This window comes from Buchnera aphidicola (Diuraphis noxia) (assembly GCF_001700895.1).
Classification (GTDB): Bacteria; Pseudomonadota; Gammaproteobacteria; order Enterobacterales; family Enterobacteriaceae; genus Buchnera; species Buchnera aphidicola_D.
In genome coordinates this window covers 519,044-576,714 of the sequence record NZ_CP013259.1, presented here as the reverse complement: position 1 = coordinate 576,714, position 57,671 = coordinate 519,044, and the positions used below count along the sequence as shown (strand labels likewise).

Annotated in this window: 66 protein-coding genes, 3 tRNA genes, 2 rRNA genes, 1 other RNA gene and 1 pseudogene (2 of these 73 running past the window's edge); 55 read left to right on the top strand and 18 right to left on the bottom strand. The window is 27.7% G+C overall.

What is annotated here, in order from left to right; translation table 11 throughout:
- Positions 1-398, bottom strand: partial view of a pimeloyl-ACP methyl ester esterase BioH gene (gene bioH / locus ATN01_RS02745; protein WP_075433546.1) — the 5' portion only. The gene continues 373 nt to the left of window position 1, outside the view; only the first 398 of its 771 coding nucleotides appear in the window; its start codon is at positions 396-398; its stop codon lies off the left edge, out of view.
- Positions 399-540: 142 nt separating this feature from the next.
- On the opposite strand from bioH, the gene ATN01_RS02740 reads away from it, so the two are divergent.
- Positions 541-1,122 (top strand): NfuA family Fe-S biogenesis protein, encoded by a 582-nt coding sequence (locus tag ATN01_RS02740; protein ID WP_075433545.1) that lies wholly within the window; start codon positions 541-543, stop codon positions 1,120-1,122.
- A 60-nt stretch (positions 1,123-1,182) separates the two neighbouring features.
- Here ATN01_RS02740 and ATN01_RS03220 read toward each other — a convergent pair whose 3' ends face one another.
- A complete protein-coding gene (locus ATN01_RS03220; RefSeq protein ID WP_420480888.1) occupies positions 1,183-1,365 on the bottom strand; it encodes a hypothetical protein in 183 nt (60 codons plus the stop codon).
- 153 nt (positions 1,366-1,518) lie between these two features.
- A pseudogene (locus tag ATN01_RS03215) lies at positions 1,519-1,911 on the bottom strand (asparaginase domain-containing protein); the annotation flags it as partial.
- A gap of 437 nt (positions 1,912-2,348) precedes the next feature.
- On the opposite strand from ATN01_RS03215, the gene ATN01_RS02730 reads away from it, so the two are divergent.
- The 3 genes from ATN01_RS02730 to deoD are packed head-to-tail and all read left to right on the top strand — an operon-like array spanning position 2,349 to position 5,976.
- The gene (locus tag ATN01_RS02730; RefSeq protein ID WP_075433624.1) at positions 2,349-3,950 is read left to right on the top strand and encodes a peptide chain release factor 3; all 1,602 of its coding nucleotides are present in this window, start codon (positions 2,349-2,351) and stop codon (positions 3,948-3,950) included.
- Between the two features lie 52 nt (positions 3,951-4,002).
- Positions 4,003-5,229 (top strand): phosphopentomutase, encoded by a 1,227-nt coding sequence (locus ATN01_RS02725; RefSeq protein ID WP_075433544.1) that lies wholly within the window; start codon positions 4,003-4,005, stop codon positions 5,227-5,229.
- Positions 5,230-5,271: 42 nt separating this feature from the next.
- A complete protein-coding gene (deoD, locus tag ATN01_RS02720) occupies positions 5,272-5,976 on the top strand; it encodes a purine-nucleoside phosphorylase (RefSeq protein WP_075433543.1) in 705 nt (234 codons plus the stop codon).
- Between the two features lie 11 nt (positions 5,977-5,987).
- Here deoD and ATN01_RS02715 read toward each other — a convergent pair.
- Positions 5,988-6,072: transfer RNA gene (locus ATN01_RS02715), tRNA-Ser, on the bottom strand.
- Between the two features lie 461 nt (positions 6,073-6,533).
- Between ATN01_RS02715 and aroK the strand changes: the two genes are divergently transcribed.
- The 4 genes from aroK to trpS all read left to right on the top strand — a co-directional run bounded on the left by aroK (position 6,534) and on the right by trpS (position 10,230).
- Complete coding sequence (gene aroK, locus ATN01_RS02710; protein WP_075433542.1) at positions 6,534-7,055, top strand: shikimate kinase AroK; 522 nt, start codon at positions 6,534-6,536, stop codon at positions 7,053-7,055.
- A 42-nt stretch (positions 7,056-7,097) separates the two neighbouring features.
- Entirely contained in the window at positions 7,098-8,177 is a 1,080-nt protein-coding gene (gene aroB, locus ATN01_RS02705) for a 3-dehydroquinate synthase (RefSeq protein WP_075433541.1), read from the top strand.
- A 329-nt stretch (positions 8,178-8,506) separates the two neighbouring features.
- Positions 8,507-9,193, top strand: coding sequence for a ribulose-phosphate 3-epimerase (gene rpe, locus ATN01_RS02700; protein WP_075433540.1), 687 nt, complete (start codon positions 8,507-8,509; stop codon positions 9,191-9,193).
- 14 nt (positions 9,194-9,207) lie between these two features.
- On the top strand, positions 9,208-10,230 hold the full coding sequence (trpS, locus tag ATN01_RS02695; RefSeq protein WP_075433539.1) for a tryptophan--tRNA ligase: 1,023 nt from the start codon (positions 9,208-9,210) through the stop codon (positions 10,228-10,230).
- Positions 10,231-10,321: 91 nt separating this feature from the next.
- Here trpS and tsgA read toward each other — a convergent pair whose 3' ends face one another.
- Complete coding sequence (tsgA, locus tag ATN01_RS02690) at positions 10,322-11,491, bottom strand: MFS transporter TsgA (protein ID WP_075433538.1); 1,170 nt, start codon at positions 11,489-11,491, stop codon at positions 10,322-10,324.
- A 1,181-nt stretch (positions 11,492-12,672) separates the two neighbouring features.
- On the opposite strand from tsgA, the gene fkpA reads away from it, so the two are divergent.
- The 36 genes from fkpA (at position 12,673) to rplQ (ending at position 33,076) form a co-directional block, all read left to right on the top strand.
- The gene (gene fkpA / locus ATN01_RS02685) at positions 12,673-13,440 is read left to right on the top strand and encodes an FKBP-type peptidyl-prolyl cis-trans isomerase (protein WP_075433537.1); all 768 of its coding nucleotides are present in this window, start codon (positions 12,673-12,675) and stop codon (positions 13,438-13,440) included.
- A gap of 65 nt (positions 13,441-13,505) precedes the next feature.
- On the top strand, positions 13,506-13,892 hold the full coding sequence (gene tusD, locus ATN01_RS02680) for a sulfurtransferase complex subunit TusD (RefSeq protein ID WP_075433536.1): 387 nt from the start codon (positions 13,506-13,508) through the stop codon (positions 13,890-13,892).
- Between the two features lie 18 nt (positions 13,893-13,910).
- Entirely contained in the window at positions 13,911-14,270 is a 360-nt protein-coding gene (gene tusC, locus ATN01_RS02675) for a sulfurtransferase complex subunit TusC (protein WP_075433535.1), read from the top strand.
- Positions 14,271-14,281: 11 nt separating this feature from the next.
- A complete protein-coding gene (gene tusB, locus ATN01_RS02670; protein WP_075433534.1) occupies positions 14,282-14,569 on the top strand; it encodes a sulfurtransferase complex subunit TusB in 288 nt (95 codons plus the stop codon).
- Positions 14,570-14,688: 119 nt separating this feature from the next.
- Complete coding sequence (rpsL, locus tag ATN01_RS02665; RefSeq protein ID WP_075433533.1) at positions 14,689-15,063, top strand: 30S ribosomal protein S12; 375 nt, start codon at positions 14,689-14,691, stop codon at positions 15,061-15,063.
- Between the two features lie 72 nt (positions 15,064-15,135).
- Positions 15,136-15,606, top strand: coding sequence for a 30S ribosomal protein S7 (rpsG, locus tag ATN01_RS02660; protein ID WP_075433532.1), 471 nt, complete (start codon positions 15,136-15,138; stop codon positions 15,604-15,606).
- A gap of 109 nt (positions 15,607-15,715) precedes the next feature.
- Positions 15,716-17,824, top strand: a complete 2,109-nt coding sequence (gene fusA / locus ATN01_RS02655; protein ID WP_075433531.1) for an elongation factor G — start codon at positions 15,716-15,718, stop codon at positions 17,822-17,824.
- A 60-nt stretch (positions 17,825-17,884) separates the two neighbouring features.
- Complete coding sequence (gene tuf, locus ATN01_RS02650; RefSeq protein ID WP_075433530.1) at positions 17,885-19,069, top strand: elongation factor Tu; 1,185 nt, start codon at positions 17,885-17,887, stop codon at positions 19,067-19,069.
- Positions 19,070-19,397: 328 nt separating this feature from the next.
- Complete coding sequence (gene rpsJ, locus ATN01_RS02645; RefSeq protein ID WP_009874476.1) at positions 19,398-19,709, top strand: 30S ribosomal protein S10; 312 nt, start codon at positions 19,398-19,400, stop codon at positions 19,707-19,709.
- A 45-nt stretch (positions 19,710-19,754) separates the two neighbouring features.
- Positions 19,755-20,384 (top strand): 50S ribosomal protein L3, encoded by a 630-nt coding sequence (gene rplC, locus ATN01_RS02640; protein WP_075433529.1) that lies wholly within the window; start codon positions 19,755-19,757, stop codon positions 20,382-20,384.
- A gap of 17 nt (positions 20,385-20,401) precedes the next feature.
- Complete coding sequence (gene rplD, locus ATN01_RS02635) at positions 20,402-21,007, top strand: 50S ribosomal protein L4 (RefSeq protein WP_075433528.1); 606 nt, start codon at positions 20,402-20,404, stop codon at positions 21,005-21,007.
- Positions 21,004-21,306: a 50S ribosomal protein L23 gene (rplW, locus tag ATN01_RS02630; RefSeq protein WP_075433527.1), complete on the top strand. Its 303-nt coding sequence runs from the start codon at positions 21,004-21,006 to the stop codon at positions 21,304-21,306. Before rplD ends, rplW begins: the two co-directional genes overlap by 4 nt.
- A gap of 28 nt (positions 21,307-21,334) precedes the next feature.
- Entirely contained in the window at positions 21,335-22,156 is an 822-nt protein-coding gene (gene rplB, locus ATN01_RS02625) for a 50S ribosomal protein L2 (protein WP_075433526.1), read from the top strand.
- Positions 22,157-22,178: 22 nt separating this feature from the next.
- Entirely contained in the window at positions 22,179-22,457 is a 279-nt protein-coding gene (rpsS, locus tag ATN01_RS02620; RefSeq protein ID WP_075433525.1) for a 30S ribosomal protein S19, read from the top strand.
- Between the two features lie 18 nt (positions 22,458-22,475).
- Positions 22,476-22,808 carry a 50S ribosomal protein L22 gene (rplV, locus tag ATN01_RS02615; protein WP_075433524.1) on the top strand — a complete coding sequence of 111 codons (333 nt, stop codon included), beginning with the start codon at positions 22,476-22,478 and terminating at the stop codon, positions 22,806-22,808.
- Positions 22,809-22,826: 18 nt separating this feature from the next.
- Positions 22,827-23,552, top strand: a complete 726-nt coding sequence (rpsC, locus tag ATN01_RS02610; RefSeq protein WP_075433523.1) for a 30S ribosomal protein S3 — start codon at positions 22,827-22,829, stop codon at positions 23,550-23,552.
- Positions 23,552-23,962, top strand: coding sequence for a 50S ribosomal protein L16 (gene rplP / locus ATN01_RS02605; protein WP_075433522.1), 411 nt, complete (start codon positions 23,552-23,554; stop codon positions 23,960-23,962). Before rpsC ends, rplP begins: the two co-directional genes overlap by 1 nt.
- Entirely contained in the window at positions 23,962-24,156 is a 195-nt protein-coding gene (gene rpmC, locus ATN01_RS02600) for a 50S ribosomal protein L29 (protein ID WP_075433521.1), read from the top strand. Before rplP ends, rpmC begins: the two co-directional genes overlap by 1 nt.
- A gap of 2 nt (positions 24,157-24,158) precedes the next feature.
- Complete coding sequence (gene rpsQ / locus ATN01_RS02595; protein WP_075433520.1) at positions 24,159-24,410, top strand: 30S ribosomal protein S17; 252 nt, start codon at positions 24,159-24,161, stop codon at positions 24,408-24,410.
- Positions 24,411-24,519: 109 nt separating this feature from the next.
- Positions 24,520-24,888 (top strand): 50S ribosomal protein L14, encoded by a 369-nt coding sequence (rplN, locus tag ATN01_RS02590; RefSeq protein ID WP_075433519.1) that lies wholly within the window; start codon positions 24,520-24,522, stop codon positions 24,886-24,888.
- Positions 24,889-24,920: 32 nt separating this feature from the next.
- Entirely contained in the window at positions 24,921-25,235 is a 315-nt protein-coding gene (gene rplX, locus ATN01_RS02585; RefSeq protein ID WP_075433518.1) for a 50S ribosomal protein L24, read from the top strand.
- 36 nt (positions 25,236-25,271) lie between these two features.
- Positions 25,272-25,817 carry a 50S ribosomal protein L5 gene (gene rplE / locus ATN01_RS02580; RefSeq protein WP_075433517.1) on the top strand — a complete coding sequence of 182 codons (546 nt, stop codon included), beginning with the start codon at positions 25,272-25,274 and terminating at the stop codon, positions 25,815-25,817.
- 9 nt (positions 25,818-25,826) lie between these two features.
- Positions 25,827-26,132, top strand: coding sequence for a 30S ribosomal protein S14 (gene rpsN / locus ATN01_RS02575; RefSeq protein ID WP_075433516.1), 306 nt, complete (start codon positions 25,827-25,829; stop codon positions 26,130-26,132).
- A gap of 31 nt (positions 26,133-26,163) precedes the next feature.
- A complete protein-coding gene (rpsH, locus tag ATN01_RS02570) occupies positions 26,164-26,556 on the top strand; it encodes a 30S ribosomal protein S8 (protein WP_075433515.1) in 393 nt (130 codons plus the stop codon).
- Between the two features lie 10 nt (positions 26,557-26,566).
- Positions 26,567-27,103 (top strand): 50S ribosomal protein L6, encoded by a 537-nt coding sequence (gene rplF, locus ATN01_RS02565; RefSeq protein ID WP_075433514.1) that lies wholly within the window; start codon positions 26,567-26,569, stop codon positions 27,101-27,103.
- 1 nt (position 27,104) lies between these two features.
- The gene (gene rplR / locus ATN01_RS02560; protein ID WP_075433513.1) at positions 27,105-27,473 is read left to right on the top strand and encodes a 50S ribosomal protein L18; all 369 of its coding nucleotides are present in this window, start codon (positions 27,105-27,107) and stop codon (positions 27,471-27,473) included.
- 15 nt (positions 27,474-27,488) lie between these two features.
- Positions 27,489-27,992: a 30S ribosomal protein S5 gene (rpsE, locus tag ATN01_RS02555; RefSeq protein ID WP_075433512.1), complete on the top strand. Its 504-nt coding sequence runs from the start codon at positions 27,489-27,491 to the stop codon at positions 27,990-27,992.
- Positions 27,993-28,002: 10 nt separating this feature from the next.
- Entirely contained in the window at positions 28,003-28,182 is a 180-nt protein-coding gene (gene rpmD / locus ATN01_RS02550) for a 50S ribosomal protein L30 (protein ID WP_075433511.1), read from the top strand.
- 3 nt (positions 28,183-28,185) lie between these two features.
- On the top strand, positions 28,186-28,620 hold the full coding sequence (gene rplO, locus ATN01_RS02545; protein WP_075433510.1) for a 50S ribosomal protein L15: 435 nt from the start codon (positions 28,186-28,188) through the stop codon (positions 28,618-28,620).
- Between the two features lie 11 nt (positions 28,621-28,631).
- Positions 28,632-29,951 carry a preprotein translocase subunit SecY gene (gene secY / locus ATN01_RS02540; protein ID WP_075433509.1) on the top strand — a complete coding sequence of 440 codons (1,320 nt, stop codon included), beginning with the start codon at positions 28,632-28,634 and terminating at the stop codon, positions 29,949-29,951.
- 34 nt (positions 29,952-29,985) lie between these two features.
- Positions 29,986-30,102, top strand: coding sequence for a 50S ribosomal protein L36 (gene rpmJ, locus ATN01_RS02535; RefSeq protein ID WP_075433508.1), 117 nt, complete (start codon positions 29,986-29,988; stop codon positions 30,100-30,102).
- A 99-nt stretch (positions 30,103-30,201) separates the two neighbouring features.
- On the top strand, positions 30,202-30,558 hold the full coding sequence (rpsM, locus tag ATN01_RS02530; protein ID WP_075433507.1) for a 30S ribosomal protein S13: 357 nt from the start codon (positions 30,202-30,204) through the stop codon (positions 30,556-30,558).
- Between the two features lie 18 nt (positions 30,559-30,576).
- The gene (rpsK, locus tag ATN01_RS02525; RefSeq protein WP_075433506.1) at positions 30,577-30,969 is read left to right on the top strand and encodes a 30S ribosomal protein S11; all 393 of its coding nucleotides are present in this window, start codon (positions 30,577-30,579) and stop codon (positions 30,967-30,969) included.
- 26 nt (positions 30,970-30,995) lie between these two features.
- Complete coding sequence (rpsD, locus tag ATN01_RS02520) at positions 30,996-31,616, top strand: 30S ribosomal protein S4 (protein ID WP_075433505.1); 621 nt, start codon at positions 30,996-30,998, stop codon at positions 31,614-31,616.
- A 32-nt stretch (positions 31,617-31,648) separates the two neighbouring features.
- Positions 31,649-32,638, top strand: a complete 990-nt coding sequence (locus ATN01_RS02515) for a DNA-directed RNA polymerase subunit alpha (RefSeq protein ID WP_075433504.1) — start codon at positions 31,649-31,651, stop codon at positions 32,636-32,638.
- 45 nt (positions 32,639-32,683) lie between these two features.
- On the top strand, positions 32,684-33,076 hold the full coding sequence (gene rplQ, locus ATN01_RS02510; RefSeq protein ID WP_075433503.1) for a 50S ribosomal protein L17: 393 nt from the start codon (positions 32,684-32,686) through the stop codon (positions 33,074-33,076).
- 77 nt (positions 33,077-33,153) lie between these two features.
- Here the strand turns inward: rplQ and fmt are convergent, their stop codons facing one another.
- Positions 33,154-34,098, bottom strand: coding sequence for a methionyl-tRNA formyltransferase (gene fmt, locus ATN01_RS02505; protein WP_075433623.1), 945 nt, complete (start codon positions 34,096-34,098; stop codon positions 33,154-33,156).
- Positions 34,099-34,105: 7 nt separating this feature from the next.
- Positions 34,106-34,630: a peptide deformylase gene (gene def / locus ATN01_RS02500; protein WP_075433502.1), complete on the bottom strand. Its 525-nt coding sequence runs from the start codon at positions 34,628-34,630 to the stop codon at positions 34,106-34,108.
- 225 nt (positions 34,631-34,855) lie between these two features.
- Here def and ATN01_RS02495 point away from each other — a divergent pair, with 225 nt between their 5' ends.
- The 7 genes from ATN01_RS02495 (at position 34,856) to cspE (ending at position 40,683) form a co-directional block, all read left to right on the top strand.
- Positions 34,856-35,326, top strand: a complete 471-nt coding sequence (locus tag ATN01_RS02495) for a DUF494 family protein (RefSeq protein WP_075433501.1) — start codon at positions 34,856-34,858, stop codon at positions 35,324-35,326.
- Between the two features lie 98 nt (positions 35,327-35,424).
- Entirely contained in the window at positions 35,425-35,958 is a 534-nt protein-coding gene (locus ATN01_RS02490; protein ID WP_154021190.1) for a Sua5/YciO/YrdC/YwlC family protein, read from the top strand.
- Positions 35,945-36,769: a shikimate dehydrogenase gene (gene aroE / locus ATN01_RS02485; RefSeq protein WP_075433499.1), complete on the top strand. Its 825-nt coding sequence runs from the start codon at positions 35,945-35,947 to the stop codon at positions 36,767-36,769. Before ATN01_RS02490 ends, aroE begins: the two co-directional genes overlap by 14 nt.
- Positions 36,770-36,929: 160 nt before the next feature.
- A tRNA-Glu gene (locus ATN01_RS02480) sits at positions 36,930-37,002 on the top strand.
- 152 nt (positions 37,003-37,154) lie between these two features.
- Positions 37,155-40,071 (top strand): 23S ribosomal RNA (locus tag ATN01_RS02475).
- A 96-nt stretch (positions 40,072-40,167) separates the two neighbouring features.
- A 5S ribosomal RNA gene (gene rrf / locus ATN01_RS02470) occupies positions 40,168-40,283 on the top strand.
- A gap of 190 nt (positions 40,284-40,473) precedes the next feature.
- Positions 40,474-40,683 carry a transcription antiterminator/RNA stability regulator CspE gene (cspE, locus tag ATN01_RS02465; RefSeq protein WP_011091543.1) on the top strand — a complete coding sequence of 70 codons (210 nt, stop codon included), beginning with the start codon at positions 40,474-40,476 and terminating at the stop codon, positions 40,681-40,683.
- Between the two features lie 94 nt (positions 40,684-40,777).
- Here cspE and ybeD read toward each other — a convergent pair whose 3' ends face one another.
- Positions 40,778-41,041, bottom strand: a complete 264-nt coding sequence (gene ybeD, locus ATN01_RS02460) for a DUF493 family protein YbeD (protein ID WP_075433498.1) — start codon at positions 41,039-41,041, stop codon at positions 40,778-40,780.
- Positions 41,042-41,256: 215 nt separating this feature from the next.
- Between ybeD and cysS the strand changes: the two genes are divergently transcribed.
- The gene (gene cysS / locus ATN01_RS02455; RefSeq protein WP_075433497.1) at positions 41,257-42,642 is read left to right on the top strand and encodes a cysteine--tRNA ligase; all 1,386 of its coding nucleotides are present in this window, start codon (positions 41,257-41,259) and stop codon (positions 42,640-42,642) included.
- 8 nt (positions 42,643-42,650) lie between these two features.
- Here the strand turns inward: cysS and folD are convergent, their stop codons facing one another.
- Positions 42,651-43,508 (bottom strand): bifunctional methylenetetrahydrofolate dehydrogenase/methenyltetrahydrofolate cyclohydrolase FolD, encoded by an 858-nt coding sequence (gene folD, locus ATN01_RS02450; RefSeq protein ID WP_075433496.1) that lies wholly within the window; start codon positions 43,506-43,508, stop codon positions 42,651-42,653.
- 157 nt (positions 43,509-43,665) lie between these two features.
- Between folD and ATN01_RS02445 the strand changes: the two genes are divergently transcribed.
- A tRNA-Arg gene (locus ATN01_RS02445) sits at positions 43,666-43,739 on the top strand.
- Positions 43,740-43,747: 8 nt separating this feature from the next.
- On the opposite strand, the gene adk is transcribed toward ATN01_RS02445, so the two are convergent.
- The 4 genes from adk to dnaX all read right to left on the bottom strand — a co-directional run bounded on the left by adk (position 43,748) and on the right by dnaX (position 48,015).
- Entirely contained in the window at positions 43,748-44,392 is a 645-nt protein-coding gene (gene adk, locus ATN01_RS02440) for an adenylate kinase (RefSeq protein ID WP_075433495.1), read from the bottom strand.
- A 70-nt stretch (positions 44,393-44,462) separates the two neighbouring features.
- On the bottom strand, positions 44,463-46,337 hold the full coding sequence (gene htpG, locus ATN01_RS02435) for a molecular chaperone HtpG (protein ID WP_075433494.1): 1,875 nt from the start codon (positions 46,335-46,337) through the stop codon (positions 44,463-44,465).
- 110 nt (positions 46,338-46,447) lie between these two features.
- Positions 46,448-46,777: a YbaB/EbfC family nucleoid-associated protein gene (locus ATN01_RS02430; protein WP_075433493.1), complete on the bottom strand. Its 330-nt coding sequence runs from the start codon at positions 46,775-46,777 to the stop codon at positions 46,448-46,450.
- Between the two features lie 152 nt (positions 46,778-46,929).
- Positions 46,930-48,015, bottom strand: a complete 1,086-nt coding sequence (gene dnaX / locus ATN01_RS02425) for a DNA polymerase III subunit gamma/tau (protein WP_075433492.1) — start codon at positions 48,013-48,015, stop codon at positions 46,930-46,932.
- A gap of 194 nt (positions 48,016-48,209) precedes the next feature.
- On the opposite strand from dnaX, the gene ffs reads away from it, so the two are divergent.
- An RNA gene (gene ffs, locus ATN01_RS02420) (signal recognition particle sRNA small type) lies at positions 48,210-48,306 on the top strand.
- Between the two features lie 4 nt (positions 48,307-48,310).
- Here the strand turns inward: ffs and ATN01_RS02415 are convergent.
- A complete protein-coding gene (locus tag ATN01_RS02415) occupies positions 48,311-50,053 on the bottom strand; it encodes a SmdB family multidrug efflux ABC transporter permease/ATP-binding protein (protein WP_075433491.1) in 1,743 nt (580 codons plus the stop codon).
- 24 nt (positions 50,054-50,077) lie between these two features.
- On the bottom strand, positions 50,078-51,823 hold the full coding sequence (locus tag ATN01_RS02410; protein WP_075433490.1) for a SmdA family multidrug ABC transporter permease/ATP-binding protein: 1,746 nt from the start codon (positions 51,821-51,823) through the stop codon (positions 50,078-50,080).
- Positions 51,824-52,067: 244 nt separating this feature from the next.
- Here ATN01_RS02410 and queC point away from each other — a divergent pair, with 244 nt between their 5' ends.
- Positions 52,068-52,763: a 7-cyano-7-deazaguanine synthase QueC gene (gene queC / locus ATN01_RS02405; RefSeq protein ID WP_075433489.1), complete on the top strand. Its 696-nt coding sequence runs from the start codon at positions 52,068-52,070 to the stop codon at positions 52,761-52,763.
- 81 nt (positions 52,764-52,844) lie between these two features.
- Here queC and ATN01_RS02400 read toward each other — a convergent pair whose 3' ends face one another.
- The 3 genes from ATN01_RS02400 to clpX form a co-directional block, all read right to left on the bottom strand.
- The gene (locus ATN01_RS02400; RefSeq protein ID WP_075433488.1) at positions 52,845-54,689 is read right to left on the bottom strand and encodes a SurA N-terminal domain-containing protein; all 1,845 of its coding nucleotides are present in this window, start codon (positions 54,687-54,689) and stop codon (positions 52,845-52,847) included.
- 130 nt (positions 54,690-54,819) lie between these two features.
- Complete coding sequence (lon, locus tag ATN01_RS02395) at positions 54,820-57,153, bottom strand: endopeptidase La (RefSeq protein ID WP_075433487.1); 2,334 nt, start codon at positions 57,151-57,153, stop codon at positions 54,820-54,822.
- Positions 57,154-57,336: 183 nt separating this feature from the next.
- On the bottom strand, positions 57,337-57,671 hold the 3' portion of the coding sequence (gene clpX / locus ATN01_RS02390; protein ID WP_075433486.1) for an ATP-dependent protease ATP-binding subunit ClpX. Its footprint extends 952 nt past the window's final position; the window shows 335 of its 1,287 coding nt (coding positions 953-1,287); its start codon lies beyond the right edge, outside the window; it ends in the stop codon at positions 57,337-57,339.

The window sequence follows — 57,671 nt, the reverse complement described above, 5'->3', positions numbered from 1 at the left end:
TTTAAATTTTCATAAAAATATTGAACTGTATTTTTCTTAATTCCTGGCCAGTTTGGTTTTTCTATAAAACATGGAGACGAGGCAACAGTAACTACAGCTAATATATCTTTCGGATAAGATAGAGCTAATTTACTAGCAATTAATCCACCCATAGACCATCCCATCCAAATAGATTTTTTTGGCATATGATCATGTAAAATTTCAACTATTTGATCTATTTTCATAGGGAATAGTTTTTTATTTTTCCCAAAACCTGGTAAATCGATTAAATAAAATTTAAAAAAAAATTGTAATTCTTTTATAATGAACAGCCATATTTTTGAATGTAAACCCCATCCACTAAGTAAAATAATATTTTTTTTTCCTTTTCCTGCAATGTTATAATAAAATTTTTGCATTTACTTTCCTTTTGTTATATAAAAAATTTTAATTAAATTAATCAAGAACATTTAAAATTTTCTTTATTTTTAAATTTTGTTGTTTTTTTTTAATAAATCAGTAAAATTAATTAATCAAATATATTTATTTTAAATAAAAATTATGATTACTATTTCTGAAAGTGCACAACACCATTTTAGATCACTTTTATCAAAAGAACCTGACGGAACTCAAATACGTGTTTTTATTACAAATCCTGGAACACCTATGGCAGAATGCGGAGTTGCATATTGTTCAATAGATGAAGTAGAAAAATCAGATATTCGATTCGAATATAATCAATTTTCTATTTACATTAATAAAGATCTTATTTCATTTTTAAAAAATGCTGAAATTGATCTTATTGTTGATAAAATTAGTTCTCAATTAACTTTAAAAGCTCCATATGCTAAAAGCAATATTTTTCAAAAAAAATATTCTTCATTAGAAGATAAAATAAAATATTTTTTAAATGTTGAAATTAATCCTCAATTATTAATGCATGGAGGGGAAGTCAATTTAATTGAAATTGATCAAAAAAATGGAACGGCTATTATACAATTTCGTGGTGGTTGTAATGGATGCTCTATGATAGGAATCACTTTGAAAGAAACCGTTGAAAAAAAACTTTTAGCTGCTTTTCCTGAAATCAAAAAAGTATATGATGGAACAGAACATTTACATGGACAACATTCATTTTATTAATTTGAAATCTAATTAATTCATTGTGGTTAAGATTAATAAAGTATTAATACACTATGTAAATTATTTTGAATTTTCAGTGGATTTTTTATTTAAAATGTTTTGACTTAACAAAAAATGTAATTTAGTTAAAGCTGCCTCTATAGTTAAATTATAGCTGTTAATTACATCAACTTTTATAAGAGAATTGCTGGTCGCATATCCGTTCATATTTACTCTTCTAGATATACATTGTGTTAAATTAATAATACGTTTTTACATGCTAAATATAATTCGTTTATTGAAAAAATCTCGATTTTGAGGTGCATTTCCTGTGTCATATGTACATAGTATGATGTCTTTGGATAAAGTATAAACAATTTTTAATCACTTGTGCTTATATACCTAAATAAATGCTAATTATACCATTAGGTTGAAGTATAATTTGATAGATTTTGAATCTGTTTCGATAATTTTTGATTTCTTTTTATAAAGCAAACAAGTATCTTTTTCTACTTCAAGAAATGATCGTAAATGAGTAGAAGAAAACGCATCTAACCTATTTTCATCTAATTTGGTTGTTCTATTTCCTCTATAAAGTTTATGATTAAAAAAAAGAGTGACTTCATTAATAGAATAGTATGTTGCTATTAAAAGAGCATTTAATAAGTTTTGACGAGCATTTCAATGAACTTCTGATACAGGACTCTGAGAGCCTGTTATAATCACTAGTTTTTTTCAATTCTCAAATATGAATGATAAAACCGATGCTGTATATGTCATCGTGTTTGTTCTATGTAAAATAACAAATCGATCATATTTAAAATAGTTTTTTTAATATCATTAGCAATAATTTTTTCATTTTTTTGTTGTCATATTAGAAGAGTCAAGTAATGGTTGGTATTCTTTTATAGTGAAATATAGGATTTTTTTTATGAGATTCTAACTTTTCAATAGTTGTGTTTAAAGAAATCCAGAACTTGAAATATATCCAGATTTTTATATTTGCATACCAATAGTATCACCTCTATATACAATATATATAAATCTTTTTTTCATTTATTAATTCTTTTTATTTTTTTAAGAATATGATTCACGCTTAAAAATAAAGTATATCTTAATATAATGTTACTATTTTTTTTAAATAAATCAAGTCAACTAAATATATAAAATGAATGAATAATTTTTTGCATATTATTTTTTAATAAATATTTAACAATATTTAAGTATTTCAAATGAGTATATATATTATGTTTGATTTAAATTATAAACAGGAATTAAATAAAAGAAGAACCTTTGCTATTATTTCTCATCCTGATGCTGGTAAAACTACTATTACTGAAAAAATGTTATTATTTGGAAAAGTAATTCGTACTTCTGGAGTAGTTAAAGGTACAGGCAATATAAAATACGCTAAATCTGATTGGATGGATATTGAAAAAAAACGTGGTATTTCTGTTACTACTTCTGTGATGCAATTTACATATAAAAAATTTTTAATTAATTTATTAGATACTCCAGGTCATAAAGATTTTTCAGAAGACACATATCGCATTCTTACTGCAGTAGATTCTTGTTTAGTTGTTATTGATGCAGCTAAAGGTATTGAAGAACGCACACAAAAATTAATTGATGTTACACGTATGCATAATACTCCTATCATTACATTTATTAATAAATTAGATCGTGATAGTCGAGACCCAATAGAAATTTTAGATGAAATCGAAAAAAAATTAAAATTAAGTTGTATTCCTGTGACTTGGCCTATTAGTTGTGGAAGAAATTTTAAAGGCGTTTATCATATTTATGAGAAGATAATTTATCTATATAAAAATAAAGTATCGCAAACACAATCTTTATCAAGAATTGAAGGTTTTTATAATTTATCTAGCACTGTTTTAGATCAATATATTGGAACTATATTAGCTAATCAAGTACGTCAAGAATTAGATTTAATAATGAATGTATATGCTAAATTTGATAGTCAAAAGTTTTTGAAAGGGCTTTTAACACCTATTTTTTTTGGTAGTGCGCTTGGAAATTTCGGTGTTGATCATGTATTAACCAGTCTAATAAAATGGGCACCTCCTCCTTTATCTCGTCAAACTTATACACGTCAAGTAAATCCTCAAGAGAAAGCATTTACAGGTTTTGTTTTTAAAATTCAAGCTAACATGGATTTAAAACATCGTGATCGTATAGCTTTTATCAGGATTGTTTCTGGTCAATACACAAAAGGAATGAAATTAAGACATGTACGTATTAAAAAAAACATTATTATTTCTGATGTTTTTTCTTTTTTAGCTGGAGATAGATTGTTAATAAAAAAAGCTTATCCTGGTGATATAATAGGATTTCATAATCATGGAACAATTCAAATTGGGGATACTTTTACAGAAGGAGAAGATATTAAATTTATTGGTATACCTAGTTTTGCACCAGAAATGTTTCGTCGAATTTATTTAACAAATCCTCTTCAGCAAAAACAATTAATTAAAGGCTTAAAACAATTATCAGAAGAAGGAACTATACAAGTATTTCGTCCAATTAATAATAACAATTTGATTTTAGGTGCAATTGGCATTTTACAATTTGACGTTGTTATTGAACGTTTAAAAATGGAATATCATATAGATGCCCAGTATGAAGAAATTAATGTTGTAGTTGCTCGCTGGATTAGATCTAAAACTCATTTACATCTTGATTCTTTTAAAAATAATAACAGTATGTATTTAGCATATGATATTTTTAATAATTTAATATATTTAGCTCCTAGCCAGGCTAATTTGAATATAGTTATGAATGAATATTCTGATATAATATTCGATAAAATGAGAACAAAAAACCAATAATTCTTTAAAAAAATAAAAGAATTATTTTTAATTAATTTTTGGATATTTAATAATGAAACGAGTTGTTTTAATTGTATTAGATTCTTTTGGAATCGGTTCTAGTTTCGATGCAAATAAATTCGATGATGTTGGTTCAGATACATTTGGACATATAGCAGAAAAATGTTTTTTAGGTTTAGCTAATATAAACAGAAAAGGTCCGCTATATATTCCTAATTTAGTAAAATTAGGAATTATTAAGGCTGCGAAAAAATCTACAGGACAATGTCCTTTAGGGTTTAAAGATAATGAAAAAGTGATAGCTAGTTATGGATTTTCCAGCGAGATTTCTTCTGGAAAAGATACTACTTCAGGACATTGGGAAATTGCAGGGGTACCTATTTTAGGTAATTGGTTTTATTTTAAAGAAAAATATAATAGCTTTCCTGACGTATTGTTAAATAAAATTATCAATTATTGTAAATTACCAGGTATTATAGGAAATTGTCATGCGTCAGGCACAGATATTATCTATAATTTAGGTGAAAAACATATTAAAACAAAACAACCAATTTTATATACTTCTTCAGATTCTGTTTTGCAAGTAGCATGTCATGAAGTTTTTTTTGGATTATCAAAACTTTATAAATTATGTGAAATTATTCGCATGATTTTAGATGATGGTGGATATAAAGTTGCTCGAGTTATTGCTAGACCTTTTATTGGAGATTATAAATTAAACTTTCGACGTACAGATAATAGGCGTGATTTTTCAATCAAACCTTTTTCTACGACAGTTATGGAAAAACTAATATCTGAAAAAAAAGGAAAAGTTATTGGAATTGGTAAAATTTCTGATATTTACGCTGGAATAGGTATAAGTAAAAAAGTCAAGTCAACTGGTCTAAAAGATTTATGTGATAGTACGATTAATGAAATAAAATTATCTAAAGATGATACTATGATTTTTACTAATTTAGTAGATTTTGATTCAAATTGGGGTCATCGTCGAGATGTTTCTGGGTATGCTAAAGGATTAGAATATTTCGATTCTAGATTGTCTGAAATCATAAATTTGATTACTGAAAAAGATTTGTTAATATTAACTGCAGATCATGGGTGTGATCCCACTTGGAAAGGAACAGATCATACAAGAGAAAACGTTCCAATATTAATTTATTCACCTATTATAAAGCCTTTTTATTTAGGATACCGTAAAACCTTTTCAGATATAGGTCAAACTATCGCTAAGTATTTTTTACTATCTGATATGGAATATGGTAAAAACATGTTTCAATAATTTAAAAAAATATTTTTGATATTTAAAAAAGGAAAAAAATTAGTGTCTACACTTCATATTAATAGTAAAAAAAATGACTTTTCCGACATAGTTCTTATGCCAGGTGATCCCTTACGGGCTAAATATATTGCTGAAAATTATTTAAATAATTTTTATCAAATTAATAATACTCGTTTGATGTTGGCTTATACTGGATTTTATAAAAATAGAAAAGTTTCGATTATGAGTCATGGTATAGGAATACCATCTGCTTCACTATACGTTAGGGAATTGATTGTTGGATATGATGTAAAAAAAATTATTCGTATTGGGACTTGTGGTGCTGTAAGAGACGATATAAAATTACGTGATATAGTAATTAGTATGGGTGCTTGTACTGACTCAAAAGTGAACAGAATAAAGTTTAATAATCATGATTTTTGTGCTCTTTCTGATTTTAATATGCTTTACAAAACAGTTGAAATTTCAAAAAAATTAAATATTAATGTTCATGTTGGTAATTTTTTCACTACTGATTCTTTTTATAATGATGATGCAAAAATGTTAAAAATTTTAAAAAAATATAATGTTCTGGGAGTAGACATGGAAACTGCAGGAATATATGGAATCGCATCTGAATTTAAGGCAAAAGCATTATCAATATGTACTGTTTCGGATCATATTGTAAAACAAGAAAGTATATCATCCGGCGATAGAGAATCTAGTTTTAATGATATGATTAATATAGCTTTAGAATCTATTTTTTAATTTAAAATTTTTGGTGAGAAAGGGATTCGAACCCTTGATACGTTTCCATATACACGCTTTCCAAGCGTGCTCCTTAAGCCTCTCGGACATCTCACCGTTTTAAAATTTTTTTATACTATAAAAGTAAATATATTAATCTAAAAAAAATAACTACGTCAAGTTTTTACTACAAAAAAAACGAAATTTAATTTTATTTATTACATTTTATATAATTAGTAAAATTATATTCGTACATAGCTGAATAAACAAAATCATATTTATTTTAATAGAATATATTTTTTTATTTGAGTATAATTCTTTATGTTATTACTTTAAATTACAGTATGCAATTAACAGGAATAGATTTTATTATGAAACATTAAAAATAATCTTGTAATATACTAAAATGTTTTTAATTGAAATAATTTCAACACTAATGATAGTTCTTCGTATTGTATTTATAAAATAAATTATAAAATTTTTTTATTGATTTTATTTCATTATGAACTTGTATTTATGTCCTGCCAGCAGATATATTTCATGCTGGTTTTATTAACGAATTATTTAATAATAAAAATATGGCAGAAAAACGAAATATTTTTCTAATAGGACCAATGGGTGCCGGGAAAAGTACTATTGGTCGTCAATTATCTCAACAATTGAATATTGAATTTTTTGATTCTGATCAAGAAATTGAAAAGCGTACTGGTGCTGATATCAGTTGGGTTTTTGATATAGAAGGTGAAAATGGTTTTCGTTTAAGAGAACAAAAAATTATTAATGAATTAACTCAAAAACAAGGAATTGTTCTTGCTACAGGTGGCGGTTCAGTTAAATTCAAAGAAACTCGTAATTGTTTATCAGCTCGTGGTATTGTCGTTTATTTAGAAACAACAATTGAAAAACAATTGTCACGTACTAAACGAGACAAAACAAGACCATTATTACAAGTTCCTACTGCCAATCGCATTATATTAGAAAATTTAGCAAATGAAAGAAATCCTTTATATGAAGAAATTGCAGACATAACGATTCAAACTGATAAAAATAGTGCTAAAGTTGTAGCTTTTAATATAATTAATTTATTAGAAAAATTGTAATATTAGCACTTAGAATAAAAATTTCACGGAGTGTAAAAAAATTTGAAACGGTTGAAAGTTATTCTCGGAAAACGTAGTTATCCTATTAGTATTGGTTCTAATATTATTGAAAAAGACGATATTTTTTTGCCTTTAAAACCTGGTAATCAAGCAATGCTAGTTACAAATAAAACATTAGCTAATCTTTTAAAAGATAAAGTAGTTTATCATTTAAGAAAATCAGGGATAAAAATAGATCAAGTCATTCTCTCAGATGGAGAGCAGTATAAAACGTTAAATGAAATGGAAGTTATTATTTCAGCATTATTAGAGAAAAAACATACTCGTAGTACTACTTTGATTGCATTAGGTGGAGGAGTGATAGGTGATCTAACTGGATTTGCTGCTTCTATTTATCAAAGAGGTATACGTTTTATTCAAATCCCAACCACGCTTTTAGCTCAAGTAGATGCTTCTATTGGTGGCAAAACAGGTGTCAATCATGTTCTTGGAAAGAATATGATTGGTTCTTTTTGGCAACCATCTTCTGTTATTATTGATATTGATTGCTTAAAAACACTTCCATGTAATGAATTAATTTCTGGTATGGCAGAAGTTATTAAGTATGCGATTCTTTTTGATGCAAACTTTTTTTCTTGGTTAGAAGAAAATATTAAAGATGTTTTATTACTTAATAAAAAATTGCTTACTTATTGTATAAAAAAATGTTGTGAATTAAAATCCCAATTAATTTCAGTTGATGAAAGAGAAAGTAATTTTAGAGCATTATTAAATCTTGGTCATACATATGGTCATGCTATTGAAGCTCATTCTGGTTATGGTAGTTGGTTACATGGTGAAGCAATATCAGTAGGTATAGTTATGGCAGGACGTACTGCAGAAATACTTGGATATTTTAAAAAAGAAGATTTACAAAGAATTATTGCATTAATGAAAAAAACTGGTTTACCTGTAAAAGGTCCTAAAAATATGTCACCTGCTTCATATATTCCTTATATGATGAGAGATAAAAAAGTTATTTCAGGTGAGATTAGATTAGTTTTACCTTTATCGATTGGAAAAGCAGAAGTTTATAATAATATAGATAAAAATATTGTTTTAACTGCTATTAAAAATTCTTAGTAAATTTTTTTATCAAAAAAATTAAAATGATCGAGGATCATATATTTATCAATATGTTTAATAGTATTTTTCTCTTATATAGTTTTATTTTTTTAAACACAACATATTTCGTATTCGTTCTAAAAAAATAGAATGGATATATTTCATAAAGATTTTTGGTATTTGTAAATAATCAATAAAACTATAAAGAGAAAAAATATTTTTCAGATAAAAAACTGAAAAACAATTATAAAAATCAAAATAAAAATATGCAATAGAAAAATTTATTTATTAAATATTTTAAAAAATTTTTTATAATTTTATTTATAAATAATTATAGGAAAATTGATATGAAAAAGTTTTTTTTAGCAGCTTCAATTTTATCTGCCGATTTTGCACGTTTAGGAGAGGATACAAAAAATGTGATTGATTCAGGAAGCGATTTAATACATTTTGATGTCATGGACAATCACTATGTACCTAATTTAACTATGGGTCCTATGATCCTACAATCTTTGCGAAATTATAATATTACCGCTCCAATTGATGTTCATTTAATGGTTAAACCGGTAGATAATCTAATCCCTCAATTTGCAAAAGCTGGTGCTACTTTTATTACTTTTCATCCAGAAGCTACAGATCATATCGAACGTACGTTAACTTTAATTAAAGAACATGGATGTAAAGCAGGATTAGCGTTTAATCCAACTACACCACTTAATTTTCTTGATTACATATTAGAAAAACTAGATTTAATTTTACTTATGTCAGTGAATCCTGGTTTTGGTAATCAATCTTTTTTACGATCTACATTAAAAAAATTACGTGAGGTAAAAAAAATTATTGATACTAATTTTTCAGATATCCTTTTAGAGGTGGATGGAGGAATAAAATTAGAAAATATTGCGGAAATAGCTTTATCTGGAGCAAATGTTTTTGTAATTGGAACTGGTTTATTTCAGCATGCAAATTATAATTTGATTATAAAAAAAATTCGAAAAGAATTACGAGATGTTTATTCGAAACGTATTCATTAACATTAGAGTATAAAATGATTTCTTCTAAACCTATTTTATTTAGTGCTATACAACCTACTGGTAATATCACTATTGGAAATTATATTGGCACTATGCGTCATTGGTCTATATTACAAAATAATTATGACTGTTTTTACTGTATTGCAGATTTACATTCACTTACTACATTAGAAAATAATTTTTTTCTAAAAAAATCAATATTAGATACATTATCGTTTTATTTAGCATGTGGAGTAAATCCTGAAAAAAGTGTTGTGTTTGTTCAATCTCATGTTTACCAACACAGCCAATTAAACTGGATTCTAAATTGTTATACTCAATTTTCTGAATTATTTCGTATGACACAGTTTAAAAAAAAGAGAAAAACAAAACATGATCATATAGAAAAAATTAATGTAGGTTTGTTTAATTATCCTGTTTTAATGGCATCAGATATTTTATTATATCAGACAAATTTTGTTCCAGTTGGAAGTGATCAAAAACAACATATAGAATTGACACGTAATATAGCAAATCGTTTTAATTCTTTATACAGTAGTGATGTGTTCACAATACCTAAACCTTTAATTAATCAATATGGTTGTAAAATTATGTCTTTATTAGAACCTAATAAAAAAATGTCTAAATCTGATATTAATAAAAATAATGTTATTTTTTTATTAGATGATATTTCTTCAGTAAATTTAAAGATTAAACAATCTATAACTGATTCAGACAAATCATGTAAAATATATTATGATAGAAAAAAAAAACCAGGTATTTCAAATTTATTAGAAATTCTTTCTGCTATCTCTAATAAAGATATCGATGTTTTATCACGAGAATTAGAAGGTATCATGTATGCAGAATTTAAAAATATTGTTTCAGATGCTATATCAAAATTTTTATGTAAACTGCAAAAATCTTATATTAATTATCGTCGGGATGAATCATTTTTAAAAAAAATAGCTTATGAAGGTGCTATAAAAGCTCGATTAAAATCTGAAAAAACTTTACAAAAAGTACAATCTAAACTAGATTTTTTTTCTATTTTTTAAATAAACTAGAAAGCAATTCTCTTCCAGTTTATTTGTAGATGTAAAAGTGATTAACAATACTTTATTTTAAACATATTATTAAAAATTCTTTTTAAGTAATTTTTTGATATGTTTTATGCATATAAATGAATATAGATAAAAAAACAACTATAGCATATAAAATATTTGAACCAATTAAAGTAGCATATAGTCCTTTTTTTTCTACAATAGGACTAGTTAGAATAAATGTTAAAACAGTTCCCATAGTTCCAAATAATAAAATAAAATTTATTACCTTTGGAGAGGGTTTTTTTGTTTCTAATGATGCTAATGTAATAATAATTGTATAAATAGCACTAGAAAAAAAACCTAAACTAATAATAATGCATTGCAGTGCTAAAAAATTTTTATTGTTAATAAAACTATACATAAGTAAAGTAGATATACTTGAAAGAAATATAAACATATGATGTAAATTAAAAAATTTAATAAAAAAACTGAAAAACCACATACCAATCATATAAGACATCCAAAACTTACTAACCAAACTTCCTGTTTTTATTATGTTTAAATTCATAATTTCAGTAATATATTGTGGAACCCAAGAAATAAAACTTAATTGTCCTAAGATATAAAGTAATGCTGCAATAGATAATAAAAAAATATTAATATTCCATTTTTCTTTTTCTTCTTGCTCATTGTTATCTATCTTATGTTTTAAGTTTGGAAAACGTACGTTAATTGTTAATATAAAAATAAATAGATAAATTCCTCCTATACATATGTAAATCCAATACCATGTAACCTTTTTTTCTAAAAGATAAGCAGCAATAATAGGAAATATCATTCCTGACATACTAAAAAATGAATCAGTTAATAGTAGTTTAGAACCTCTTTGTCTTCCTGAATATAAGTAAGTAATAAGAAATGTACCAATTGACATAGTCATACCACTTACTAATCCGAGTATAAACATGTTGATAGAAAAATACATGATATGATTACTATAGACTATACCGACTATTGCTAGAATGGTTAAAAAAAATCCTAATATCAATTGTTTTTTTAATGATATATATTCTATCATCCAGGAATTTAATAGAATAGATAACAATATTCCAGCATTTAAAAAAGTAAATGTATTACTTATTTGAGATATCGACAAATGAAAGTAATTAGAAATATTTCCTATTATCATACCCGTTACTACAATTAATGCGCCTGTAAATGCATAAGAAAAAAAACTAATCCATGTAAGAGCAGTTTGATTAATGTTTTTCATTTTTTGGATTCCATTTTTTAAAAAATTTTAAATTTTAAAAAATTGTCATCTAAAATACTTATAAGTATTCATACTTTTAAATATATTTATAAGAATTTGTAAACAATCTTATTATTTTTTAATATTTAAAAAAAATTAGATTAATATTTTAAATATTTAAGTTTAATTTTGATATAATATAATGTATATTTCATCTTAAAAATTGATTTTTTAAATACTTGATTTAATAAAATTATAAATATCACATCTAAAAAAATATTTTTTATATATAAAATTTTTAAAAACTAAATTTTGCTTTTTTATACAGTTATAATTTTTTTACAAAAAAAGCAATTTTTTTATGGACCCAAAAAAGAAAAATATATTCATTTTCTGCATAAATTTCGGCCATATTATTAAGTTAACATAGTTTGTCATAAAAAACTTTCAAAATAATAAATCAAGATATATTATCTTATAAGTTATATGTATATAAATGAACGATCTTTTGATATTATCTAACATATTAATTTTATTTAGTTTTATATCACATATATTTTTTTAATTACCATGTGAAACGATAAAAAAATTTTTAAAATAGAATGTTATTTTTCACGTAAAAATATAATTTAAAAAATTAAATTATTTGTTTATGAGAATTTTTTACTATTTTAAAATAACACATATAAAATATTTTAAAAAATTTCACCTTCAACTCCTATTGAATATTTCATATCTATAATTTAATGATTTCACATAGTAAAAAAATATTAATAATATATGTCTTATTGATTATTGAATGATTCAAAAATCGGATAACAAATATTCTTTTGAACTAAAAGAAATGAAAAATTGTTTTAATTTTTCCAAAAACATGCGAACTAAAGACTTATTAATTAAGATAGTATGAAAATTGCATTTTTTATAACATATATAAGATTCCAAAATATTTTTTTGATATGTGATGTATTTAATAACTAAAAATCATACTATATCTTTTTTCAGATATTGTATTATTTATAATAATGATTTTAATGTAAGAGTAAAATTTTTTCTAAAATACTTTAGAAAAAATATTTCTATACAATTAAACTATTTTTTATTTTTCAAAGATTTCAATAAATTGCAATGTTAGTAATACCTAAAAAAGTTTTTATTCATTAAATATTAGTTGAAATATATACATATTTTAGGAGTATTAAATGATTTTTTTTATTCTAAAAAAACTAATGTTATTTTTTATCATATTATATGTTCCAAAATCGTTTGCAGACTCAATATGTTTAAATCATATTAATGTGAAACTACATTCGGAAATAAAAAATACATTTAAAAATGATGACGATAAATTAGGTTATGCATTAGGTGTGTCATTAGGAAATTATATTAATCAATCTTTTGAAAAGCAAAAAAAAATAGGTGTAAATTTAGATAAAGATAGTCTTGTAAAAGGAGTTCAAGATGCTATTTCTGGTAATTTAAAATTACCGCAGCAAGAGATTGCTGGGATTCTTATAAAGTTAGAAGAAAAATTAAAAAGTGCAACTAAAATTCAATTAGAAAAAAATGCGAAAGAAAATTTTATCCAGGGAGAATTATATATGAAAAATTTTTCTCATCACAAAGGTGTCAAAAAAACATCTAGCGGTCTTTTATATTTAATAGAAAAACTGGGTGAAGGTGAATCATTAAAAGATAATACAAAAATTACTGTGCATTATAAAGGTACATTAATTAATGGAGTAGAATTTGATAATTCTTATAAAAGAGGAGAACCTGTATCATTAATGTTAAAAGATGTTATATTAGGTTGGCAAGAAGGTTTAAAATATATAAAAAAAGGTGGTAAAATAAAATTAGTCATACCTCCTCATTTAGGATATGGAGAAAACGCAATTATTAATATTCCAGGAAATTCGACTTTGATTTTCGATATAGAATTATTAGATGTAATTAATTCGGAGTCTTAATATTCTTATCAAATAATTAACGTTTAACATTTTATCTTCGTCTAAATTCTTATGAAAACTTTAATATGAATTATACAATATTAGTGACAGGTGCTGTTTATGGAACACAAAATTCAAGTACTGCATTTCTTTTTTGTCAATCTTTAGTCAAAACAAAACATAAATTACATAGTGTGTTTTTTTATTGTGATGGTGTACTTAATGCTAACAAAATAACTACGCCCGCAAGTGATGAGTTTAATCTTATTAAAGCATGGCAAAAATTAAATAAAAAATATAAAGTAAAGTTATATGTTTGCAATAGCGCAGCTCTTAGACGAGGTGTATCAGAAGATGAAAAAACTTCAAATATATGTTCTAAAAAAGGTAATGTAGCACTCTATTTTGAATTAAGTGGATTAATAGAATTAGCTCATTCTATAAAAATATGTGACCGTATAATACAATTTTAATTTGGTATATTTAATATCATGAACAAAATTGCTTTTGTTTTTTCGCATTCACCACATGGAACTAGTTTTGGTAGAGAAGGACTAGATGCTATTTTTGGTGTGTCTTCTATTTTAAAAAAAATCAGTTTATTTTTTATTGGTGATGGTGTATTACAATTAATAAAAAGTTATCGTTCGGAAAGAATTTTAGCACGAAATTATACTTCTGCTTTTTCAATATTATCTTTCTATAATATTAAAAATTTTTATTGTTGTAAATCATCTTTATTAGAAAGAGGTTTAAATTTTAACACAAATTTTATATTAAATGTAAATGTATTAGATTCATGTGTTTTGCGTTTAAAGTTAGTCAGCTATGATGCAATTATTAATTTTTAAGGTACATAAATATGTTACATACTTTAATGAAATCTCCTTTTTTGAGCAATATTTCGCTGCTTACAAGTATGTTAAAAACATCAGATTCTTTTTTAGCTCTTCAAGATGGTGTATTGATTGGATTAATAGATAATATTTTTTTAAAAAATATAATCATGTCCTCAGCAAAATTATATCTTATAAAAGACGATGTTTATGCTAGAGGTATCCAAAAAAATATCTCTAATAAATTTGTTTTAATTAGTTATATTCATTTCGTTTCATTGACACTTAAACATAAACAACAAATGACTTGGTAAAATACCAGTTTAAAGTTAATTTATTATATCCAACCTAAAAATCTTCATATATAGAAGAATCGTGATATTTATATTATCTTGATATTTTTTTAAAAAATCAATTAGAAATAGGAGTTTCTATGGCCACAGTTAATCAATTGGTCCGTAAACCTCGTTTACGAAAAGTAACTAAAAGTAATGTTCCCGCATTAGAAGGAAGTCCTCAAAAAAGAGGTGTTTGTACTAGGGTGTATACCACGACTCCTAAAAAACCTAATTCAGCACTTCGTAAAGTATGTCGAGTAAGATTAACTAATGGATTTGAAGTTACTGCTTATATTGGAGGTGAAGGTCATAACTTACAAGAACATTCTGTTATTTTGATAAGAGGAGGTCGAGTTAAAGATTTACCTGGAGTACGATATCATGTCATTAGAGGTTCGTTAGATTGTGCTGGTGTGAAAGAACGTAAAAAAGGTCGTTCTAAATATGGAGTTAAAAAACCTAAAACTTAAATACATTGTTTTAGATATCAATCTTACAATATTATTAATTATTTACATTTATTTAAATTATATGGGGTTGTTATGCCACGTCGTCGTATTATTGGATCTCGAAAAATTTTACCAGATCCAAAATTTTGTTCAGAATTATTAGCTAAATTTATTAATATTCTCATGATAGATGGTAAAAAATCTATTGCTGAAGTTATTGTCTATACTGCATTAAAAAATTTATCTCAACGTACAGAAAAAAAAGAGTTAGAAGCATTTGAAATTGCTTTAGAAAATGTACGTCCAACAGTAGAAGTGAAATCTCGTCGCGTCGGTGGTTCAACATATCAAGTCCCAGTAGAAGTACGTCCAGTTCGGAGAAATGCTTTAGCTATGCGTTGGATTGTAGAATCTGCTCGTAAACGTACAGATAAATCTATGTCTTTACGCTTATCAAATGAATTATATGATGCAGTTGAAAACAAAGGAACAGCAGTAAAAAAAAGAGAAGAAGTGCATCGAATGGCAGAAGCTAATAAAGCTTTTGCTCATTATCGTTGGTAATTTTGTTAAACTTTTATTATATATATGATATATAAATTATATTGAGACAATGATCTTAATGAGTTTGATAGAGTTTAATTTTTAAAAATTTAGACATAAGAGAAAAATAATGTCTCGTATAACACCAATTTCTCGGTATCGTAATATTGGAATTAGCGCTCATATAGATGCTGGAAAAACAACTACTACAGAAAGGATTTTATTTTATACAGGAATTAATCATAAAATTGGGGAAGTTCATGACGGTGCTGCCACTATGGACTGGATGGAACAAGAGCAAGAAAGAGGTATTACTATTACATCCGCTGCAACTACAGCTTTTTGGAGTGGTATGGCAAAGCAATTTAAACCGCATAGAATCAATATTATTGATACACCTGGACATGTTGATTTTACCATAGAAGTAGAAAGATCAATGCGTGTATTAGATGGAGCTGTTATGGTTTACTGTGCAGTAGGAGGAGTACAACCACAATCAGAAACTGTTTGGCGACAAGCTAATAAATATAAAGTTCCTCGTATAGCTTTTGTTAATAAAATGGATCGTATGGGAGCTAATTTTTTGAAGGTAGTAAAACAAATTAAAAAACGTTTAGGAGCCAATGCTGTTCCTTTACAATTAGCTATTGGTTCTGAAGATAATTTTATCGGTATTATAGATTTAATAAAAATGAAGGCAATTTATTGGCAAGATTTTGATCAAGGTGTGAGTTTTAATTATGATGAAATTCCTAAAGATATGTATGTTTTGGCGGAAAAATGGCATCAAAATTTAATTGAATCCGCTGTTGAATCTGATGAAGATCTTTTAGAAAAATATTTAAATGGTATTGCTTTATCTGAAGAAGAGATTAAATCTAGCTTAAGGAAAAGAGCTTTAAATGATGAAATTATACTTGTTACTTGTGGTTCAGCGTTTAAAAATAAAGGCGTGCAAACATTATTAGATGCAATCATTGAATATTTACCTGCTCCTAATGATATTCAAGATATCAAAGGTGTATTAAATGATCATATAAATACTCCTGAAATTAGATCTTCAAATGATACAGCTCCTTTTTCTGCATTAGCATTTAAGATTGCCAACGATCCGTTCGTAGGTAATTTAACTTTTTTTCGTGTTTATTCGGGAGTTGTAAAATGTGGAGATATTGTATTTAATTCTGTTAAAACTCAAAAAGAAAGATTTGGTAGAATTGTTCAAATGCATGCGAACAAAAGAGAAGAAATAAAAGAAGTTTATGCTGGTGATATTGCTGCAGCTATTGGTTTAAAAGATGTTACTACTGGAGATACTTTATGTGATTTAAATCAACCGATCATATTGGAAAAAATGGAGTTTCCAGAGCCAGTTATATCTATTTCTGTAGAACCTAAAACAAAAGTAGATCAAGAAAAAATGGGCTTAGCCTTAGCAAGATTAGCAAAAGAAGATCCATCTTTTCGAGTGTGCACTGATCAAGAGTCAAATCAAACCATCATTTCTGGAATGGGTGAACTACATTTAGAAATCATTGTTGATCGTATGAAAAGAGAATTTAGTGTAGATGCTAACATTGGTAAACCTCAAGTAGCATATCGTGAAACTATTTTAAAAAAAGTAAAAGATATTGAAGGTAAACATATTAAACAATCAGGTGGAAGAGGCCAATATGGTCATGTTGTTATAGAATTATTTCCATTAGAACCGGGAGGTTCAGGTTATGTCTTCATAAATGATATAAAAGGAGGAGTTATACCTAACGAATATATTTCAGCTATTGATAAAGGAATTCAAGAACAACTGAAATATGGTCCATTAGCTGGATATCCAGTAGTAGATATTGGTGTGCGTCTTTACTTTGGTTCTTATCATGATGTTGATTCTTCTGAATTAGCATTTAAATTAGCGGCTTCTTTTGCATTTAAAGATGGATTTAAGAAAGCAAATCCAGTTTTATTAGAACCTATTATGAAAGTAGAGGTGGAAACTCCAGATGATTATATGGGAGATGTTATTGGTGATTTAAATCGTAGAAGAGGCATTATTGAAGGTATGAAAGATTTATCAATTGGAAAAATTATTAAAGCATGCGTGCCTTTATCTGAGATGTTCGGTTATGCTACTGATTTGCGTTCTCAAACTCAAGGAAGAGCTTCATATTCTATGGAATTTTTAAAATATATAGAAGCACCTGCTAACATTTCTACAACTATTATTGAAAACAGAGAAAAGTAAAAGTTTTATATAATATATATAATGTTTTTTATAAAAATATATCATTTAAGGAATCAATTAATGTCTAAAGAAAAATTTCAGCGTTTAAAACCTCATATAAATGTAGGAACTATTGGTCATGTAGATCATGGTAAAACTACTTTAACTGCCGCAATTACAACTGTTTTATCTAAAAAATATGGCGGTTCTGCACGTGCTTTTGATCAAATAGATAATGCTCCAGAAGAAAAAGCTAGAGGCATTACAATTAATACTTCTCATGTAGAATATGACACAGAGTTGAGACATTATGCTCATGTAGATTGTCCTGGTCATGCTGACTATATAAAAAATATGATCACTGGGGCAGCTCAAATGGATGGTGCTATTTTAGTAGTAGCTGCAACTGATGGTCCTATGCCTCAAACTCGTGAACATATTTTACTTGGAAGACAAGTAGGAGTTCCTTACATTGTTGTCTTTCTTAATAAATGTGATATGGTAGATGATGAAGAATTACTTGAATTAGTAGAAATGGAGGTTCGTGATTTATTAACACAGTATGATTTTCCTGGAGACAATACTCCTATTATTCGTGGTTCAGCTCTTAAAGCATTAGAAGGTGATCCTGAATGGGAAGCAAAAATTATTGATTTATCTAAATTTTTAGACAGTTATATTCCTGAACCTAAACGAGCAATAGATCAACCTTTTTTATTACCAATAGAAGATGTTTTTTCTATATCAGGAAGAGGAACAGTAGTGACTGGTCGAGTAGAAAAAGGTGTTGTTAAAGTTGGTGAGGAAGTAGAAATTGTTGGAATAAAAAAAACAACAAAAACTACTTGTACTGGTGTAGAAATGTTTAGAAAGTTATTAGATGAAGGTCGAGCTGGAGAAAACGTAGGTGTTTTACTTCGTGGTACAAAACGTGATGAAATTGAAAGGGGTCAAGTTTTAGCAAAACCAGGCAGTATCCACCCACATACAACATTTGAGTCTGAAGTTTATGTTCTATCCAAAGAAGAAGGTGGGCGCCATACTCCATTTTTTAAGGGATATCGTCCTCAGTTTTATTTTAGAACTACTGATGTAACTGGTTCTATTGAATTACCTGAAGGCATTGAAATGGTTATGCCAGGTGATAATGTAAAAATGACTGTTACTTTAATTAATCCTATTGCTATGACTGATGGATTACGATTTGCTATACGTGAAGGTGGTCGTACCGTCGGTGCTGGTGTAGTTTCTAAAGTTTTAAATTAATAATTTTCTATTTGCAATATTTTTTATTTTTTATATCTAGTTGAATTTATTAAGAAAAGAGTATAAAATGCTCTTTTCTTGATTAAAATTGATTATCATGATTATTTTTAATAATTTTTTTCATTTTAAAATACAGATTTATATAATATAAGACAAAAAATTATTTTAAATAAATTTACACTTTTATATATATTTTTTTTTTGATATATATAAAAAAAATACTCCTAACATAGGAGTTATATAATAATTAACTACATCTACTTCGGCACATATATTCATCCGAAGCAGGTAAAATTTCTAATGTGTATATAACTGGAGTTCTGAGCTAATGCAGAACCAAAGAATTCGTATCCGATTAAAAGCTTTTGATCATAGATTAATAGATCAATCAACAACAGAAATTGTTGAGACAGCAAAAAGAACTGGTGCTCAGGTACGTGGACCGATTCCACTCCCTACTCGCAAAGAACGTTTTACTATTTTAGTTTCTCCACATGTTAATAAGGATGCTCGTGATCAATATGAAATTCGTACACACAAACGTTTAATTGATATAGTAGAACCTACTGAGAAAACTGTTGATGCACTCATGCGTTTAGACCTCGCTGCCGGTGTAGATGTACAAATTAGTTTAGGTTGATGAGCAATAAATACTAGAGATGTATACGATTAAGGTATTAAACAAATGATTGGTTTAGTTGGCAAAAAACTTGGTATGACTCGTATTTTTAATAAAGAAGGTGCTTCGATTCCAGTGACAGTAATTGAACTACAAGAAAATCGAATTACACAAGTAAAAACTTTAAATACTGATTTTTATGATGCCATTCAGGTCACAACTGGTGTTATTAAGACTAATAAATTAAATAAACCAAACTCAGGTCATTTTTTAAAATCTGGTGTTGTTCCTGGACGAGGTTTATGGGAGTTTAGAATTAATTCAGAAGAGATTTTTCAAGTTGGACAAAAAATTCAAATAAATTTTTTCAAAAATATAAAAAAAGTAGATGTTACAGGTTTTTCTAAAGGAAAAGGTTTTTGTGGTACAGTAAAACGTTGGAATTTTAATACTCAAGACGCAACTCATGGAAATTCTCTATCTCATAGAGTGCCTGGTTCTATTGGTCAGAATCAAACTCCTGGTAGGGTTTTTAAAGGTAAAAAAATGGCAGGACAATTAGGTAATCATCGTGTTACCGTACAAAGTTTAAATATAGTAAAGATTGATGATAGAAAAAATCTTCTTTTAGTAAAAGGCGCTGTTCCTGGTGCTACTGGTGGTAATCTTATTGTTAAACCAGCTATTAAGGTTTGAGTAGTGAGGAGCAAAGAATGGAATTAGTAGTGAAAGACGTACAAAGTATTCTTAATGTTTCTGAAATCATTTTTGGTCGTGATTTTAATAAAGCTCTAATTCATCAAGTTGTTATTTCTTATTCAGCATCTATGCGGCAAGGGACAAAAGCTCAAAAAAATCGTTCTGAAGTTTCTGGATCAGGTAGAAAACCATGGCGTCAAAAAGGCACAGGTCGTGCACGTGCAGGATCTATTAGAAGTCCAATATGGCGATCTGGTGGTGTAACATTTGCTGCAAAACCACAAGATTATAGTCAAAAAGTTAATAAAAAAATGTATCGTGGCGCATTAAAAAGTATTTTTTCTGAATTAATACGTCAGAAAAGATTAATTGTTTTTAAAAATTTTTCTTTAAATTCACCTAAAACAAAATTGTTAGTACAAAAATTGAAAGAAATAGATTTAAACAATGTTCTTATTATTACTAACACAATAGACAATAATTTATTACTTGCATCTAGGAATTTATATTCAGTTGATGTTAAAGATGTTCGTTCTATAGATCCTATTAGTTTAATTGCGTTTGAATATGTAATTATTACGGTTGATGCAGTAAAACAAATAGAGGAAATACTTTCATGATCTCTAAAGAGCGTTTGTTTACAATCTTACGGTCTCCACATATATCTGAAAAATCTTCTATTTCTACAGAAAAGTTTAATACCGTTGTTTTAAAAGTATTATACAATGCGACTAAATATGAAATAAAATATGCAGTAAAAAAAATATTTAATGTAGAAATTGAAAGCGTCAAAACTCTAAGAATAAAAGGAAAAAAAAAGCGTCAATCTAACCGTATTATTCAGAAAAGTAATTGGAAGAAAGCCTATATTAAAGTTAAAAAAGGGTACAATTTAGATTTTATAGGTAATGCAGATTAAAATGCAGAGTAAATTTAAGGAAAAAACAATGGCAATTGTTAAATGCAAACCAACATCTCCAGGTCGTCGTCATGTTATTAAAGTTATTAATACAGAATTATATAAAGGAAAACCATATTCTTTACTTCTAAAGAAAAAAAATAAAAGTGGAGGACGTAATAATAATGGCAGGATCACAACCCGACATATCGGTGGTGGACATAAAAAAGCATATCGTATTATAGATTTTAAAAGACAGAAAGATAATATAGAAGCTGTTGTAGAAAGATTGGAATATGATCCTAATCGTTCTTCTAATATTGCGTTAATATTATATAGAGATGGACAGAGAAATTATATCTTAGCAGCAAAAAATTTGCGAATAGGAGATATTGTAATGTCTGGTATACATTCAGCTGTTAAAATAGGTAACTGCTTGCCGATTGACAAAATACCAGTTGGTACACTTATACATAATGTTGAAATGAAACCAGGAAAAGGTGGGCAAATAGCACGTTCTGCAGGAAGTTATACACAATTGGTTGCATGTGATAAAGCATACGCTACGTTACGATTACGATCAGGTGAAATGCGAAAAATACCATCTAATTGTAGAGCTACTATTGGTGAAGTTGGCAATTCTGAACATATGTTAACAGTTTTAGGAAAAGCAGGAGCTTCTCGTTGGAAGGGGATACGTCCTACTGTTCGGGGTACAGCAATGAATCCTGTTGATCATCCGCATGGAGGTGGTGAAGGAAGAAACTTTGGTAAACATCCTGTTAGCCCTTGGGGTGTTCAAACTAAAGGTAAAAAAACTCGTAGAAATAAACGTACTGAAAAGTTTATTTTACGTCATCGTGTTAAATAATCTCAGAGAGGATCATTTTAATATGCCGCGTTCTCTTAAGAAAGGTCCTTATATTGATATTAGTTTGTTTAATAAAGTAGAAAAATCAATAAAAAAAAGTGATAAAAAACCGATCAAAACTTGGTCTAGACGTTCAACAATTTTCCCTAATATGGTCGGATTAACCATATCTGTTCACAATGGTCGTCATCATATTCCTGTATATATTACAGAAGAAATGGTAGGACATAAATTAGGTGAATTTTCTTTAACTCGAACTTATAGAGGACACACTGCTGACAAAAAAGTAAAAAAACGTTAAAGATAAGAGGAAGTGTAAATGGAAACATTAGCTCAACATCGTCAAGCCAAATCTTCTGCACAAAAAGTACGTTTAATTGCAAATCTCATTCGTGGTAAAAAAGTTCCACATGCACTAAATATTTTAACGTACAACAAAAAAAAAGCCGCTATCTTAGTAAAGAAAGTATTAGAATCGGCAATAGCAAACGCAGAACATAACAATGGTGTAGATATAGATCAATTAGTAATCAAACAAATTTTTATTAATGAAGGTTCAACCATGAAAAGAATGATGCCACGTGCTAAAGGACGTGCAGATCGTATTTTAAAACGTACTAGTCATATTACTGTAGTTGTATCTGATCGTTAATATCGAGGAGAAATAATAATGGGTCAGAAAGTACATCCTAATGGAATGCGACTAGGTATAATAAAAAAATGGAATTCAGTGTGGTTTTCTAATACTAAAGATTTTGCGGATAATTTAAACAGTGATTATAAAGTTCGTCAGTTTTTAATGAAAGAGTTATCTAAAGCATCAATTTCTCGAATTATTATTGAAAGACCTGCAAAAAGTATACGCGTTACTATTTATACTGCAAGACCAGGTATTGTGATCGGGAAAAAAGGTGAAGATGTAGAAAAATTGAAAATAACTATAGCTAAAATTACTGGTGTTCCAGTTCAAATCAATATTTCTGAAGTACGTAAACCAGAACTAGATGCTAAACTTGTTTCCAATAATATTACGGCTCAATTAGAAAGAAGAGTAATGTTTAGACGTGCTATGAAAAGATCTGTTCAAAATGCTATGCGACAAGGTGCAAAAGGTATTAAAGTAGAAGTGAGTGGTCGGTTAGGTGGAGCAGAGATAGCTCGTAGAGAATGGTATAGAGAAGGTAGAGTTCCGTTACATACATTACGTGCAAATATTGATTATAACGTTTCCGAAGCTCACACGACATATGGTGTCATAGGTGTTAAAGTATGGATTTTTAAAGGTGAAATATTAGGTGGTATGGCAGCGGTAGACAAGCTAGAAAAACCTTCTGTTCAAAAAAAAATAAAATCGTCAAAATCGAAAATAAAAACAAGAAGGATAGGAGATAAATAATGTTACAACCAAAACGTACTAAATTTCGCAAAATGCACAAGGGACGAAATCGTGGTCTCGCTTCTGGTACTAACATTAATTTTGGTTCTTTCGGTTTAAAAGCTATTGATCGAGGACGTTTAACAGCTCGTCAAATTGAATCTGCAAGAAGAACCATAACTCGCTGTATTAAAAGACAAGGTAAAATGTGGATACGTATTTTCCCAGATAAACCTATAACTCAAAAACCATTAGAAGTTAGAATGGGAAAAGGTAAAGGAAATGTTGAGTATTGGGTAGCTTTAGTGCAACCTGGAAAAATTCTTTATGAATTAGATGGAGTTACTGAAGAAGAATCACGTGAAGCATTTAAGTTAGCAGCAGCAAAATTACCAATAAAAACTATTTTTGTGACTAAAATGGTGATGTAATGAAAGAAATAGTAAAATTACGAAAAAAAAATGAAAAAGATCTGAAATCAGAGCTTATACAATTACTTCGAGAACAGTTTAATCTTCGTATGCAATCTGTTTCTGGAAAATTAAAACAACCTCATTTATTAAAAAAAGTGAGACGAAACATTGCACAAGTGAAGACGTTATTGACAGAAAAAAAAGGCAATTAGAAATGGAAAAAACTCGTACTTTACAAGGTCGTGTTCTTAGCAATAAAATGCAAAAATCTGCTGTAGTTACTATTGAACGATTTATAAAACATGCTATTTATAAAAAATTCATTAAAAGAACTACAAAATTACATGTTCATGACGAAAAAAATGAATGTTCTATCGGTGATTTAATAGAAATTAAAGAATCTCGTCCAATATCTAAAACAAAATCTTGGATTTTAATACGTATTGTGGAAAAATCTGTTTTATAAAAAATTAAAAAATCAATTTCCTATGTTTTTTATTATTAAAATTAGAACTAATGTTATAATAAAATTATTTTTTAAATACTTAAATAAAAGCAAGTAAGGCATTAAAAATATGATTCAAGAACAAACAATTTTACAGGTAGCAGATAACTCTGGAGCTCGTTCTGCTATGTGTATTAAAGTATTAGGTGGTTCGCATCGTCGATATGCAGGTATCGGCGATATTATTAAAATTAGTATAAAAGAAGCAATACCTAAAGCAAAAGTAAAAAAAGGAGAGGTATTGAAAGCTGTAATAGTAAGAACAAAAAAGGGAGTGAAACGATCAGATGGTTCTATTATTCGGTTTGATACAAATGCTTGTGTGGTATTAAACAATAATGAACAACCGATAGGGACTCGAATTTTTGGACCGGTTACTCGTGAACTTAGAACAGAAAAATTTATGAAAATTATTTCATTAGCTCCAGAAGTTCTTTAGTTAATAAAATTTTATTTTTAAAGGAATCACAGATGGCATCAAAGTTACGTCGTAATGATGAAGTTATTATACTAACTGGGAAAGACAAAGGTAAAAAAGGTATTATTAAAAGTATATTATCTTCCAATAAAGCTATTATAAATGGTTTAAATATAATTAAAAAACATCAAAAACCAATTCCTGCCCAGAATAACAGCGGTGGTATTATTGAAAAAGAAGCACCTATTCAAATATCTAATATTGCTATTTTCAATCCTAAATCTAATAAGGCAGATCGCGTTGGTTTTAGATTTGAGAAAGGAAAAAAAATCAGATTTTTTAAATCTGATGGTCAAGTGATTAAATAATCTAGAGTGATCTTAAAAGGAGTTAATATAAAAATAATGGCAACACTTTATAATTATTATAAATTGAAAGTAATTAAAGAACTGATGCTCACACTAAATTATAGTTCTACTATGCAAGTTCCTAAAATTGCAAAAATAACTTTAAACATGGGTGTGGGTACTGCAGCTTCTGACAAAAAGATATTAAATAACGCAATTGCAGATTTAACAGCTATATCTGGTCAAAAACCGTTAATTACTAAAGCTCGTAAATCAGTATCCGGTTTTAAAATTCGTCAAGGTTATCCTATTGGATGTAAAGTGACATTACGTGGTCAAAGAAAATGGGATTTTTTTGAACGTTTAATTATTATTGCTATTCCTCGTATTCGCGATTTTCGTGGTTTATCAATGAACTCTTTCGATGGTAAAGGAAATTATAGTTTAGGCATACGCGAACAGATAATTTTTCCTGAAATTGATTATGATAAAATTGATCGAGTACGTGGATTAGATATTACTATAAGTACTACAGCGAAAAATGATAAAGAAGGTTATTTATTATTATCTGCATTTCATTTTCCTTTTCGCAAGCAACATTAAGGTTATTCAATGGCTAAAGAATCCATGAAAGAACGAGAAATAAAACGTGTAAAACTAGCTAATAAATTTTATGTACAACGTATTGCACTAAAAAAAATTATTTCTAATACAAATTTATCAGAAGAAGAACGTTGGAATGCAGTTCTAAAGTTACAATCTTTCCCACGTGATTCTAGTCCATCTCGTCAAAGAAATAGATGTCGTCAAACTGGACGACCTCATGCGTTTTTGCGTAAATTTGGACTCAGTCGGATTAAGGTCCGAGAAGCTGCTATGAAAGGCGAAATACCTGGTTTAAAAAAAGCTAGTTGGTAAAATATACTTTTTAATTTTTTGGAGTTTTAAAATGAGTATGCAAGACCCAGTAGCAGATATGTTGACTCGCATTAGAAATGCTCAATTAGCCAACAAATATTCTGTAACAATGCCTTCATCTAAATTAAAAAAATCAATTATTAAATTATTGAAAAAAGAAGGTTTCATAAAAGATTTTAATATAATAGGTACATCTAAATTAGAATTAAAAATAATTTTAAAATATTTTAAAGGAAAACCTGTTATAGAAAAAATTCAGCGTGTTAGTCGTCCTAGTTTACGAATATACCAAAAAAAGAATAAATTACCGACTGTGATGGATAATCTAGGAATTGCTGTCATCTCTACTTCTCAAGGCATTATGACTGACCGTCAGGCTCGTCAAATAGGTCTTGGAGGTGAGATTGTTTGTTATGTAGCTTAATGGAGGAATAATGTCTCGTGTTGCTAAACGTCCAATTATAGTTCCAATTGACATTAAAGTGCAATTAGATTTACAAAAAATATCAATTAAAGGGAAATATGGACATCTTTCACGTATTATTCATAAATCAGTTAAAGTTCAATATTTAAATAATACAATTATGTTTATACCTCGATCAACTTTTCCTGATGGTTGGGCGCAAGCTGGTACATCAAGAGCTCTTGTAAACTCTATGATTATAGGTGTGTCGAAAAAATTTATTAAAAAATTACAACTTTCTGGAGTTGGATATCGCATTTCAATTACAGAAAATAATACAATTACTATGTCTTTAGGTTATTCTCATCCTATTATTTATGCTTTACCTCAAGGTATTAGTGTAGATGCTCCTTCTCCAACAGAAATAATCATTCAAGGAATAGACAAGCAATTAGTAGGACAAGTCGCTTCTAATTTACGTGCTTATCGTATTCCTGAACCTTATAAAGGAAAAGGTATTCGTTATGCAGATGAAATTGTACGTATAAAAGAGGCGAAAAAGAAATAACATGATTATTACAAGTAAAAGTAAAATTACTGCTCGTATTCGACGATATATGAAAACACGTTGTAAAATGAAAGCATTAGGTGTTATTCGATTAGTTATACACCGTACTTCACGGCATATATATGCTCAAATTATTTCTTCAAAAGAATCTAAAGTCTTAGCATTTGCTTCAACTTTAGAAAAAAAAATAAATGTCAATTTAAAATACACAGGTAATAAAAAATCTGCAAAAATAATAGGAAGAATTATTGCAGAAAGAGCTTTATCAAAGGGAATACATAACGTTTCTTTTGATCGATCTGGTTTTAAATATCATGGTCGTATAAAAGAATTAGCAAAATCTGCGCGCGCATTTGGGCTTAAGTTTTAAGGTGAAAATTATAGAATGGCCAATATTGAGAAAAAAAATAATAATGATTTACAAGAAAAACTAATAACAGTAAATCGTGTTTCAAAAACTGTCAAAGGTGGTCGTATATTTTCTTTTACAGCATTGACAGTGGTTGGAAATGGCAACGGTCGAGTTGGTTTTGGTTATGGGAAAGCACGTGAAGTTCCTGCTGCTATACAAAAAGCTATGGAAAAAGCCAGACGTAATATGATTGTTATACCATTAGTTAATAAAACATTACAGCATTCATTAAAAGGGTCGCACACTGGATCAAACGTTTTTATGAAACCAGCTTCTGATGGAACTGGAATTATTGCAGGTGGTGCTATGCGTGCAGTATTTGAAGTAGCGGGTGTGCATAATGTGTTAGCTAAAACTTACGGTTCTACTAATCCCATTAATGTTGTTAGAGCTACTATAAATGGTTTAATGAATATGAAGTCTCCAGAAATGATAGCTGCTAAAAGAAATAAACGTGTTGAAGATATATTAGGATAAATTTTACTTTATGAAAAATATTAAAATTACTCAAATAAAAAGTGCTATAGGAAGATTACCTAAACATAAAAAAACTTTAAGAGGTTTAGGATTACGTTATATTGGACATACTGTCATTCGTCGAGATACATCGTCAATTCAAGGTATGGTAAAAAAAATTTCTTATATTGTCCAAGTAAAAGAGGAATAAAGTATGTATTTAAACACTCTTTCTCCAATATTTGGAGCACATCGTAATCGTAAAAGATTAGCTCGAGGTATCGGTTCTGGTTTAGGAAAAACTGCAGGTCGAGGTCATAAAGGTCAAAAATCTAGATCAGGTAGTAGTATTCGTCGTGGGTTTGAGGGAGGACAAATGCCTTTATATAGACGACTTCCTAAATTTGGTTTTAATTCTCAGAAAAAAAACATTACTGCTGAAGTACGTTTAAAAGATATAACAAATTTATCCACAAACATAATTACTCTTAATTTATTAAAAACAGAAGGTGTTATTAAGAAAAACATTAAATATGTCAAAATCATTTTTACAGGAAAATCTAAATCTCCCCTAATTATACGAGGTTTGCTTGTAAGTAAAGGTGTTCGTAATGATATAGAACATTCTGGTGGTAAAATTGAAGGGTAAGAAATAAGAATATGGTACAGCAACTAGGATTGAATTTTAAAAATACTACAAATAAAATTAGCGAACTAAAACTAAGGATTATCTTTTTAATTATTTCCGTAGTTGTTTTTCGTATTGGTTCTTTTATTCCGATTCCAGGAATTGATACGACGATTTTATCTAAAATATTAAATGACCAACAAGGTACTATTGTTGATATGTTTAATATGTTTTCTGGTGGCGCTTTAAGTCATGCCTCTATTTTTTCTTTAGGTATTATGCCGTATATATCTGCCTCTATTATTATTCAATTATTAACGTTAGTACATCCCACTTTATCTGAAATAAAAAAAGACGGAGAATCTGGAAAACATAAAATTAATCAGTATACGAGATATGGAACTTTAATATTATCGCTATTACAATCTATTGGAATTGCTACAAGTTTGCCTAACATGTTAGGTATGCATACCATGATAGTTAATCCTGATTTTTATTTTTATTTAACAACTGTCGTGAGTTTAGTTACAGGTACTATATTTTTAATGTGGTTAGGCGAATTAATCACAGAATGTGGCATTGGTAATGGTATTTCAATTATTATTTTTATAGGGATAATAGCTAATTTACCAGCTTCTATTGGACATACAATTGAAGCAACCAGACAAGGAAATTTGCATTTTTTTCTATTTCTATGTACTTTAATATTAATGTTTTCAGTTGTTTTTTTTGTAGTTTTTATTGAACGTGCACAGAGAAAAGTTACTGTGCATTATGCTCAACGTCAAAGAGGTCGACGTATTTATTCAGCTCAAAGCACTCATTTACCTTTAAAAATTAATATGTCAGGTGTTATGCCTGCAATTTTTGCTTCTAGTTTAGTGCTTTTTCCTATAACAATTATATCATGGTTTAAAATAGGTCATCAGTGGAAATTTTTACAAACAATTTCTTTTTATCTACAACCTAATCAACCTTTATATTTAATATTATATGTCTCTGCTATAGTATTTTTTTGTTTTTTTTATACAAATTTAGTCTTTGATCCTCGTGAAACAGCCGATAATTTAAAAAAATCAGGTGCTTTTATTGCAGGAATACGACCTGGTGAACAAACAGCGAGATATATCAGAAAAATTATGTCAAGACTTACATTTTTTGGGGCTTTTTATATCAGTTTTATTTGTTTAATACCAGAATTTATGAGAAGTTTTATGAATGTTCCATTTTACTTTGGCGGTACTTCTTTACTGATTGTTGTTGTGGTTATCATAGATTTTATTTCTCAAACGCAAACATTGATGATGTCTAGTCAATATGATTCTATATTAAAAAAATCCAATTTAAATTAAAATATTTTAATCAGTAATATTTAAGGAAATGTTCATGAAAGTACAAGCTTCTGTCAAAAAGCTTTGTCGAAATTGTAAAATCATAAAAAGACATAATGTTGTAAGAGTAATTTGTAGTAATGATCCTAAGCATAAACAACGTCAAGGTTGATATTTATTGAATAAAAAATTTTTCTACATGTTTTATAAACAACTTAACTGTTTTTTATAAAATATTTATCTTATAGTAAAGTACACGAGGTGTTAGAATATGGCACGCATTGCAGGGATCAATATACCAGAAAATAAGCATATTATAATAGCATTAACTGCGATATACGGAATTGGAAAAAAACGTTCTAAATTTATTTGCTCTATGACAAAAATTCCTGAAACTTTAAAAACAATAGATTTAAATGAAGAACAAATGGAATTATTAAGAAAAAATGTTGCAAAATATGTTATTGAAGGTGATTTGAGAAGAGAAAAAACTTTAAATATTAAACGTTTGATTGATTTGAGCTGTTATCGTGGTTTACGTCATAGACGAAATCTTCCAGTTCATGGACAACGCACAAAAACTAATGCTAGAACTTGTAAAGGTCCTCGAAAACCAATTAAAAAATAATTCAGGTAACAATAAAAAATGATAAAAAATTCAGTAAGTCGTACACGAAAGCGTATTAAAAAGCAAATTTTAGATGGTATAGCGCATATTCATGCGTCTTTTAATAATACCATTGTAACTATTACAGACAGACAAGGAAATGCTTTAGGTTGGGCTACTTCCGGTGGTTCTGGTTTTAGAGGATCTCGTAAATCAACACCTTTTGCCGCTCAAGTTGCTGCTGAACGCTGTGCCGAAATTGTTAAAGATTATGGTATAAAAAATTTAGAAGTAATGGTGAAAGGTCCTGGTCCAGGAAGAGAATCTACTATTCGAGCATTAAATGCAGCGGGTTTTCGAATTACTAATATCACTGATGTGACCCCTATTCCTCATAATGGGTGCCGTCCTCCTAAAAAACGTCGTGTCTAATTTTTTATATATTATTGGAGAGTAAAATGGCAAAATATTTAGGTCCAAAATTAAAATTAAGTAGACGTGAAGGAACTGATTTATTTTTAAAATCAGGGCTTCGTGCCATAGAATCAAAATGTAAATTAGAACAACCTCCTGGACAACATGGAATTCGAAAACCTAGATTATCTGATTATGCTATTCAATTACGTGAAAAACAAAAAGTACGTCGTTTATATGGTGTATTAGAACGTCAATTTAAAATATATTATAAGCTTGCAGCTAGTTCAAAAGGAAATACTGGCGCTAATTTATTACAATTATTAGAAAGTAGATTAGATAATGTAGTTTATCGTATGGGTTTTGGTTGTACACGTTCTGAATCAAGACAATTGATCAATCATAAATCAATATTAGTTAACAATAAAGTTGTAAATATAGCTTCATATCAAATATCTCCTAATGAACAAGTTTCAGTCAGAGATAAATCTAAACATCAATCTCGTATCAAAGCGTCTTTAGAGCTTTTTGAGCAACGAGAAAAACCAATTTGGATAGACGTTGATTCAATTAAAATGAAAGGTGTATTTAAGAGATTTCCAGAACGTTCTGAGTTATCTGCAGAAATCAATGAACATTTGATTATTGAGCTTTATTCCAAGTAATTAAGTTTAATACTAAATAGAGGATTCATTGTATGCAGCATCTTGTTTTAGGTTTTTTAAAACCAAGACTTGTAGATATTGAACAAATTAGTACAACTCATACAAAAGTAACTTTAGAGCCATTAGAAAGAGGTTTTGGTCATACTTTAGGAAATGCATTAAGAAGAATTCTTTTGTCTTCGATGCCGGGATGTGCAGTAACTGAAGTTGAAATTGATGGTGTACTTCATGAGTATAGTACTAAAGAAGGAATACAAGAAGATATTTTAGAAATATTATTGAATTTAAAAGGATTGGCTGTAAAAGTATATGGTAAAGATGAAGTTTTTCTTACATTGAAAAAATCTGGTATTTGTTCTGTTACTGCAGCAGATATCATACATGATGGTGACGTAGAAATTATTAAACCAGACCATGTGATTTGTAATTTAACTTATGAACAATCTTCTATTGAAATGCGAATAAAAGTACAACGTGGACGAGGTTATATTCCGGCTTCTTCTAGAGTTCATATAGAAGACAGTTCTCGTCCTATAGGTTCTTTATTAGTGGATGCATGTTATAGTCCTATAGATCGTATTTCTTATAATGTCGAAGCTGCTAGAGTAGAAAAAAGAACTGATTTAGATAAGTTAATTATTGAGATGGAAACAAATGGAACTATTGATCCAGAAGAAGCTATTCGTAGAGCAGCAACTATTTTAGCCGAGCAATTAGAAGCTTTTGTTGATTTAAGAGATATCAGCGAACCTGAAATAAAAGAAGAAAAACCTGAATTTGAACCTATCTTATTACGTCCCGTAGATGATTTAGAATTAACAGTGCGTTCTGCGAATTGTCTTAAGGCAGAAGCGATACACTATATTGGTGATTTAGTACAAAGAACTGAAGTAGAACTTTTAAAAACTCCTAATTTAGGTAAGAAATCTTTAACTGAAATTAAAGATATATTAGCTTCTAGAAACTTATCTCTTGGTATGAGATTAGAAAATTGGCCACCATCAAATATTCTAGATGAATAATTTTATATTTTTTAAAAATATCTTTTATATATAAGGAGTAAATTTATGCGACATAGAAAAAGTGGTCGTCAATTAAATCGTAGCAGTAGTCATCTTAATGCTATGTTTAAAAATATGGCGTGTTCTTTTTTTTCAAATGAAATTATTAAAACTACACTAGCAAAAGCAAAAGAATTACGGTGTATTGTAGAACCAATTATTACTTTAGCTAAAACAGACACTGTTGCTCGTAGACGATTAGTGTTTTCACGTATTCGTGATAATGAAATAGTGGCAAAATTATTTAAAAAATTAGGACCTAATTTTATTAGTAGATCAGGAGGTTATACACGTATTTTAAAATGTGGTTTTCGATCAGGTGATAAAGCACCTATGGCTTATATTGAATTAGTAGATCGTATTAAAAAAAACAAAAATGAAAGCTCTCTAAAGAAATAATACATTTTTTCTAGGCAAACGGCAATGTACCGTTTGCTCCTTATTTGAATATCTTACTAATAGATAAAATAAACAATTTATATTACTACACCAACTGGAAATAAGTTATGTGTTGAGTTAAGTATATTTTTTATATGCATAATTTTTTTTCCAGGAAATTGTAACTTTTTAATGTTTAATACATTATTAAACGTATTTATTTGTATACCATTTTTATTACAAGATATAATTTCTCCTATTTTACTATTAGAATTTAAGATATTAATCACATTTGCTTCCCATACTTTTATCGTTTGATTGTTTAAAAAAAAATAACAAATAGGCCATGGATTAAATGCTCGTATTAAACGTTCTAATTTGATGGCTTCTAGATTCCAATTTAACAAACCATCTGTTTTGTATATTTTTTTTGATAAAATAGCATTTTTTTCATCTTGCTGACGTTCAAAAATTATATTTTTAGATATTTTTTTTAAAACTTCTGATAATGCTTGAATTCCAATTTTCATTAGTTTGATAGATAAGGTTTGAGTCGTATCTTTTGGAGATATATTGCATTCTATAACATGTAATATATTTCCTGAATCAATTTTTTCATTCATTTTAATAATACTAATACCTGTTTTTTTATCACCATGTAAAATTGATGATTGAATAGGACTTGAGCCTCTCCATCTAGGTAATAATGAAGGATGAACATTAATGCATCCGTTTGGAAATATATTTAGAATTTCTTGTGGTATGATTTTTCCGTAAGACACTACGATCATTATATCTAAATTTAGTGTTGATAATTTTTTTTGAAAACTTTTATCATTAAGATTTTTAGGTTGTAAAAGTGGTATTTTATTATTTATAGCAATTTTTTTTACAGGAGAAAAAATAATTTTTTGACCTCTTCCAGAAGGAAGATCTGGTTTTGTAATTACTGCAATAATAGATTGTGACGAATTAATTAACATTTTTAGATGTTCAGCAGAAAAATCAGATGTTCCTGCAAAAATAATTTTTAATTTTTTCAAATTTATATTATTCCGTTGATAAAAGATTGTTTTCTTGTTTTTTTTGAATTTTTTTAAATTTTTTTTCAATTCTATCTTTTTTAAATTGTGATAAATAATCAATAAATAATTTGCCATTAAGATGATCTATTTCATGCTGTATACAAATAGAAATTATAGATTCTGATTCTACCTCTATTTTTTTGCCATATATGTTTATAGCTTGCACTTTTATATATTTTGATCTAGGAGTTATTGCGCGATATTCTGGAATAGATAAACATCCTTCTTCAATACTAATATGGCCCTTTTTTTGAATAATAATTGGATTAATAAGTATTAAATTGTTTTTTTGTTCCTCCATTTTTTTAATAACTACGATTTGTAATTGAATATTTACTTGCGTTGCAGCTAACCCAATACCTTCTTCCTGATACATGGTATCAATCATATTGGATATAATATTTTTTATATTTTTATCAACTTGTTTTACAGGTTTAGCTATTAATCTTAAACGTGTATCTGGATAATGTAATATTTTTAAAACAGACATATATTTGAATTTAAAATTTTGGAATTTTATATATTAGTATAGACTTTTTTACTATAATTAAAAGTTTACTAATATTATTTTTTGTATTTTTAAAAAAATTTAATAAGTTTTATTTAAAAATTATTATACAATTTTATATATTGTTTATAAGATAATAAAAATTATGATAAATTTATATGGATGTGAATATATTATTAAATGTTTAAACATGTAATAGAGGATATAATGTTTGATATATTAATATATTTATTTGAAACTTATGTTCACAGTAAATCTAAAATTACTATTGATTATGATCATTTAACAAATGATTTATCTAATATAGGATTTCGCAAAAGAGATATTTATAATGCTTTACGTTGGTTAAAAAATTTATCTTGTTATGAAAAAAATATTATTTCATCTATTAATGCGTTAAAAACAATGTCTATTCGAATTTACACTCACGAAGAATCTATAAAATTAAATGTTGATTGTCGTGGTTTTATACTTCTTTTAGAGCAGTTAGAAATATTAACATTAAATACACGTGAAATGGTTATTGAAAGGATTATGGAATTAGATATTAGTGAAATCAATCTTGAAGATTTAAAATGGATTGTATTAATTGTGTTATTTACTATTCCTGGATGTGAATTGGTATATAAGAAACTTGAAAGTTTATTATTTAATTTTAAGGAAGAAACTATTCATTAAATATTTTTATATTTATAAAAAAAGCTATATTTTTTTATAGTGAGTGAATCTTAATGAGTAAAAAAAATTCTTCACGTTCATTTTTTTATTGCGTAAAAATGTTGCGTAAAAAAAATGTCATTGCATATCCTACAGAGTCAATGTTTGGATTAGGTTGCGATCCTAATAGTAAAACAGCAGTAATAAAATTACTTACTTTGAAAAAAAGAAAGATAGAAAAAGGATTGATATTGGTTGCTTCAGAGTTTAATCAAGTCAAAATGTATGTTAATGAAAATTATTTATCAAAACAACAAAAAAGACAAATGTTTTCATTTTGGCCGGGACCTTTTACGTTTTTACTCCCAGCAAGTAAAGATGCTCCTCTTTGGTTAACAGGTAAATTTAATACGGTAGCTGTACGTATTAGTGCGCATTTAAGCATAATAAAATTATGCAATATTTTTGGTCAATCTTTAATATCAACTAGTGCAAATTTGACTAATATGCCGCCTAGTATTACTCGTACGCAAGTTTTTAAATATTTTGGTAAAGATTTTCCATTACTACATGGAAAAATAGGTCGTGAAAAAAACCCTTCTAAGATTATTAATATTTCTAATGGAAAGTTCATGCGCTATGTTCAAAGATAAAAATTTTAATTATGCTGTATTTGGAAATCCTATTGATCACAGTAAATCACCAGCTATTCATAATTTTTTTTCAAATCAAACAGGTGTTTTTCATACATATGGGTCTATTAATGTTCCATTAAATAAATTTTCTTCCATTATACTTGATTTTTTTAAACACAATGGTAAAGGTGCAAATATTACTGCTCCGTTTAAACAAGAAGCATACTGTATTTCTCATGAATTAACTGAAAGAGCTAAAATTGCTCAATCTGTTAATACATTGAAAAAAACAGATAAAGGATATATTTTAGGAGATAATACAGATGGTATCGGACTTTTATCTGATTTAATAAGATTAGATTTTATAAAAAAAAAATATTCTGTATTAATATTGGGTGCTGGTGGAGCTGCTAGAGGTATCCTTTTTCCTTTATTATCATTTGGATGTTCAATTTTTATTATGAATAGAACTTTATCGAATACTAAAAAATTGATTAAACAATTTAATAGATATGGAAAAATTAATATTTTTAATAAAGATATATTAAAATACAAAATTTTTGATTTAATTATTAATGCTACTTCACAATCTCTTGAAGAGGAAAATAGTATTATTGATTTATCTTTAATTTCTTCTAATACTTGTATTTATGATATGAATTATAAAAAAAATAAAAAATCTTTTTTAAATACATTTGTTCATGTCAAATCTACTAAATTTTCGAATGGGATAGGTATGTTAGTGTTTCAAGCTGCTCATTCTTTTGAGTTATGGCATAATGTTTTTCCAGAAACAGATAAAATTATAAATATATTAAAAGCTGAATAAGGAAAAATGAAATAAATTTATAAAAATTTTTTTATATTTTTTTAAAATTTAATGAATAATGAAGAAAACACTTGACTCTTTTTTATCGATCTGTATTATTTAAATTATTAACTAAATTAAGATAACAATTTTTTTATATTATTGTAAATATTTATAAAAAGTCCCCTTCGTCTAGAGGTCTAGGACATCGCCCTTTCACGGCGGCAACAGGGGTTCAAATCCCCTAGGGGACAATAAAAATTTTTAAAAAATAATATATACTAATTGAAATTATTGTGTTATTCTTAATAGTGACTTTTAAAAAAATTTGAAATTTAAATAAGCTCTTTAAAAATTCGGAAAACAAGCTACAAAACTTATTTTTTAAAACACCTGTGGGTTGTAAGGTTAAGCAAATAAGCGTACATGGTGAATGCCTTGGCAGTCAGAGGCGAAGAAGGACGTACTAATCTGCGAAAAGCGTCGGTAAGCTGATATGAAGCGCAATAGCCGTCGATTTCCGAATGGGGAAACCCGATACAGCTAATGTATCATTATTGACTAAATAAAATAGGTTAATAAAGCAAACCAAGGGAACTGAAACATCTAAGTACCTTGAGGAAAAGAAATCAACCGAGATTCCCCGAGTAGTGGCGAGCGAAAAGGGATCAGCCCAGAACTACAATCAATATAAATTACAGTAGAATGATTTGGAAAATTCAGCGATACAAGGTGATAGCCCAGTATACGAAATAATTTTTATTGTGAGTTCGAAAAGTAGAACGGGACACGAGAAATCCTGTTTGAATATGGGGGGACCATCCTCCAAGGCTAAATACTCCTGACTGACCGATAGTGAACTAGTACCGTAAGGGAAAGGCGAAAAGAACCCCGGCGAGGGGAGTGAAATAGAACCTGAAACCGTGTACGTACAAGCAGTGGAAGCATATTTTAAAAATAAATTTGTGACTGCGTACCTTTTGTATAATGGGTCAGCGACTTGTACTCTGTAGCAAGGTTAACTGAATAAGGGAGCCGAAGGGAAACCGAGTCCTAAATAGGCGTTAAGTTTCAGGGTACAGACCCGAAACCCGGTGATCTAGCCACGGGCAGGTTGAAGGTTAGGTAAAACTAACTGGAGGACCGAACCGACTGATGTTGAAAAATCAGCGGATGACCTATGGCTAGGGGTGAAAGGCCAATCAAACCGGGAGATAGCTGGTTCTCCCCGAAAGCTATTTAGGTAGCGCCTCGTGAATTCATCTATGGGGGTAGAGCACTGTTTCGGTTAGGGGGCCATCCCGGCTTACCAATCCGATGCAAACTCCGAATACCATAGAATGCTATCACGGGAGACACACAGCGGGTGCTAACGTTCGTTGTGGAAAGGGAAACAACCCAGACCGCCAGCTAAGGTCCCAAAATCATAGTTAAGTGGGAAACGATGTGGGAAGGCATAAACAGCCAGGATGTTGGCTTAGAAGCAGCCATCATTTAAAGAAAGCGTAATAGCTCACTGGTCAAGTCGGCCTGCGCGGAAGATGTAACGGGGCTCAAACTATGTACCGAAGCTGCGGCAGCATAAACAAAATTTATTGCTGGGTAGGGGAGCGTTCTGTAAGCCTGAGAAGATATATTGTAAAATATGTTGGAGGTATCAGAAGTGCGAATGCTGACATGAGTAACGATAAAGCAGGTGAAAAACCTGCTCGCCGAAAAACTAAGGTTTCCTGTCCAACGTTAATCGGGGCAGGGTGAGCCGACCCCTAAGGCGAGGCTGAAAAGCGTAGTCGATGGATAACAGGTTAATATTCCTGTGCTTAATATTACTGCGAAGTGGGGACGAAGAAGGTTAGATTATCCAGGCGACGGTTGTCCTGGTTTAAATGTGTAGGTATGATAATTAGGAAAATCCGATTATCTTTAATCTGAGGCATGATGACGAATCACTAAGGTGATGAAGTAATTAATACCACGCTTCCAAGAAAAGCCTCTAAGCATCAAGTAAAATTAAATCGTACCATAAACCGACACAGGTAGTTAAGTAGAGAATACTAAGGCGCTTGAGAGAACCCAGGTGAAGGAACTAGGCAAAATAGTGCCGTAACTTCGGGAGAAGGCACGCTAGTACTAAGCGAAAGGATTTACTCCTCTAACTGAAACTAGTCGAAGATAACAGCTGGCTGCAACTGTTTATTAAAAACACAGCACTGTGCAAACACGAAAGTGGAAGTATACGGTGTGACGCCTGCCCGGTGCCGGAAGGTTAATCGAAAGAGTCAAAGGAAACTTAAAGCTCTAGACTGAAGCCCCGGTAAACGGCGGCCGTAACTATAACGGTCCTAAGGTAGCGAAATTCCTTGTCGGGTAAGTTCCGACCTGCACGAATGGCGTAATGATGGCCAGGCTGTCTCCACCTGGGACTCAGTGAAATTGAATTTGCTGTGAAGATGCAGTATACCCGCGGCAAGACGGAAAGACCCCGTGAACCTTTACTATAGCTTGACACTGAATTCTAAATTTTGATGTGTAGGATAGGTGGGAGGCAATGAAATTAAAACGCCAGTTTTAATGGAGCCAAACTTGAAATACCACCCTTTAAAATTCGGTGTTCTAACCTAGTGCCGTAATCCGGTACAGAGACAGTGTCTGGTGGGTAGTTTGACTGGGGCGGTCTCCTCCCAAAGAGTAACGGAGGAGCACGAAGATTGGCTAATCACGGTCGGAAATCGTGAGTTTAGTGCAAAGGCATAAGCCAGTTTAACTGTGAGCGTGATAACGCGAGCAGATGCGAAAGCAGGTCTTAGTGATCCGGTGGTTCTGTATGGAAGGGCCATCGCTCAACGGATAAAAGGTACTCCGGGGATAACAGGCTGATACCGCCCAAGAGTTCATATCGACGGCGGTGTTTGGCACCTCGATGTCGGCTCATCACATCCTGGGGCTGAAGCAGGTCCCAAGGGTATGGCTGTTCGCCATTTAAAGTGGTACGCGAGCTGGGTTTAGAACGTCGTGAGACAGTTCGGTCCCTATCTGCCGTGGGCGTTGGAAGATTGAGGGGGGCTGCTTCTAGTACGAGAGGACCGAAGTGGACGCATCACTGGTGTTCGGGTTGTCATGCCAATGGCATTGCCCGGTAGCTAAATGCGGAAAAGATAAGCGCTGAATGCATATAAGCACGAAACTTGCCCCAAGATAAGTCTTCCCTGAAACAGAAATGTTTACTGAAGGGACGTTGAAGACTACGACGTTGATAGGCTAGATGTGTAAGCATAGCAATGTGTTGAGCTAACTAGTACTAATGACCCGAGAGGCTTAACCTTACAACACCAGAGGTGTTTTTTGAAATAAAATTAATAAAATGCTTGTTTTGCTGAATTAATTATTATATCTTAATAACACATTAATTTGTTAATGTGCCTGGTAAAAATAGTGTAGTGGTACCACCTGAATCCATTCCGAACTCAGAAGTGAAACGCTTCAACGCCAATGGTAGTACGGGGCCTCCCCGTGCGAGAGTAGGTAAAAGCCAGGCAAAAAAAACCCGAAATTTTTTTCGGGTTTTTTTGTATTTAAAATAAATTACTTTTTAGTTAATAACAAATTTGTATGTTATTCTATTGAGAATTTAAATTTTTTATAATGATTTTTATTTATTAAAGTAAAAAAATCATTAATAGATCTCTTTTCTAATTTAGTAAATTTTTTATGTGAAGGTAATATAGATGTCCAAGATTAAAGGTAATGTTAAATGGTTTAATGAATCTAAAGGTTTTGGTTTCATTACTCCAGAAGATGGAAGTAAAGATGTATTTGTTCATTTTTCAGCAATACAAAGCAATGGATTTAAAACTTTATCAGAAGGTCAAAGTGTTGAATTTGAAATTACTGAAGGAGCAAAAGGTCCATCTGCTGCTAATGTGATTAGTTTATAAAGTTATTTAAATTTTTCAAAAAATCATTAATGTAAATACATTTTTTATAGTACGGCTCTTCAATAGGGCTGTACTATATTAAAAAATACATTTTTTATAAAACCATTCTAACTATGTTAATTTTACTAATTTCGTGATATAAAATTTCAATTTGTTCAAAATTTTTAGCACATATTGTAATTGAAACGGAAAGATAATTACCTCTATTACTTGATTTTACTTGAGGTATATAGTCTCCCGGTATTTGAATTTGAATAACTTTTATTATTTTATCAATCAGTTCAGGCTGTGCTAAACCGATAATCTTATAAGTGAAAAAACAAGGAAATTTTAACATTTCTCTTAGTTTTGTTTTCATTATTAATTCCAAGTTTGTTTTTTACAATAAAATATTCTATAATTTTTTAATTATAAACTTGTAAAATATTTTATATGTAATATCTCAAATAATTATTAAAAAATTTTTTTTATATTTTCAATGAATCGTAATATATAATATTATCATATTGATAATCTAGAAAATAACATATTTTTATGTTATTTTCTCTAAGAATTGTTTATAGGATATTAGATATGTTAAAAATTTTTAACACACTAAGTAAAAAAAAAGAAATTTTTAAGCCTATTAATACAAATAAAGTAAATTTATATGTATGTGGTGTTACTGTTTATGATTTTTGTCATATTGGTCATGGTCGTACATTTTTTGTTTTTGATATAATCGTTCGTTATTTACGATTTCGTGGTTTTAAAGTAAAATATATACGAAATATTACTGATATTGATAATAAAATTATTTTAAAATCAATAAAAGAAAAAACTAATATTAATATTTTAACTACTAACATGATCAATGCAATGCATGAAGATTTTTCTTTATTAGGTATTTTACCTCCTGATGAAGAACCTCGTATTACAGATTATATTAATAATATTATTGAAATAATATCACAATTAATCGATAGTAAACATGCATATATAAATGAAAATAAAGATGTTTTATTTTCTGTAAATAGTTATTGTGATTATGGAATTTTATCTGGTCAATCAATTAAGTCATTACAATCTGGATTGCGTATTCCATTAAATAATACAAAAAGAAATCACTTAGATTTTTTACTTTGGAAAAATTCTAAAAATAATGAACCGTCTTGGAATTCGCCATGGGGAAAAGGCCGTCCAGGTTGGCATATTGAATGTAGTGCTATTAATAATGTTTTTTTTAAAAATGCTATAGATATTCATGGAGGTGGTTCTGATCTGCTTTTTCCACATCATGAAAATGAAAGATCTCAGTCTATGTGTTTTAATAATAAATTAATTATAAATTTTTGGATGCATGTCGGAATTGTAATTTCTAATAATGAAAAAATGTCTAAATCTTTAGGTAATACTTACCTTCTAAGAGATATATTAAAAAATTATAATGCTGAAGTTTTACGTTATTTTTTTTTATTAACGCATTATCGTCATCCCGTATCTTACAACGAAAAAAATTTACAACAAGCATATATATCTTTAAAATATTTATATACCTCATTATATAATACTTATCCGGTTCCTAATATTGACGAAGGTATAGATTTTGAACATGAATTTTATAATGCAATGAACGATGATTTTAATACACCGAAGGTATGTTCTATTTTTTTTAAAATAGCACGAAAAATTAATCTCTTTAAAAGAGAAAATGCATTAAAAGCAAATAAATTTGCTTTCAGATTACAATCTTTAGGAAAACTACTAGGTTTTTTATCACAAAATCCCGAAGATTTTTTACAAAAAAAATATTCTTTCAAAGAATCTACATTCATAACTATAGAAAAATTAATAAAAAAAAGAAATATTTTAAGAAAATGTAAATTATGGAAAGAAGCTGATGATATCAGAAAAAAATTAGCATCTCTAGATGTAATTTTAGAAGATTGTCCTGATAAAACCATATGGTATAGAAAATAATATAAATTTTAAAAATCAGAATTTTTTTCACATGCTTCTAGTGTATTTTGTAACAATGTAGCAACAGTCATAGGACCAACACCACCTGGAACAGGGGTTATATAAGAAGCTTTAAAATATGCTGTTTTAAATTCAACATCCCCTACTATTTTCCCGTTTTTCAAGCGATTAATACCGACATCTATAACTATAGAGTTATTTTTAATCCATTCACCTTTTAAAAAATTTGGTTTTCCTACTGCTACTATTAATAAGTCAGCGTTTTTTACATGATTTTTTAAATTTTTAGTAAATCTATGTGTTACTGTAGTCGTGCATCCTGCTAATAACAATTCTAAACTCATAGGTCTACCTACTATGTTTGACGCTCCGACTATTACTGCATTTAATCCATGAGTTTTAATTTTATAATATTTTAATATTGTAATAATACCTTTAGGTGTACATGCTCTTAAAGTAGGGGTTCTCTGACATAAAGCACCTGTGTTATATGGGTGAAATCCGTCTACATCTTTATTTGGAGCAATACTTCTTAAAATTTTCACGTGATTTATGTGTTCAGGCAGTGGTAATTGTATTAAAATACCATCTATTTTTTTGTTTTTGTTTAGTTGATTTATTAAGTTTAAAATGTCTATCTCTTTTGCATTTTCAGAAAAATTCCAACATTTTGAAAAAAAACCAACTTTTTTACATGCTATTTTTTTTTTTTCTACATAAATTTGAGAAGGTATATTAGTTCCAACTAAAATCATAGCTAATCCTGGAATTTTTTTGCCATTTTTTTTTCTATGATTGACTTTTTCTAAAATATTTAATTTTATTTTTTTTGCTATGTGATTACCATCTATTATTATTGCTGGCATATTTGAGTAACTCGAATAATATTGTTGGAATGATTAAAAATCATATACTAAAATCTTTTTGTAATAAACATTTATGTTATAAAAAATATATAATATTAATAGCAATTTATTCAAATATATATTATATTAATATTAAATTTTAATTTCTTTACTATGCGCGTTCTTAGCTCAGTTGGATAGAGCAACGGCCTTCTAAGCCGTAGGTCACAGGTTCAAATCCTGTAGAACGCAAAAAATTACTATTTTAATATATTTTCTATGATATTTTTAATTTTTAAAAGAGAATCGGCAGCATTAATTGTAAAAAATTTTAATTTTCCTTTCAATTTTTGATTCAAGTAATATTTGATTAATGGAGATGTTATTTTCTGATATTCTGTTAATCTTTTTTTAATAATTTCTTTCTTATCATCTTCTCTTATAACCAAAGTATCTCCAGTTAAATCATCTTCATTATTAATTTTTGGTGGATTAAATTTTATATGATAACATCGTCCTGATGGAGGATGTATACGTCTTCCAGATATACGTTCTAATATATCTTCTTCAGGCATTGAAAAATATAACACATAATCTATTATTATTTGATTTTTGGATAAATAATAAGCCTGCTGAATACTTCTTGGAAATCCGTCTAATAAAAACCCGTTACGACAATCTGTTGTTTTAATTCTGTTTTTTATTAAATCACATACAATTTCATCAGAAACTAGTTTTCCTTTTTTAAGGATGTTTTTTATAATTACACCTATTTTATTTTTTAAATAAATATTTTCTCGCAATATATCACCTGTAGATATTTGTGGAATATTATATTTTTCTGTAATAAATCTTCCTTGTGTTCCCTTTCCTGTACCAGGTGGACCTAGTAAAATAATACGCATAGTTTTTCTTGTTATATTGAATTTAAAATTATTTTAGATTACTACTATTATAGTAGTAATCATAATGTTTTTAATGTAGAAGTAATTCATTCATTCTAGAAATAAACTCATGTGGATTTTCTAGACTTCCCTTTTCAGCTAGAAAAGCCTGATCTAATAATAATTTCATCCATTTCTTAAATTCAACATCATTATTTATTAAACATATTTTTTTTATTAATAAATGTTCTGGATTAATTTCAAAAATGTATTTTAATTCTGGAATATTTTGTCCTGCGGCAGAAAAAAGTTTAGCCATTTGTGTAGTCATTTCATTAGAATCACTAAGCAAAACACATGGAGTTTCTGTTAATCGATGTGTAAACCTTACATCTTTTACTTTATTTCCGAGAAAATTTTTAGTTTTTTTTAAGAAATCAAGCATGTCTTTTGATAATTCGTTATTTTTTATTTTTTTATTTGATGTTAATTTGTTGAGTGATATATCTTCTTTACTGATAGATTGAAATTTTTTACCTTTAAACTCAATAAGATAATTCATCATCCATTCATCAATACGATCTGATAGCAATAAAACATCAATATTATTTTTTTTAAATAATTCTAAATGTGGACTATTTTTTGCTGCTATATAACTATCTGCAGTAATATAATATATTTTTTCCTGTTTTTCGTCCATATTAGCTATGTACTCTTCTAAAGATAATGTTTGCTCAGGAGTACTGTTTTTCATAGATGAAAATCTTAGAAGATTAGCGATACGTAATAAATTTTCACTGTCTTCTGCAGGACCTTCTTTTAAAATTAACCCAAATTCATTCCAAAATTCTTGATATTTAATATCAGAATCTTTAGATAGTTTATCTAACATATTTAAACATCTTTTTGTCAATGCTTTCTTTATACTACTAGTAATAGAATTATCTTGTAATATTTCACGAGAAATATTTAAAGGTAAATCACTAGAATCAATTAATCCTTTAATAAAACGTAAATAATTAGGTAGGAATTCTTGAGAATTATCCATGATGTAAACTCTTTTCACATATAATTTTAGACCATGTTTTTTATCTCTATTCCATATATCCCAATGTGCTTTTTTAGGTATATACAATAAACTAATATATTCTTGATTTCCTTCTACGTGATTATGACTCCATGTTAATGGATTATGTTGGTCATTAGTAAGATGTTTATAAAAATTTTTATATTCTTCAGTCGTAATAGAAGATTTATTTAGTGTCCATAAAGCTTGAGCTTTATTAATTTGTTCCCAAAAATATGTTTTATTTTTTTCATTATAATTTTGTATATTTATAGGTACAGTAATATGATCAGAGTATTTACTAATGATATTTTTAATACGCCATATTTCTAAAAATTCCTCTTCTTCTTTTTTTAAAAATAAAGTTATTTCTGTCCCTCGTTTTTTTTTGACAATTTTTTTAATATTATATTCACCTTCTCCTGAAGATTCCCATAACGTTGCCTCTTCCGGTTGTGTACCAGCGAGTCTAGTTCTAACACAGACTTTGTTTGATACAATAAATGATGAATAAAAACCCACTCCAAATTCTCCAATCAATTCATTTTTTTTGTTTTTTGTTTTTTCTAAAGATTGAAGGAATGATTTTGTACCTGATTTAGCAATTGTACCAAGATTTTCTATTGTATCTTGTTTAGACATGCCAATGCCATTATCACTAATAACAAGTGTTCTTTGTGCTTTATTAATAGATATTTTTACTTTCATTTCACTATCGTTTTCATATAACGACGGTGATGATATCGACTCAAATCTCAATTTATCTATTGCATCTGATGCATTAGAGATTAGTTCTCGTAAAAAAATTTCTTTATTAGAATATAATGAATGAATCATTAAATGTAATAACTGTTTTACTTCAGATTGAAAATGATATACTTCTTTTGTTTCCTTTATCATATAGATGTCTCTTTTTTAATTAACAAAATAATATTTTGGAAAATGTTAATATTATGTTATAAAACATTTTTTTTTGAATAATTATATGTTCATATGATATTTGTATAACTTTAAACGGGTATATTAAAACCTGTTGGAAATTGTATTCCTGTAGATATTGTAGACATTTTCTTTTTTTGAACCTCAGAAATTCTTCTTTCTGCATCATTAAAAGCTGCTGCTGCTAAATCTTCTAGCATGTCTTTATCATCTTTCAGTAAACTAGGATCTACTTCTACACGTTTACAATTATGAGCACCATTAATAGTTACCTTCACTAATCCAGCACCAGCTTCTCCTGTAACTTCTATTTGAGCTATCTCTTGTTGTATTTTTGTCATTTTTTCTTGCATTTGTTGTGCTTGTTTCATTAAATTACCTAATCCATTTTTAGTAAGCATATATTTTCTCTCTTGTTTTAGAAAATTTTTTTTTGTTAATATAATATAAAATTTTTTTTTGAAAATTATTTTGTAAATTAAATGATAATAAATTTTTTTTGTTTTAATTTTCTCTTTATTTTATTTATGAATAAATTTTTTTATAAATATTTTTATATTGTATCTATTGCACGTAATATAGACATTTCTACTCCTATTTTGGCAGTAGGTGAAAAATTTAACTCTTTTTTTCCATTGATTAGTATTTGATAACATAATTGAACACTTTTTTTATCGATATTTTTTGCTAATTTCTGAATTTTGTATGCATAATTTTCTAAAATATTATCTTTCCATGCGAAAGAAAAAGATTGTGAGATAGAAATATAGTATAAAAAACGTAAAATTTCTGTTAAAACTTCTTCCCATTCTACTCCTGAATTATTTATTTCATTTAATAAAGATATTATCTTTTTTGGTTCTTTGTTTAATATTGCATTAGTTAACAAAAAAGAATATTCTTCAGATGGAATTCCTAACATTTCTATTATGTTTTCTATTTTTACATATCCATGTCCTAGGTTTATAGCATGTTCTAATAAATTAAGTGCATCTCGCATGCTTCCTTTCGCATAATAAGATATTTTTTTTAAAGAATCTTGATCAAATTTAACATTTTCTTTTATTAAAATTTTTTTTAATAAATTAAAAATTTTTTCTTCAGAAAGTGTTTTTAATTTAAAACATAAACAACGAGAAATAATAGTTTTAGGAATTTTTTCTATATCTGTAGTAGCTAAAATAAATTTTACATGTTTAGGAGGTTCTTCAAGTGTTTTAAGTAACGCATTAAAACTATTTCGAGAAAGCATGTGAACTTCATCAATCAAATATATTTTAAATCGACTTTTAGTAGGAGAATAATAGATTTTATCTAATATATCTCTCATATCTTCTACTTTTGTTCGGGAAGCTGCATCTATTTCTAAGACGTCTAAACATAATCCTTTTTCTATTTCCTGACAAATAATGCATTTTCTGCAAGGATTTTGTGTCACACCAGTTTGACAATTTAAACTTTTAGCAATTAATCGAGCGATTGTCGTTTTTCCAATACCTCTTGATCCAGATAATAACCATGCATTATGAATGCGTTTCAAAGAAAATTCATTATGTAAAGCTGATACAATATGTTTTTGTCCAATGACATCTTCGAAAGATTGTGGGCGCCATTTTCGTGCTAATATTTGATGTGTCATATAAAATTTTATGATTTTTTACGAAAAGACTATGCTAACAATATTTATTGTATTATGAAAGAATTCTTATTTATTTTTATAAAAAAATATTTTTCACTATAAATTTAATGTAAATACTAGTTGTAATTGTTAAAGATAATCTATATAATTTGTGATTAAATTTTATTTTTAATATCATAACAAATGGAGTTTTCTGTTAGTCTCTAACACTGTAAAATTGAACACCTGGTCAGATCCGGAAGGAAGCAACCAATTCAGCTAATACAGGTGTTATGATATAAGCTAACAGATGCTCCTAAGATTTAGATAATTGCAGTCGATACATTTTTGAATAAAAACTTTTTTTATTTAATAATGATTGATGAGTCCCACATTCAATAATTTTTCCTTTTTTTAAAACTACAATTAAATCAGCATCGATAATAGTAGAAAGTCTATGAGCAATTACTATTAATGTAGAATTTTCTCTTATATATGCTAATGTTTTCTGGATTAATTTCTCTGTTCCAGAATCAATATTTGCAGTAGCTTCATCTAATACGAGTATTTTTGGAGGAGAAACTAATATTCTAGCGAGAGCTAATAATTGTTTTTGACCTGCAGATAAATTATTACCTTCTTCGCCTAACATAGAGTAAATACCTTTTGGCATAGATTTGACTAAAGATGTAAGATGAACTGTATCTAATATTTTCCATACCTTTTCTTCAGATATTGTTCTTCCTAATGTAATATTAGCAAAAATAGTATCTGAAAGTACTATTGGATCTTGTTGTACCATTAACAAATGTTTTCTTAAAATAGAATGACTAATTGAATCTATATTTTGATTGTCTAAATATATCTTTCCATTTCTTACAGGATAGTACCCCATAATTAAATTGGCTAAAGTGGTTTTTCCACTACCTGTATGCCCTACAAATGCAATAAAATTTTTTGAAGGAATATAGATATTAATATTTTTAAGTACGTATTTTTTAGAGTTATTGTAATGAAAAGTAACATTTTTAATATTAATATTTCCATTTTTTAATGCTTTTATATTATTACCATATTTTTGTTTAGGTGAATCGATAAGATTAAAAATTCTTTCTCCTGCCACAATAGATTGTTGTAATACAGATTGTTGTATCGTGATAGCAATTAAAGGTTCATTAAGTCTTCCTAAATAAGTAATAAAAGCATAAAGTATTCCTACTTCAAAAACACCAACTTTAAAACAACTAAATAATAAAATAAAATGACATAATACCAAAGCAGATAATAAACTAAGAAGAGGTCTTAATAAAAAACCTTCTAATTTTAATATTTTCATACGTGCAGTATAATGTAATTCACTACTATTTTTAATAGATTTTTTAAATCTATTTTGTTGACAAAATTGTTGAATGACATTTATCCCATTAATAGTTTCATTAAACTTATTATTAATATCAGCTAAATAATAGCGTACCTTTCTTAAAATTGGAGTACTATGTTTTTGATAGATAAACATAATAGTCATTACTACAGGTAAAATTAATAATGCTATTATTGCCATATGCCATTCAAGAGTAAACATCGCAAATAAAACAATAACAATTAATATGATACTTTTAAATAAAGTAGGTGCGACTGTGTCATACAGTTCTTTTACTGCCTCAGTATCATTCGTTACTTTTGAAATCATTTGTCCAATAGGTTGACAGTCAAATTGACTAATTGGTTGTTGTAGAGCAGAATTCATTACATCTTTACGTAATTTATTAATAACTTTAACCGCTATTTTATTAAATAAAATACTTTGAAAATAATTAAAAAAAACTGATATTATTTGCAATAAAATATACGTTATAATGACAACAAATATTGTTGCAGAATATAACTGATGTTTAGATAAGATATTATTAATAAAATAACTAATTAAAATTGGTCCTAATACTTCTGATATTGATCCGCTAAAAAGTAAAATACAGGCTAAAATTAACTGCTTTTTAAAAGGTACTAAATAAACTAATAAACGTTTTAAAATTGGCCAAAACTCGATTAAATGATCCATGCTATAAATTTTCACCTGTTTTTTTTAATTATCTTCAAGTTCTATTTCTAATTTTTGATACGAATACATAGATTGATACCAATTTTTTTCTTTAGTTAATTTTAAGTGAGTTCCTCGTTGTATAATGGAGCCATTTTTGATTACTATAATTTCATCTGAATCAACTAATGCAGATAAACGATGTGCTGTAATAATCAAGGAATGTCCATTTTTTTTCCATTGATTAATATTATTTAATATATTATATTCTGTTTGACTATCAACAGCAGATAACGCATCGTCTAAAATTAATATTTCAGTATTTAATAATAATGCACGAGCTATAGCAATACGCTGTTTTTGACCACCTGATAACATAACACCACGTTCGCCAATTTTTGTGTTATACCCGTTTGGAAAAGTAATTATATCTTTATGTATATCTGCTAATTTAGATGCTTCTTCAATCTCTTTTTGAGATGCATTGGGTTTTCCTAATGCAATATTATTATTAATACTTTCGGAAAATAAAAAAGGATTTTGATTTACAACAGCAATACGTTTTCTCCAATCATTGATTTTTAATTCTGATAATGATATAGAATGATAATATATTTCTCCTTTTTTAATATTAAATTCTCGTTGAATTAATTTCAATAATGTACTTTTTCCAGACCCAGTCGGTCCACATATACCTAATGTTTTTCCTGGTTTTAAAATAAGATTTATGTTTTTTAACGATGGAATTTTATGTTGTGGATAACAAAATTGTTTAATATTAACAAGTAATATACCAAATGAATCTGGGATGTTTTTATTTCCATCTTTGATATATAATTCTTTGTTAATAATAGAATATATTCTCTCCCAAGCAGCGCTACCTCTTTCAACTATATTAAACATCCATGCTAGCGCTAGCATAGGCCAAATCATTAGTCCCAAATACATGATAAAACTAGTAAGTTGTCCTATAGTAATTTTATTATTCCACAGTAAATAACCTCCTTCTATAACAGCTAATAAATTAGAAAAAGCAACTGATAGATAAATTACTGGATCAAAACGCGCATCTATTTTTGCGACTTCCATGTTTTTTTTGCCAGTGTTAGTCACAATTAAATTAAATTTATTCAATTGATATTTTTCTAAACCAAATGCTTTTATCATTCTAATACTAGTTAAAATTTCTTGAGTTTGATTATTTAATAAAGAAAAAGCAGCTTGAGCATGACGAAATGTTTCATGTAATTCTTTTCCATATTTTTTTATTAAAATTGCCATGATGGGCATAGGAATCAACGAGATTATTGTTAATATAAAACTAATTTGCGTACTCATTATTATTAACACAGAAAAACCCATAAACAACGAATCTATTAAAGTTAAAACTCCCTCTCCTGCAGCAAAAACTACCCGATCAACATCGTTAGTAGCTCTAGCCATTAAATCTCCCGTTCTGTTATTTAAAAAAAATTTTTGACTTTGTTTGCTGAGATAGGAATAAAATTGTACTCGAAGTTCTGTAGCTAATCGATATGAAGCCCCAAATAATAATATTCTCCATAAATATCTCAATATGTAAATAACAAAAGCTATTAGTAATATAATAGAAATCCAAGGTAATATATCTAAACCATGCATTTTTTCTTTGATAATTAAATCTATCAAAATACCAACTATTTTAGGTGGTAATAATTGTAAAATAGAAATTATTATCAATAATAAAATTGCTCCTAAATATCTTTTCCATTCCCTTATAAAAAACCATCTTAATTGATTAAATAATTTCACAAAAAGTCCTAAAAGTTAAATTTTTAATGTACGTTTTTTAAGAATAAAAATTATTTTTATGTTATTCATAAAAATTTTTAACTTAAATAAGTGTATTTTATGTGATAACATATAAAAATATTCTTCTCAGAAATATTTTTATTTATATTAGATATAAAAATCAATTTTTAGAAAAACTTTATACTATATTTTAGTAATTTTTTCAAAAAATATAAATTTTCAATAATCATGACTAATAAACAACATGAAAAAAGCTTTAATGATTTTAAGTGGTGGACAAGATTCAACAACTTGTTTAGCTTATTATACTCGTATATATCAAGAAATTCATTGTATAACTTTTGATTATAATCAATTGCATAAATCAGAAATTAATGCTGCTCTTATCATTGCAAAAAAATTAGGAATAAAACATCATAATATTTTAAATCTTAAATTTTTACAAAAGATATCTATCAGTAGTTTAACAAATAAAGAGATTTCTGTTTACAATAATCATCCATTAGATAATTCTTTTCCAAGTACATTTGTACCTGGCCGTAATATTTTATTTTTAACTTTATCTTCTATATATGCTTATACTAATAAAATTACATCAGTAATTTTAGGTGTAAATGAAATTGATTTTTCTGGTTATCCAGATTGTAAAAATGAATTTATTAAAAGTATGAATCATGTTATTAGAATAGGTATGAATTATAATATTAGTTTTATGACACCTTTAATTAATCTTAATAAATCAGAAATATGGGCTTTATCAGATTATTGCAATATTATTGATGTTATTTTAACTGATACAGTGACTTGTTATAACGGAATTAAAGGAAGAGGTTGTAGTAAATGTCAAGCATGTATCATACGTAAAAAAGGATTTGATAAATGGAAAGAAAATAATTCTTATTATATGAAAAGTATGAAAGAAAAAATGAAATTAAAATAATATATCTTATTATATACAAATTAAATTTTTAAAAATTATTTTTTTTAATAAAAAAAATATGTAATAAGTATAAATATAAAGTTATATTATTTCTATATTTTCATATTTAATTATTGATTTTTCATGCAAGTTTTTGAGAATAGCATCGAATATCATTTCAATGAAATTTTTTTCCAAATATTCATGAACAACATTTTTTTCTTTCTGAGAAAATTTCTCATTATAAATTTTATCGAGCAAAACAATAAAAAATTTTTTATTTTTATCCTTATGTAAAAAATATATTTTTTTTCCATCTTTTGGATGTGGTAAAGAAAAAACTGTTGATGTCATGGAATTTGAATCATAACGAGATATAGATTCTGGATTGTCGAAAGAAAGATTAAATTTTTTAAATAAATTTGTACGACCTGTTTTTAATTCAGAAATAATTTTTTTTGATAATGTCTTTGTTTCATTTATTGATTTCATCAATTTTAATTTTTCTATTATTATATTTTTTACATCTTTAAAAGTTTGCATTTTTTTATTTTTAACATCTTTGATGTTTATAAAAAATGATTGATTGTTGTTTAAAATAATAAAATGTGGATATGATTGTATTTTTTTATTAAAAATTATTTTTCTCAATTTAGGGAAATTTAATTTTTTCGGTATTGAATTTTTATCAAACCAATCAGTTTCTTGAGAAGTTAAGTTATTTTCTTTAAGGATTATATTAAATTGCTTGTTATTTTTATCTAAATCACTAGAGATTTTTTTTTGAATTTTATCGTATAAATCAATAGATTTTTTCGTTTCTATTTCTTGTTTAATCTTATTATATACTTCACTTAATTTTTTTTGTTCACTTTTTTTAATTTCATTGAGCTTAATAATCAAAAATTGATCATGAAATGGAATTATATTAGATATTTGATTATTTTGATTTAAATTAGCTTTTTTGATTTCTTCTGACATTAAATCGACATATATCCACCCTATATCTCCACCATTTTTAGATGAAATTGGATCTATAGATTCTTCTTTAGCTATTTTTGAAAAATCTTCATTGTTATCTAATCGATGTAATATTGATAATGCATGGTTTTTTTCTTTGACTTGTATAATACTATATCTGTGTTGTTCTTTAGTGGAATATTGTTTAATATTTTTTTCATACCATTGAGTGATTTCTTGATCATTACATTGTGTTTTAAAATCATTTAATTTTATTTGCACAAATTCAACTTTAAATTGTTCTGGAATATAAAAATTATTTTTATTTTTATAAAAATAATCATATGATTCTGAATCAGAAATTTTTTGTTTATTTACAAACGAAACAGGATCTAGAATGGCTTTTTTAATTCTTCTTTTCTGCGATAATAATTTTATTAAATTTTCTTTTTCTTCGTCTAAAACAAAATTACTATTAGTAATAGTATTGATGAAGTATTCAGTATTTAATTTTTTTTTAATTAAATTTATATATTCATGATGAGTTAAGTTAATAGATGTTAAGTAATCAAAGTATTTTGCTTCATTGAATTTTTGATTTTTTTCAAATAAACTAGAATTTAATATCATTTTTTTAACTTTATTATCATTAATGTCTAAATTTATTTTGCTTGCATATTGTTCTAGAAGTATATTATTAATAAGTTGAGATAAAACATAATTATATGTTGCTTGGATGAATTGTTTGTTTTTATTTAATGCAAAAAATTTTTTTCCTAATATTTTTTTCTGTTTTTCTTTTTCAATCAAATACATATTTTGAAATGTGTTGAGACTAATTTTTTCACCATTAACTATTGCTACATATTTTTCAAAATTTTGATTACTATAACTATTTATTGTAGTAAGTATTAAAGATAAAATAATAATGCCTAAAATACATTTAATTATTATACGATTTGATCGTAATTTTAAATATTTTGTCATAATATAACAATCCTAAACATTTTCAATATTAGGTAATATAAAAAAATAACTTTAAATTTTTAATAAAAGGCTGACGTTTCGTTGTCAGCCAAACTTTATTTTAGTTTGATAATATTATTCTTTATTAATTTTAATTATAAGGTTTATTTTCTAGTGCTAAATTTAATACCTCTTGAATATTTTTTACTGGATGTATTGTTAATCCTTGAATAATATTTTTAGGTATTTCTTCTACATTACGTTTGTTTTCATATGGTATTATTACTGTGTTTATTCCACCCCTATGAGCAGCTAATAATTTTTCTTTTAATCCACCAATAGGTAGTACTTGTCCACGTAACGTAATTTCTCCAGTCATTGCAACATTAGATTTTACAGGATTTTTTGTTAAAGATGAAACTATAGCCGTACACATTGCTATACCTGCACTTGGTCCATCTTTTGGAGTCGCTCCTTCAGGAACATGGACATGAATATCATGTTTTTCATAAAAATCTTGTTTTATACCTAATTGATTAGCTTGAGATCGAACTACTGTTAGAGCCGCTTGAATAGATTCTTGCATAACCTCACCTAAAGAACCTGTATAATTTAACTTGCCCTTACCGGAAACGCAGGCTGTTTCAATAGTTAAAAGTTCGCCACCTACTTCTGTCCACGCTAATCCAATAACTTGTCCAATTTGGTTGTGATTATACATTTTTCCATAATCATAACGTTTTATCCCTAAATATTTTTTTATATTGTGACTACTTATTTCAATATTCTTTAAAGATTTATTTAAAGTTAAATCTTTAACAGTTTTTCGGCATATTTTAGAAATTTCGCGTTCTAAATTTCGAACTCCTGCTTCACGAGTATAATATTGAATGATATTTATAATTGCACAATCAGTAATTGTTAACTCATTCTTTTTTAGAGCATTTCTTTCCATTTGCTTTGGATATAAATATCGTTTAGCTATGTTTAATTTTTCATTTTCAGTATAACCAGATAGACGAATAATTTCCATGCGATCAAGTAGTGGAGCAGGTATATTCATAGAATTTGATGTAGCAACAAACATTACATCTGAAAGATCGTAATCTACTTCTAAATAATGATCATTAAACGCACAATTTTGTTCTGGATCTAATACTTCTAATAACGCAGAGGCTGGATCTACCCTTATATCACAAGACATTTTATCAATCTCATCTAGTAAAAACAAAGGGTTTTTAACTTTTACCTTGACCATTTTTTGAATTAATTTTCCAGGCATAGAACCTATGTAAGTACGTCTATGGCCTCTAATTTCTGCTTCATCTCTTATTCCTCCTAAAGCCATTCTTACGTATTTTCTACCTGTAGATCTCGCAATAGATTTACCTAATGATGTTTTTCCCACTCCTGGAGGTCCAATTAAACATAGAATAGGACCGTTGACTTTCTTTTTTCTACTTTGTACTGCTAAATATTCTAAGATTCTGTCTTTTACTTTTTCAAGTCCAAAATGATCAATATCAAGAATTTTTTTTGCTTTTTCAATATTTTTTTTCGTTTTTGTTCTCAAATTCCAAGGTATTTGTATCATCCAATCAATATAACTACGTACGACTGTTGCTTCTGCAGACATTGGTGACATCATTTTTAATTTTTGCAGTTCTGATTCTGTTTTTTCTTTTGCTTCTTTAGGCATTTTTGATTTTTTTATTTTATTTTTTAAAATTTTATTTTCATCTAGGATTTCATCCATGTCACCAAGTTCTTTTTGAATCGCTTTAATTTGTTCATTTAAATAATATTCTCTTTGACTTTTTTCCATTTGCTTTTTAACACGATTTCTAATTCTTTTTTCTACTTGTAATAAATCTATTTCAGATTCCATGATTGCCATTAAAAATTCTAATCTTTCATTGATATTACGTATTTCTAGAATTGATTGTTTATCAGTCAATTTTAATGGCATATGGGCAGCGATCGTATCTGCTAATTTTTCAGAATTTTTAATATTATTTAAAGTATTTAAAATTTCTGATGGAATTTTTTTATTTAATTTAATATAAGATTCAAATTGATTAATGGTTGTACGCATTAATATTTTTTGTTCTTTTTCTGAAATAGTAGGTGTAACAATTAGTTCAACTTCTGCAATGAAATGATGTTCATTATTAGTTAAATTTATAATGCAAGCTCGTTGTAATCCTTCAACTAATACCTTTACTGTACCATCTGGTAATTTTAGCATTTGTAAAATTAAACTAATAGTTCCTACAGTAAATAAATCATTTTTAGTGGGTTCGTCTTTAGATGCTTCTTTCTGAGCAATTAACATAATTTTTTTATCGTTATTCATAGAGTTTTCTATGCATTTAATCGATTTTTTACGACCCACAAATAATGGAATTACCATATAAGGATATATAACTACATCTCTTAATGGTAATACTGGGAGTTTAACGCGTTCAGAACGCTCAGAATTCATAGAAATCTCTCTTATGTTGAATTTCCTGCTATCTATTGTTTACAAACTGAAAAGAAAATAAAACATACAGTTATATTATAAATTAGCTAAATTATATCGGGATGATAACTTAATATTAAGCGCTAAGCGTTTGATAAAACAACAAAGAATTACTTTTGTAGATCATCAGATGTTTATTTTTTTTTATTCACCTGATGCTTTTTTTGATTTGTTTTTTCCATATATGATTTTTGGTGCTGAAGATTTGTTCACTGTTTCTTCATTAATAAGTATTTTTTCTATATTAATCATAGATGGTAAATGATACATTATATCAAGTAAAATATTTTCAATAATAGATCTTAGTCCTCTAGCACCAGTTTGTTTCTTCATTGCTTTTTTTGCAATAGTTATAATTGATTTTTTATCAAATTCTAATTGTACATTTTCTAGATTAAATAAAGTTTGATATTGTTTAATTAAAGCATTTTTTGGTTCACATAATATTTTGACCAATGCATCTTCATTCAGTTCATTTA

Bases quoted from the DNA above. Each gene is read 5' to 3' on its own strand.
- rplR (WP_075433513.1), top strand. From the start codon at position 27,105: ATGATTATTACAAGTAAAAGTAAAATTACTGCTCGTATTCGACGATAT.
- aroE (WP_075433499.1), top strand. From the start codon at position 35,945: ATGTTCAAAGATAAAAATTTTAATTATGCTGTATTTGGAAATCCTATT.
- rpmJ (WP_075433508.1), top strand. From the start codon at position 29,986: ATGAAAGTACAAGCTTCTGTCAAAAAGCTTTGTCGAAATTGTAAAATC.
- ATN01_RS02495 (WP_075433501.1), top strand. From the start codon at position 34,856: ATGTTTGATATATTAATATATTTATTTGAAACTTATGTTCACAGTAAA.
- tuf (WP_075433530.1), top strand. From the start codon at position 17,885: ATGTCTAAAGAAAAATTTCAGCGTTTAAAACCTCATATAAATGTAGGA.
- ATN01_RS02430 (WP_075433493.1), bottom strand. From the start codon at position 46,777: ATGCTTACTAAAAATGGATTAGGTAATTTAATGAAACAAGCACAACAA.
- ATN01_RS02400 (WP_075433488.1), bottom strand. From the start codon at position 54,689: ATGACAAAATATTTAAAATTACGATCAAATCGTATAATAATTAAATGT.
- rpsN (WP_075433516.1), top strand. From the start codon at position 25,827: ATGGCTAAAGAATCCATGAAAGAACGAGAAATAAAACGTGTAAAACTA.
- rpsM (WP_075433507.1), top strand. From the start codon at position 30,202: ATGGCACGCATTGCAGGGATCAATATACCAGAAAATAAGCATATTATA.
- cysS (WP_075433497.1), top strand. From the start codon at position 41,257: ATGTTAAAAATTTTTAACACACTAAGTAAAAAAAAAGAAATTTTTAAG.
- rpsG (WP_075433532.1), top strand. From the start codon at position 15,136: ATGCCACGTCGTCGTATTATTGGATCTCGAAAAATTTTACCAGATCCA.
- rplP (WP_075433522.1), top strand. From the start codon at position 23,552: ATGTTACAACCAAAACGTACTAAATTTCGCAAAATGCACAAGGGACGA.
- ATN01_RS02730 (WP_075433624.1), top strand. From the start codon at position 2,349: ATGTTTGATTTAAATTATAAACAGGAATTAAATAAAAGAAGAACCTTT.
- rplO (WP_075433510.1), top strand. From the start codon at position 28,186: ATGTATTTAAACACTCTTTCTCCAATATTTGGAGCACATCGTAATCGT.
- rpsL (WP_075433533.1), top strand. From the start codon at position 14,689: ATGGCCACAGTTAATCAATTGGTCCGTAAACCTCGTTTACGAAAAGTA.
- fkpA (WP_075433537.1), top strand. From the start codon at position 12,673: ATGATTTTTTTTATTCTAAAAAAACTAATGTTATTTTTTATCATATTA.
- rpsK (WP_075433506.1), top strand. From the start codon at position 30,577: ATGATAAAAAATTCAGTAAGTCGTACACGAAAGCGTATTAAAAAGCAA.
- ATN01_RS02725 (WP_075433544.1), top strand. From the start codon at position 4,003: ATGAAACGAGTTGTTTTAATTGTATTAGATTCTTTTGGAATCGGTTCT.
- rplN (WP_075433519.1), top strand. From the start codon at position 24,520: ATGATTCAAGAACAAACAATTTTACAGGTAGCAGATAACTCTGGAGCT.
- rplC (WP_075433529.1), top strand. From the start codon at position 19,755: ATGATTGGTTTAGTTGGCAAAAAACTTGGTATGACTCGTATTTTTAAT.
- folD (WP_075433496.1), bottom strand. From the start codon at position 43,508: ATGCCAGCAATAATAATAGATGGTAATCACATAGCAAAAAAAATAAAA.
- htpG (WP_075433494.1), bottom strand. From the start codon at position 46,337: ATGATAAAGGAAACAAAAGAAGTATATCATTTTCAATCTGAAGTAAAA.
- rplB (WP_075433526.1), top strand. From the start codon at position 21,335: ATGGCAATTGTTAAATGCAAACCAACATCTCCAGGTCGTCGTCATGTT.
- trpS (WP_075433539.1), top strand. From the start codon at position 9,208: ATGATTTCTTCTAAACCTATTTTATTTAGTGCTATACAACCTACTGGT.
- cspE (WP_011091543.1), top strand. From the start codon at position 40,474: ATGTCCAAGATTAAAGGTAATGTTAAATGGTTTAATGAATCTAAAGGT.
- ATN01_RS02515 (WP_075433504.1), top strand. From the start codon at position 31,649: ATGCAGCATCTTGTTTTAGGTTTTTTAAAACCAAGACTTGTAGATATT.
- rpsD (WP_075433505.1), top strand. From the start codon at position 30,996: ATGGCAAAATATTTAGGTCCAAAATTAAAATTAAGTAGACGTGAAGGA.
- ATN01_RS02740 (WP_075433545.1), top strand. From the start codon at position 541: ATGATTACTATTTCTGAAAGTGCACAACACCATTTTAGATCACTTTTA.
- aroK (WP_075433542.1), top strand. From the start codon at position 6,534: ATGGCAGAAAAACGAAATATTTTTCTAATAGGACCAATGGGTGCCGGG.
- rplV (WP_075433524.1), top strand. From the start codon at position 22,476: ATGGAAACATTAGCTCAACATCGTCAAGCCAAATCTTCTGCACAAAAA.
- adk (WP_075433495.1), bottom strand. From the start codon at position 44,392: ATGCGTATTATTTTACTAGGTCCACCTGGTACAGGAAAGGGAACACAA.
- rpsC (WP_075433523.1), top strand. From the start codon at position 22,827: ATGGGTCAGAAAGTACATCCTAATGGAATGCGACTAGGTATAATAAAA.
- secY (WP_075433509.1), top strand. From the start codon at position 28,632: ATGGTACAGCAACTAGGATTGAATTTTAAAAATACTACAAATAAAATT.
- rplD (WP_075433528.1), top strand. From the start codon at position 20,402: ATGGAATTAGTAGTGAAAGACGTACAAAGTATTCTTAATGTTTCTGAA.
- rpmD (WP_075433511.1), top strand. From the start codon at position 28,003: ATGAAAAATATTAAAATTACTCAAATAAAAAGTGCTATAGGAAGATTA.
- fusA (WP_075433531.1), top strand. From the start codon at position 15,716: ATGTCTCGTATAACACCAATTTCTCGGTATCGTAATATTGGAATTAGC.
- ybeD (WP_075433498.1), bottom strand. From the start codon at position 41,041: ATGAAAACAAAACTAAGAGAAATGTTAAAATTTCCTTGTTTTTTCACT.
- ATN01_RS02415 (WP_075433491.1), bottom strand. From the start codon at position 50,053: ATGGATCATTTAATCGAGTTTTGGCCAATTTTAAAACGTTTATTAGTT.
- rpsS (WP_075433525.1), top strand. From the start codon at position 22,179: ATGCCGCGTTCTCTTAAGAAAGGTCCTTATATTGATATTAGTTTGTTT.
- rpsE (WP_075433512.1), top strand. From the start codon at position 27,489: ATGGCCAATATTGAGAAAAAAAATAATAATGATTTACAAGAAAAACTA.
- rplE (WP_075433517.1), top strand. From the start codon at position 25,272: ATGGCAACACTTTATAATTATTATAAATTGAAAGTAATTAAAGAACTG.
- rplQ (WP_075433503.1), top strand. From the start codon at position 32,684: ATGCGACATAGAAAAAGTGGTCGTCAATTAAATCGTAGCAGTAGTCAT.
- rplX (WP_075433518.1), top strand. From the start codon at position 24,921: ATGGCATCAAAGTTACGTCGTAATGATGAAGTTATTATACTAACTGGG.
- rplW (WP_075433527.1), top strand. From the start codon at position 21,004: ATGATCTCTAAAGAGCGTTTGTTTACAATCTTACGGTCTCCACATATA.
- lon (WP_075433487.1), bottom strand. From the start codon at position 57,153: ATGAATTCTGAGCGTTCTGAACGCGTTAAACTCCCAGTATTACCATTA.
- queC (WP_075433489.1), top strand. From the start codon at position 52,068: ATGAAAAAAGCTTTAATGATTTTAAGTGGTGGACAAGATTCAACAACT.
- ATN01_RS02490 (WP_154021190.1), top strand. From the start codon at position 35,425: ATGTTGCGTAAAAAAAATGTCATTGCATATCCTACAGAGTCAATGTTT.
- tusD (WP_075433536.1), top strand. From the start codon at position 13,506: ATGAATTATACAATATTAGTGACAGGTGCTGTTTATGGAACACAAAAT.
- rpsH (WP_075433515.1), top strand. From the start codon at position 26,164: ATGAGTATGCAAGACCCAGTAGCAGATATGTTGACTCGCATTAGAAAT.
- rpe (WP_075433540.1), top strand. From the start codon at position 8,507: ATGAAAAAGTTTTTTTTAGCAGCTTCAATTTTATCTGCCGATTTTGCA.
- rplF (WP_075433514.1), top strand. From the start codon at position 26,567: ATGTCTCGTGTTGCTAAACGTCCAATTATAGTTCCAATTGACATTAAA.
- rpmC (WP_075433521.1), top strand. From the start codon at position 23,962: ATGAAAGAAATAGTAAAATTACGAAAAAAAAATGAAAAAGATCTGAAA.
- tsgA (WP_075433538.1), bottom strand. From the start codon at position 11,491: ATGAAAAACATTAATCAAACTGCTCTTACATGGATTAGTTTTTTTTCT.
- rpsQ (WP_075433520.1), top strand. From the start codon at position 24,159: ATGGAAAAAACTCGTACTTTACAAGGTCGTGTTCTTAGCAATAAAATG.
- tusC (WP_075433535.1), top strand. From the start codon at position 13,911: ATGAACAAAATTGCTTTTGTTTTTTCGCATTCACCACATGGAACTAGT.
- def (WP_075433502.1), bottom strand. From the start codon at position 34,630: ATGTCTGTTTTAAAAATATTACATTATCCAGATACACGTTTAAGATTA.
- dnaX (WP_075433492.1), bottom strand. From the start codon at position 48,015: ATGACACATCAAATATTAGCACGAAAATGGCGCCCACAATCTTTCGAA.
- rpsJ (WP_009874476.1), top strand. From the start codon at position 19,398: ATGCAGAACCAAAGAATTCGTATCCGATTAAAAGCTTTTGATCATAGA.
- tusB (WP_075433534.1), top strand. From the start codon at position 14,282: ATGTTACATACTTTAATGAAATCTCCTTTTTTGAGCAATATTTCGCTG.